Source organism: Acinetobacter sp. P1(2025), assembly GCF_051390655.1.
Lineage (GTDB): Bacteria > Pseudomonadota > Gammaproteobacteria > Pseudomonadales > Moraxellaceae > Acinetobacter > Acinetobacter junii.
The window spans coordinates 1-46884 of sequence record NZ_JBPKBJ010000025.1 but is presented as its reverse complement, the minus strand read 5'-3'; the positions used below and the strand labels follow the sequence as shown (position 1 = coordinate 46884).

Genomic DNA, 46884 nt, shown 5'->3' with positions numbered 1-46884 from the left:
GATTCAATCAATAATTGAACCGCTCTATCTCTGATTTCAGGGGTGTATTTTACTTTTTTCATCGGGACATTCTCTCAAGAAAAGTGGTCTCCGACAAACCCGGTACGGTTCATCAGGTGTTTGCTGAGCAGTCCCATCGAATAGCCAACCGAGCTAATCGATTTCAAGGGATAGGCATTGGCACTGGCAAAGGCTTCTTTGAAGTAGATACCTTGATCGGTTAAGCACAAGCCATTTTTTCCCTGTCCAAAGACGGTTTCATCCACCAAGACCAAGACTTCTTCAGCTTGAGTTTGTGCAGGTAAATAACTCATCGCACCCAGAATCTTATTCATGGGAATCTGTGGAGCGACATAAATGTTTGGGTCAGCTTGTAGTAAAGCCAACTGAGCAAACTGTTGTTTAAACTGATTAAAGTCCATCATCGATTTTTCACTCTTGTTCCCATGAAGGCCTGATCAAAATATAAATTTCAGTAATTGAAACGGCCACATGATGGCGCGTCCCAAAAGGTAGGCTGCGATTGGTCCACTGTCTTCAATCCGCCAAAGCAGATAAAACCAATACAGCACCGCAATACTGAGATAAGAGATCACTATTTCTTTATTCATGTTTTTTTCTTCGCTTTATCTTTGTTTTAACTATTCATTCGGCGCGATCAGTTGCCAACCAATATCAGAGTCGAAGGGTCGTAGATAGACGGTTTGCTCTTGGATAAACGATTGCTTATATTCATCGTCAAAGCGTTCAACATGCACTTGGCAACTGTAAAGGTCATATTTGGAGCTGGTGCCTGTCTGCCCTGCAAATAAATTACCGACTTGGCATTGTTGTAACTTGATCTGTATCACCGAGTGATCTTGGGCATGCAATAACTGAAGTATGGCATTCGCTTTAGGAATTTCCCGCGCTGCATCTTGTACTCCACAACCCGTTAAACTCCCCAGTAATAACAAGCTGCTGACGACTCCAGTGCTGATACGAGACTTGAGTTGAAATGGTTTGAACATTTTATAGTGCTCCCTCAGTTTCACTCGATGCAGCCTCTAAACTCAGTTGAGTGAGTTCTTCATCTGTTGGTGGTCTAGATTCCAAGATGGGTTCTGGGATTTGTTGCTCAGGGTCTCGGTAGTTTTTTAAGCCAAATTGAAACGGTAGTTTTTGTTGAAGTGGATATGGCTGTTTGGAATTGAGGCTTTGATTGGATTCATCTGCAATTAATGGACGGGTGCTTAAATACAGTTGTGAGGGATTGATGGTAGCTAAGCGTAGGTAGCGGTCATCATTGTTGTTGTGTTGATAGAGGATGACTTGATCGATGCGGAGTTGTCCTTGTTGCACACTGAAGATAAAGCCCAGATAGTTTCGTTTATCTCGTTCATCTCTCAAATTGCCGAGTATGATTTCGGCATCCTTCACTGAGGCACTAAAGATCAGGTTTAAGGTCGAGACCACTGAGGAATAATAATCCGCTGTGGTGGTGGATGAGGCTTGGATGTGCATCACTTGACGATCTACATCATATTGCGCTGAATCTTCCGCTGTGGGACTCAGTACATTGATTGGGATCGGTGCAGCCAAGTAATTTAAAGCATCTTCGAGTCGCCCTAAGTCGACGTTGACCTGAGCCGTGAGTTTTTTATGTTTAGCATTTTCAGCGTGTAGGCGTTGTTGGTACTGCTCCGCGGTTTCAAACTCACCTTTGCCTTGCCCTTCAACAGGAGTTTTAAGAAAACGAGCATGGTTAATCACGAGATCATTCGCACTGGCAAACAGGTCATTGTTTAGAAATTCCTGTAAGGATTGCTGTCCTGGTTTTTCTACTCCCAGCACCAAGATTTGATTTGCTTTGAGTTGCAGTTTGTCCCGGAACTGTTGCAGCGCAGATCGATTGCCTTCTTGAGCATGCAGATAATCACGGAAACCTGAAACATCAGCTTCGGCTAGTTGTTGATTTAAAAATGGTTGTATTAATTTGGCCTCGACCAGAACAGGTCGATGTGTTGGTTCAAGTCGTTGGCTGAGTGCTGCATTTTCGTCAGGGCGTAAAACTTCAGTGGAAGCATTTTTATTTCCACAGCCGATCAGTAAAAATGATCCGAGCACACAGACAAACAGAGGATGGAGATCCTTCATTTGTTTACCCCAGATAAAATTATTGTTTTATGTATGCTGCTATTGGTTTAGTGATGACAAAGCCATACACAGCACTGGGGTTTAGAGAAGAACGGGAAGTTAAGAATTTGTAGACGCATGGGCGACTCCTTTGTTTATTAAAGAAGTTCTACCGTATCACTGCTAAATGATGGTGGCAGAACGAATGGGGGTTAGCAGACTGGTAAACAAAGAAACCAGCACACCCGAAGGTGTCCCCCAAACGCCTGCCATAGAGAATGGGGGACGAACGGGTCCACAGCACATAAAAGAGAACTTTTATCTACTGTCTTTGTTTATAGGGTCTGCTAAAACCCGCTGACAATGTAGGCCAGCATCGAAAGGATAGCCCCCACTCTGTCTGCCGTCAAGCAGACAAAGTTGAGCGAATTGATTGATGTTGAATTCGTATACAGAAATTATCACGTCAGGTTATGAGTTAGATTTTCAACAGCAAATACGGTTCTATTCTGCGTATTTTTTATTCCAGCCCACATATCCTTTGCTATTTTTCCACACAAAAAACCATTTCTATATTCAAGTTTTATAAAACAGAAAAATATTATAAAATTTAATAAGTAATGATAACTTGTACAAGTTTTTTAAGGAAAAATCATGGCATGGAAACAATTAAAAGAGCAGCCACCTGAATGGATTGATTTGCCTAAAGAAGGCAAGTCTGAATTAAGGACTAAGAAAGACATAAATGCTGATAATAGGAATGCAAAAAAATTAATTGCGTGGAACTTTGAGTTAGCAAAAAAATTCAAATATCCCTTGAATACGAAAGATCCTGTAGTCAACCAACTGCTGAAGCAAATTCAGTCTGGGCAATATAAAGAAATCAATATACAAACCTCACTCCTAGAAGATGGTAAACTTCAGCCTACAATTTTTCATTTTACAAGGGGCAGCATAATACCTGAGGCTTGGTTGAAATCTGTAGTTCAGGAATTTAATCCAACTGATGTTCTGATTTTAAGGAAATGCCAACCACCATCACATAGCCTTATTCAGCTTAAAAGTGCCATTGTCATTATTTTTAGCGTTATCATAGAACACTTTATTGGAGAAGAATTTCAAAGCAGCTTAAATATTGGAGAGGCCTTAAAACTCACTTTAAAAGAAATAGAGAGGAATCCAAGCCCAAATCAGCAAAAAGAAATTGGGGTCTTTGCTGGGCTAATAGAAGTTTCAGAACTATTTGAAGATTATTGTGCCTTACCACAAGTCAATAACGTAAGCTTGCAGGAGTTTTTTAATGAATTAGACATCATTAAGGCATCAGCTAAAATTAAAGAGTTTGAAGAGTTAGATAAATTTGAAAAAAAATATCCACCACAAACTCCACTCCACAATCGAATAAGATACATGTTAGGATTATTTCAAATAATAATTAATCAAGCGATTGATATAGGATTATTAGACAAGTTTAAAGTATCAACAACCCAAGGAAATCAAAATATTTCTATCGCAACCAAGCATCATTTATTAAATGAAAAAAAACTGCTCAGTCGACTCAATGGTGATGAACGTAGTCAACGTGCCAATCAGGGCAAGACACAAATTACCGAACGTATAAAGCAGAAGATCAATGAACTACTTAAGGCCCATTCCAACGAAAAATACAAAAGTATCAATGAAGCCGCAGAAACATTCAGGGTATTGCTTACGGAGAAAATAACGCAGATTATTCATGATGATCAGCAATCCTATCAGCACAATTTTCGATATGGCGAAGATCATTATTTTGAATTGATTAAGAGTATCATCAAAGCAGATGATGAGTTGAAATCACAATATAATCGTAAATCATTAAAAAATAATAAATAATTAAAAAAAATATTTTCTAGGAGAGTTCTCAATTAATTTTTGCTAGGACAGTACATTTACCACAAGCCCAAGCTAATGCATGTGACAGGTGCAATTAGCAGTTTGGGTGACACAAAAATTTCTTCAATTCGTATTGATTAAAAGTTGGTAATTATGTACATCCGAATCACCCCCAATTCACAGCAAAAACACCTTCCGCAAGGGATGTTTTTAGCTCAATCACAGCTAGAAAAATTCAGGATAATACTATTAATTACAATAGTTTACTCACAGCATGGCAAGGTATTTATATTCCATAAAACCTGCATTCTCGCTTTGATTCTGGACTTGATACATTTATTTCTTTCGAACATAAATGTTTGTTCTTATATTCAAAAATGTCACATGTCTGCTTTATTAGAACAGAAAAAGGTGTACTCATGAATAAGAAGCTAAGAAAAGTAGATGCTCGACTTGCAAAAATTTCCCAAAAAGCACCCAAACCTAAACTAGTAGAGGTTGTTTTAAGTAATTACGCCAGTAATAATTTAAATCGATCTGAAGCAAAAAAAATAAGCTATGAAAGCTTAGATGAAAGAGAAATCTTGTCATTAATTTCTCTCCCAGCGTATGAGCTAAGACCTTCATCTTCACTCGAAAAAAGTTTGATATACAGAGAACATCGCATTAAGAGGATGCTGAATATAACTTACTTCGTGAGAGAGTGTCTCAAAGTAAAACAGGTTAGCAGCCACTATCAAGTCAGTTGATAAGTTTAATGGTTTCTTTACATACCCTGATTGGTTTCGTCCTTTTATTCATATTTTTGATGAACTAATAGATACAAATAGAAGGCTACTTGAAGACTTTCAGGTTTGTGAAGAAATCTCATGCTTCTTTGAAGCATTAGACTTGTTGGATAGCGATATTAATTTGTTCGGCCTCTTTGAACAGAAGAAGCAAAATCTGCACTATCTTCAAGTGAGAACCAACTTATTAAATCGTTTTTTTCAACTGATACGTGAGTGTATGAATAGTAACGAGGTCAAAATCGCTATTCAAAAGCGTACCCAAAAGTGTGCTGCTCAATTAAAAGGTTGTCGTAAACTGATAGATGCTTGCTTTGAGCGACATTCAAAGCTCTTAGTGTTACGAATTGACTTTGGATTCAAAGTTCCAGATGAGATTTGGCAAAGTAACTATCACTTTAAAGACCTTAAGCATGAGTTTCACTCTAGAGATAATCTGAAATTGTTAAAGAACTTGCTGAAACAATTCATGAATAACCGTAGGCATAATTCAATTTTGAATAAGATCTTCGCTTACATAATTAAATTTGAACACGGTATCAAGAAAGGGTTTCATGCACACGCGATACTCTTTCTGAATGGTAATGAATGTATGAAAGATGGTTACTACGCAAATCAGATTACAGAATATTGGAATAAGCTCACGCACGGTAATGGCTGCACCTATAACTGCAATAAAGCAAAACACAAATACAAAAGATTAGGTATCGGTATGATTAATCACCTTGATCGTGAAAAGCGTATAGTTTTAGACAAATGTCTTCAATATCTGTGTAAAGCAGATCAATCATTCATATTCAGAGCACTAGATTCCACTGAATATAGAGCCATCCAGAAAAGCCAAAAACCCAAAAAAATTAGCAATGCTGGTCGCCCCCGCAGAGCATCAATTTCATCGTCTGTAATTAAAAAAAGCGGAGGTAAATAATATGTTTAAGAAAAATGATACTCTTCTGCTACAGCGTACATATATCAGTAATTTAGCAAGAATCGCCCAACCTCACATCAGCCCAGTAACACTCGGGCAAGTGAGTGTTGAATTATCAAGTGTCCATTTGCCTAGTCTAGCTAGTTCTGAAAATGGCTATCAGAATATTAAAGCTTTGTCTCAAAATATTGACAAGCTTATAAAATCCTTGCACATGGCACATCATTTACCTTGGGTGAATGGGAGCATGAACTTAATGCTACACCCAAAACTATTCCTATGCATTGAATTAGCAAAGCGATATGGATTAGTTGAACAAAATCTTTTTTACGGAACTGATCCAATAAAGGTTTCTTGGTTCATTCGTGAATATCAGGATTCTCAGCATACTCATTATTTCAATGAGTTGAAAAAGACTTGGGAACATACTCTAAAGTTGAGTGAACAAGAACTTAGTCACTCTCTAAAATTAGTTAATAAAGTAGCAAATGGGTTTGCACTTCATGAGTTCATATCCATAATCGATTCATCCCCAATTAACTCCCTTCATTTAAATGAGTTTATTGAGGATGTAAAGAATGGATTCATAGTTAATATGAAGGAAGACGAATTACTGGCGATTTTCCTGAAAAAAGAGCCTCTTCCCAATAGACAGATGAGATTACGTTTTATCATTTTGTTAAAACGTGATTTCTTGGACAGCCCTGCACATCTGACCGACTTAAGTTCTTTTGAAAAGATTAAATTATCTGTTGAACAAACACACAGCTACCAAATCCTCTATGATCCATCTCTGTTGAATGGCTATATGCAGAGTAATCTTTTTCATAAAAAAACTCAGTCATTTAAAGAACAGATAAAGCAGCTCAGAGTCTACCTTACGGGGACTGATGCTCTATACAGGATTGGATGCGTAGAACCAACATTTAGTGTTTTGTATACGAAAGTCAACTCTTAATGATTGAGAGGTATTTTTGATGGGTGCGTTCCAGTTAAATACTACTGATTACCTATTCATGAAATATCGATCTATGACTGTCGAATTAATGATAATAGTACAAGACTATTATCCTCATTTAAGTAAGGCAGAAGCACTGAGAAAAGCAAATAATCAAGAATTTCCTTTCTCAGTTTTTAAAATAGATTCAAGCAAACGTGCACCATTTCTGGTACACATTAAAGACTTGGCTGATATCCTTGATAAAAAATATTCAGAAGCTGCTAATGATTTTGCTACGTTTCATCGATGAGGCGTAGTACCTCCTCTAACTGTATAACATCCCTTCTCGCCTTCACTGACACATAACGCTGTAAACTGCTCCAAGAGTCATGCAAACTCACTTTCTGAATCTCAGGAATAGTAAAACTCTGTTCTGCTAAGCGTGTACAACCTTCATGTCTCAAATCATGAAAGCGTAGATCATCAATACCCAACATTTTACAAGCTTCTCTGAACTCTTTGCCTAAGCTTTTAGGATTCAATGGCAGCAATAAGTTTTCATCATGCCCAAGCTTCAACATCCGTTCACGAACTTCTGACTGCTTTAATCTTTTTATCATTTCCTTACAAGGATCAAGAACATCAAATGATTTATGATTACCTTTAGAGCCATTTGGATTTTTTAGATCATGCACTTTCCATGTTGAGTGATGTGAATCATAATCTCGAAGAAATAATCGTGTTAATTCAGCTTCACGTCTGCATGAGAAAATTGCAAACCACATAATCAAATGCATTGGGTATTTAGAGCCATAACGATTTAGCTTCCATCGTTCTGCAAAATACTTCGTCAATGCAATCAATTCATCTCTCGAAGGCAGTCGGTCTCTTTTTTGACTGGAGGATATTTGACGTGTTTTTCTTAACTGAGCAGTAGCCTTATCAAAGCTATTTAAATCAATATCCATTTCCCACATAACAGCAGCATGAGAAAGAACACCTCTGATATGTAAAAGCTCATGTTGCAGTGTACTAGTCGCAATAGGTTCAAGATCGAGGTACGGAATTCCACCCTTCCTTAAAGCCACATGCTCGGCCAAATGTACTGATTTTATTTTTGTGATAATATTGCGCGCAATTGGTAGCTTCTTAATTAAGAGCAGAGAATAGCGTTTCGTCCTTCCGTACTCGCTCCCGACTTCATCCAAATATTTATCTATGGCATCTGATAAGGTCAGATCAATCAACTTTTCTTTGCCAAGCAAAATATCAGGATTTTCTTGAATTTCGACTTCTCGTTTCTTAATCCAGTTTTCAGCTAATTTCTTTGAGTGAAATGTTTTACTTTCAGAAAAAGCAGGAAAGCCCTTTCGAGTGATTCGAATCGCAGCACGATAGTTAACTTTGCCATCTGCACCTTTCCTTGCTGTAATTGACCCCATAATTTACACCAAAAGCTATTTTTTCTATTATGGTGTAAAATTTGGTGTAAATGCAAACGGATTCACCCATCTAAACACAGGTTCAAACAGATTCTCGCAGGTTGCAGAATATAGATTAAAGGTATGATTTTTAATGACTATTAACAAAAACATTGAAAACACTCAATCTCCGAGAATCAGTGTTGCCCCGATGATGGATTGGACAACAAAAGATTATCGTTTCTTTGCTCGTTTATTTAATCCAAATGTAGTGCTTTACACTGAGATGGTGACTACAGGTGCAATTATTTATGGCGGTGCAAATCGTCATTTGGATTTTAATCAGCAAGAACACCCAATCGTGTTACAGCTGGGTGGTTCAAATCCACAGGAGCTAGCAACTTGCACTAAAATGGCTGAAGATTGGGGATATAACGAAGTCAATCTAAATGTCGGCTGTCCGAGTGATCGTGTTCAAAATAATAAAATTGGTGCCTGTCTAATGGCAGAACCAAATCTAGTTGCAGAATGCATTCACAGTATGCAAAAAGCCGTCTCAATTCCTGTCACGGTAAAACATCGTATTGGAATTGATGATATGCAGTCTTATGAAGAAATGCTGCACTTCGTCGATACTGTAGCAGCTACAGGATGTACGCATTTTATCGTGCATGCACGCATTGCGATCTTGCAAGGTTTGTCACCCAAAGAAAATCGTGAAGTTCCGCCTCTGCGTTACGAGGACGTGTATCGTCTCAAGCTAGAACGCCCGCACCTCACTATTGAAATCAATGGTGGCATCAAAACTTTTGAAGAAACCAAACAACACTTACAACATGTTGATGGTGTAATGATTGGTCGCGAGGCATATCACAACCCTTATTTACTGGCTGAGTTGGGACAACTTTGGAATTTGGATGCACCCGATCGTTTTGACATCATGCAACAAATGATGCCTTATATTCATCAACGTGTTGCTGAAGGTGCTCCCCTTTCTATTATCACTCGCCATATTCTAGGATTATTTCAAAATCTTCCTGGTGCGCGTAAGTGGCGCCAATCCCTCAGTGGTGGTAATGCAAAGACCATAGCTGATATCGAAAATGCGATTCAAAATATTCAAGCAGCAATGCAAAGAACTGAAGATTATCTTCGAGAGCATCAACTTTGATTGATGCTCAAAAAATGCCAACTTCATCACATTAAGAAATATCATTTTACAAATATTAAAATTTAAATTTTCGCTTTTATAAACTACTTAAAATTAAGAAAATCTTCATTAAGTTTTTTCCGTAAGTTCATTATCAACAGCTTAAATTGTTATATTATTACATTACATTTTAGTCTTTTTGAGATTTATCGCTTACTATGTGCCGCGTACAGATTCTGGCACACGTTCAGTTGTTTTGAAAATGCGGTAGAGATTTACAATGATTTATGATGTTCCCTCAGTTGACCACAGCATGATGCACCCACCTGCACAACAGTTGGTCATCCCTTATCGAGAAATGCCAAAACCAGCATCAATACACACAATTGATGTCGACAAATTTTCTCAAAAGCTCACCAAACGAGCATCTTATCGAAGTTCATCTCAATGTGCTAAATTCGTTAGAATTGCATTGCAATCCGCAGGAGCTAAAATTGTTCAGCATCCTGTAGCAGCATCGGATTGGGGACGTACTCTTCAACAAATTGGCTATCAAAAAATCAAACCAGAGTTTAACAACCCGCAACCTGGCGATATCTATATTATCCATCGCACTAAAAAACATCGTTATGGACATATTGCAGGCTTTACAGGTTCACAATGGGTCTCAGACTTCAAGCAAACCAGTTATGATGTTTATAAAGACCCTAACGTGACTTATAGCTATTACCGTTTAGCACCGCAATACCCGCAAGTTTAAATTTTAGGGCTTTCCTAAGCCCTCATCTTATCGAGTTTTTTCAGTACTTCAGCCACAGCAACCATTGCAAAACTCGATGTTACTACAACCGCCGAACCATAACCGCCACAGCGCAGTCCTGAGCCTGGATTAAACAAAGCACCGCTTTGTCCAGGCGCAAGATGAGGGCTCTGCCCGAGTGACGTAGGACAGACATCAGCACTTGAAAACGGATTGTCAATAGAATAGACGCAAGTTATTCCAAATTTTTCTTTTGGCTTTTTGCAAATACCTTTTGAACGAAGTTGAGCACGTAACTTAGCAAGCATTGGATCTTGTTCTGTTTTCGATAAGTCTGCAACGCGTATTTTAAGTGGATCAAGCTTACCACCAGCTCCACCAGACACGATTAACGGAATCTTGTTAAAACGACAATGTAGCATTAACGCCAGCTTGGCTTTGACATCATCAATACAATCTAAAATGATATCAGGAACGGGATCTAGAACTTCTTTGACATTCTCAGGTGTCAAATAGTCATCAATTACATTCACTTTAATACGTGGATTGATCTGTCTGCAACGCTCTGCCATGACTTCAATTTTTTCTTGTCCTAAAGTAGAAGTCATCGCAGGCAATTGACGATTGATATTTGATGCAGCAACGACATCCATATCCACTAAAGTTAGCTCACCAATTCCTGAACGAGCGAGAGCTTCCACTGCCCAACTGCCTACACCACCTATACCAATCACCATGATATGACTAGTTTCATAATGACTAAATGAACTTTCTCCATAAATTTTAGCCACACCAGCGAAACGGCGGTCATATTCATCATTTTGGAGATCAGTCATCGTAAAAAATTCTACAGCTAAGAGTTAAGCAGCTATTTTAGCGTGTTTATCCAAATTTAGGCTACATTGATGATACTTGTGCATGCTGTCGACGACTCAAACCAATCAAGACTAAAAGCACAACAAAGGTGAGTGAAAGCGCCAATAAATTTGCATTATTCCATCCCAGACTAGTGAGGATTGGTGCAGGTAAAAAAGCACCTAAAGTGGCGAATAATGCAATCACCGTTTCATTGATTCCTTGAACACGATGCTTTTGTTGTTCTTCCAATCCAGCCAATAATGTCGAAGCACCAGAATAAGCAAAGTTCCATCCCACACCTAAAACAATCAAAGCGATATTAATAAAGATACCTGCTTGTCCCATCATCGGTATAAATGCAGACAACATTAATAAAATAAAACCCGTATAAATAATCGTATGGGTTCCCCAACGTTGAATTAGCTTTGACACAAAGAATGATGGGACAAACATTGCCAAAACATGCAACTGGATTGAAATTGATGCGTAATGAAAAGAGTGATGCTCTTTTAAATGCAAAGACGACATAATCATCATCACATTCATAATATAGTATGCAAATGCTCCACTAATAATCGCAGCAACAACCAGATGCTTTGACATTTTTACTCGATTCAGCGATTCAACCTTTGGCTGTGGAGTTTGTTGTAATTTGTGTTTTGAATGCCATATATACAAAATCGGCGATAACAACAAAGCCAATCCGCAGAAGATCAAATAAATTGCTGTGAAATCTGGCAATCCCTTCACTTTCTGAAATTGAATGGCTAATACAGGTGCTATTACAGCTGCCACTACACCACCTGAAATCACCAATGCAGTCGCTTTGGGGATTAATTCAGATGACAAACGATCAGATGCTGCGAAACGATAAAAACTCGCTGTAGATAGAAAAAGCCCAAGCGAAAAATGTGTAAGACACAGCAGCCAAAAATCTTGTTTTAATAAAGCTTGATATCCCCAAAAACCAGCCGCAAATAAGCAGAGTACACCAAATTGAAATACCACATGGCGCCCCCATCGTTTCATCAGAAATGAAAAAACAAAGGTTGTTAATAGCATCGCCAAAAATTGCAAACCATATGGAACTGTCGCTAAAGCCTGCGTAGGTGCAAGCTTTAAACCGACGATAGCAGAAACCGTAACCGACAATACTGCGGCAATTAGATTGAATGCTTGTGCAATGAGTAGGTAATACACATATTTAGGTAACTGATTCAACGCTATCGTTCCATGAGATTTAACTCAGATACCATACTGCTAAAACATTTAAACTTAAATAAAAAGATGAAAACCTAATTTTCATCTTTTTATTGATTCATAATCCATTTGAAATTAAGCAGCAATTAAATTTCGAAGCACGTAATGCAAAATACCACCTGCTTTGAAATACTCCACTTCATTTAAGGTATCAATACGACATAACACTTTAAATTGGTCTTGGCTACCATCTTCGCACATCACACTCACATCTAAAGTTTGATGGGGTTGAATATCATCAGATAAACCATGAATAGAAATTACTTCACGTCCCGTCAGATATAGAGTTTGACGAGTCTGCCCATCAACAAACTGTAACGGCAACACCCCCATACCAACTAAATTCGAACGATGGATACGCTCAAAACTTTCGGCTATCACCGCTTTAATCCCAAGAAGATTAGTTCCTTTTGCAGCCCAATCACGAGATGAACCTGTACCGTACTCTTTACCTGCAATAATCACTAATGGCGTTTTATCCTGCTGATAACGCATCGATGCATCATAAATTGCCAATTTCTCATTGCTTGGGATATAAATCGTATTTCCACCTTCCTCACCACCGAGCATTTCATTTTTGATACGGATATTGGCAAATGTACCTCGCATCATCACTTCATGATTACCGCGTCGTGAACCATAAGAGTTAAAGTCTTTTGCATCTACGCCCTGCTCTTGCAAATAGCGTCCAGCTGGACTGTCTTTTTTAATATTCCCCGCTGGTGATATGTGATCAGTCGTCACCGAATCGCCAAGTACAGCCAAAATCCGTGCTTGCTCAATATTGGTAATTTCTGGTGGAGCTTGGCTAATCGTTTCAAAGAATGGTGGATGGCGAATATAAGTCGAGTCACTTTGCCATGCATAGGTTTGACTTTGTGGAATTTGAATCGCCTGCCATGTTTCATCTCCATCAAATACTGCTGCATATTCTTTATGGAACATGTCAGTGTTTACTTTTTGCAGCACCTGATCAATTTCTGCCTGACTTGGCCAAATGTCTTTTAAGTAAATATCTTCGCCATTGCTACCTTGCCCAATTGGTTGAGTGGTGAGATCAGTACGGATATTTCCTGCTAAACCATAAGCAACAACCAAAGGTGGTGATGCAAGCCAATTGGTTTTGACTAAAGGATGTACCCGCCCTTCAAAATTTCGATTACCAGAAAGTACAGAAGCGACATTTAAATCCTGACATTGAATGGCCTCCTCAACAGCTTCAGGCAATGGCCCAGAGTTCCCAATACATGTGGTGCAGCCATAACCCACTAGATTATAGCCAAGCTGATCCAAGTACGGCGTTAAACCAGCAGCAGCTAAATAATCGGTGACAACTTTAGAACCGGGTGCAAGTGAGCTTTTTACCCATGGTTTACGCTGTAAGCCTTTTTCTACAGCATTCTTTGCTAATAAACCTGCGGCAAGCATCACGCTTGGATTGGATGTATTGGTACAAGAAGTAATTGCAGAAATCACCACATCACCATGATTTAACTGAAAGCTTTGACCATCCAATGTGCAAGTTGGACTGTCATGAGGGAGATTGGCTTGTTTAGCTGCAACCGCAGTTCCACCACCGCCTTCATTTTCTAAGTTTTCTTTTGCTTCTTTGGCAGGCTTTAATGTGAGCTCCATCAGCGCATTAAAGGTTTTTGGAACATCTGAAAGTAAAACTCGATCTTGAGGTCGTTTCGGACCCGCTAAACTCGCTTGCACCGTACTCATATCGAGACTTAAGGTATCTGTAAAAATCGGTTCATCACCTGCATTTCTCCATAAACCTTGTTCTTTGCTATAAGCTTCAACCAAGTCAATACGATCTTGTTGACGACCTGTCAGTGCCAAATATCCGAGTGTGACCTCGTCTACTGGAAAGAAACCACAAGTTGCACCATATTCAGGTGCCATATTGGCAATCGTCGCTCGGTCAGCTAAAGGTAAATCAGCTAGACCATCTCCATAAAACTCAACAAACTTCCCAACGACGCCCTTTTGACGCAACATTTGAGTAATGGTCAGCACTAAATCTGTAGCAGTGATTCCTTCATTTAGCTTGCCAGTCAATTTAAATCCAATCACTTCAGGAATTAACATTGACACGGGTTGTCCTAACATTGCAGCTTCAGCTTCAATACCACCTACACCCCATCCCAAAACACCTAAGCCATTAATCATCGTGGTATGAGAGTCTGTTCCAACCAAGGTATCAGGAAAGGCAAATGTCTCACCATCATCGTCGCCTAACCAAACCGCTTGAGCCAAATACTCCAAATTGACTTGGTGACAAATACCTGTACCCGGTGGGACGACGCTGAAATTGTTAAATGCAGATTGCCCCCAACGGAGGAATTGATAACGCTCACCGTTGCGCTGCATCTCGATTTCAACATTTTCCGCAAAGGCATTTTCATCTGCAAAATGATCGACCATCACGGAGTGGTCAATTACCAAATCCACAGGAGATAAAGGATTAATTCGATTTGGATCACCGCCCGCTTGTGCCATCGCAGCTCGCATCGCGGCTAAGTCAACCACAGCAGGTACGCCTGTAAAATCTTGCATCAGTACACGCGCTGGACGATATTGAATTTCTTGCTCTGAAGATTTCGTTTTTTGCCAATCTACTAGAGCTTGTATATGCTCTACTTTTACACTTTTTTGATCTTCAAATCGCAATAAATTTTCCAGTAAAACCTTGAGAGATTTCGGTAATCTATCGATGTTACCAAGCGTTTGAGCGGCATTAGGCAAACTAAAAATTTGATAAGATTTGGATGCGACAGTTAAGGTTTTTAATGCATTAAAACTATTGATTTTGCTATATCTGGCCATTAGGTTACCCTCCCAGCATTGGCGAGTTTGATTATTATCAAGTTGTCTATTTAATGTACCCTTGTTTTAAAATGCTTATGTTCCCTTTTAGTTATCTTATGATTGGGAATGCTTTCTTATTCTTCTAAAAATCCAGATGTAGAGCGACCAAAGAGTTTTTCCACAATTGTTGTGCCAGTGTTTCTGTCGATAGTCCAAGCGTTTGTGCCAAACTCTCTAACACATAAGGCAAATTCACAGGTGTGTTTCGAGTACGCTGTTCTGTAGAGGTTTGACAGCATAGTGGTGTCATATCTGGACAATCGGTTTCAATCACCAAATGTTCGGCACCTATCGCCTGCACAACTTGATGTAATTTTTTTGCATTCGGATTAGTAATTTGCCCAGTTATACCAATTTTAAAACCGAGTTTGATCAGCGCTTTGGCTTCCTCAACGCCACCACTAAAAGCATGGGCTATACCACCAAATTTGAATTTTTGTGCTTTTAAAATAGCTAGGCTTTCCGCGTGGGCTTTGCGGATATGCAATAACACTGGTTTTTGATACCGAGTTGCCAACTCAAGTTGAGCATTAAAATAGTCTTGTTGCTTGGCAAACAATTCAGGTTCTTTATGTTCTTTTAAAAAAGTATCTAAACCAATTTCCCCGACTGCAACACTGTCATATTGTTGTAAGACCTGTTCGAGTCGATGTAGATGGGATGACTGATGCTGTTCAATATAAAATGGATGTAAGCCTGGAGCTAAATAGGATTGCGGGACATTTTCCCACGCTTTTAATTGTTGGTGAGTTTGAATAAGTTCATCAAACCGAGATTCAATAAAACCAATCAGTACTAAAGCTTCGACCCCAACCTGTTTTGCCTGAATAGCCAGTTGTTGCCGATCATGATCAAAATCGGCAACATCAAAATGGGTATGAGTATCGAAAAGTTGCATTAAGACGTACTTTTGTCCGTTGCTACGACAGTAGAAGCAGCTGGCATCTCAACTTTTGGCAAATACTCAGGTTTCAATACACCCTGTAATTGATCAAAAGGAATCACCAAACGTGGCAGCCCGACCACATAAGGACCAATTTCATATTCTCCATATTGCAAGATCAAACCTTGCTCACCCAAAAAGTAATTGTCTGTTACTTGGAATGGCCATGCCTGTTCATATTCATCAGCTGTATTGGCAAGTTTTGAATCAATCACCCATGTTTTAAACGCTTCATGTGCAAGCTTATCAAGTTTTGCTTTTTGCTTAGGTAGAAGCAAATCATTGAGCTGAACTTGTTTTTGGTTTTTCAAATCAAAATTATAGTAACGTTGAGCCGTAGAACCATGTGCACCACCCAAGTAACTACTACTGTTCAAAACTACAGTTGCCAATGTGCCTTTGGACTGCAAAATCTTAGGTTTAATCATCAAACTAATTTGATGACTACTACTTAATGCTTTCAATTCTTCATCGATTTTAATAAAAGCATTTGCATATTGCTGAGCTTGAACATCTAAATGATTGGTTTGCTCACTGCCTTGCGCTGTAGATGAAGCCTGATCTGCATCAACGATTTCTAACATTTTGCTGAGTTGATCTAAAATTTCTTGATCAAGTAATTGGTCTATAAATGGAAAATTACTTTGCAGGCGTTCAACCGTAAAATCTGGACATGTGTTGCCGTTACATTCAGGCAAAGTCACCGCTAGTTTTACCGTTTCACCACGTAGAACAGGCTCTGAGGTCTGATTCACAACTGGATCTTGTGGCTTATCTTCTGGCTCTTTAGGTTCTGATTTTGGTTGACATGCTGCAAGCAAAACAGCACATGCAAGAATGCTATATTGAAAAACTTTTTTCATCTAAAACCTACAAGCATTGTTATGACACAAGAGAATTTAAATGCTATCGAACTTATGCCAAATTCGCCATAAGTACATGCAATTTCTATACGAAAATCAGTGCTGAGTATTTAACAACTGCTAAAACATTTGCTGATATATTTCAGGCTGTAACATCTGTTTACTTTGTTCTGTCGTTAAATAAATATCAAGCTGTGGCGCATCTTTACTGATTTGATTCGCTCGATAATGCAAACCAATCCCCTCGCCATCAAAGAACCAATCTGATTGACCCCAGTATAATTTTTTAGGGATTTGTTTTTTAACTTCATCCGACTGCTTTTCAATCCATTTTTGATAATGAGTTTGAACGATTTCATTCATCGCATTCTGCTGATTTTTTTGAATCACATCGAGGACGGTTAAATTCTTCTGCAACTTACGATCAGCGACAAAAAAGTAATAACGATCTTTGACCGAAATATCTTCCTGTTTAGTATCTACCCCAATCTGTAGCAGTACATATTGATTACGTTGCGAAGCAATACGCGTATTCATGCGCAATTCATAGGCTTTATTTTTAGAATATTTTTCCTGCCACTCATCTGACTTTTTAACATAGGCATTAATCGCCTGCTGCAATGTCAAATTCTGATTTTGTTCAATTTGTTGCTGGATGACGTTGGCTTGATTTTTTGCAATCCATGTATTTAGCCATTCATCTTGCGTTTTTATCGTTTGAATATCGAGATCAATACAATTCTTCTTTTCACAAAAAGGCAATGCATACTCAGCCTTTGCTTCCTTCATATTTAAATAAGGTAAAACTTCTGCTTTTTCTAAATTTGTAGTTTGTTGTTCAGTCTTGTCTGCTGATTCAGCTTCATTCTTTTTGGGTTGATCACATGCTGTTAAAGCCATCACACTAACAATCAAACTAGCGCCAAGAAATGGTTTTAAAATATTCATATCGTTCATCCCTTTATTTTTTTAATTCCTCCCTTTTTAAAGAGAGAAGTATCACAAACTCAAATCTATAAGACTTGTGACAAAGTCCCTCTTATCGAAAGAGGGACTTAGAAAGGCTTTTAGTGTTCACGTGTGTTACGGAACTGGATATCAGGCCAACGCTCTTGCATTAACTGTAAATTAACACGGCTTGGTGCAAGATAAGTTAAATGACCACCACCATCAACTGACAATTGATCATGCGCTTTTTTCTTAAATTCATTGAGAATCTTTTCATCATCACAATGAATCCAACGCACGGTATGAACACTTACAGGCTCATAAATACAGTCAACTTTATATTCTTCTTTCAATCGGTATGCGACCACATCAAACTGTAGCACCCCAACTGCACCAACAATCAGATCGTTACTGATTTGTGGCATGAACACCTGAGTCGCCCCTTCTTCAGACAACTCTTTCAAACCTTTCTGCAATTGCTTAGATTTTAAAGGATCACGTAAACGAACACGGCGGAACATTTCTGGTGCAAAGTGTGGAATACCCGTGAAATGAAGTTTTTCACCGCTGGTAAAGGTATCACCGATCTGGATGGTACCGTGGTTATGCAAACCGATAATATCACCAGGCCAAGCTTCTTCAAGATGCTCGCGCTCACCTGCAAGGAAGGTTAATGCATCACTAATACGTACATCTTTACCTATACGCACATGATTCATTTTTAAACCTTTTTCATATTTACCTGAACAAATACGCATAAAGGCAATACGGTCACGGTGTTTCGGATCCATATTGGCTTGGATTTTAAATACAAAGCCTGTAAATCCTTCTTCGTTGGCATCTACAGTTCGCTCTTGAGTTGGATGCGCTTTAGGTTCTGGTGCCCAATTGATAAATGCATCAAGCACATGATCAACAGCAAAGTTACCTAATGCTGTACCAAAAAGTACTGGCGTTTGTTTACCTTGTAAGAATAATTCACGATCCAGCGGCTCATTTGCCATTTGAACCAATTCGAGCGATTCCTCGAAAGAAGCCCATGCCAACTCACCAACTTTCTCACGAATATCTGCATGATCATAACCATCACGTACTTCAATGTCCGTAATAGTTGAACCGAAACCAGCTTTATAGACATACAATTTGTTTTCTAGCAAATTGTAAACTCCAGCAAAGTCACGTCCCATACCTAAAGGCCATGTAATCGGTACACAACGAATATTGAGGACATTTTCAATTTCATCCAGTAACTCTAACGGCTCACGGATTTCGCGGTCCATTTTGTTCACAAATGAAATGATCGGTGTATCGCGCATACGACACACTTCCATCAATTTAATGGTTCGTTCTTCGACACCTTTCGCACCATCAATCACCATGAGTGCTGAGTCAACTGCAGTCAAAGTCCGATATGTATCTTCCGAGAAGTCTTCGTGTCCTGGTGTGTCCAGTAAGTTAATCGTATGGTTTTTATAAGGGAACTGCATCACAGACGTGGTAATCGAGATTCCACGTTCTTTTTCCATTTCCATCCAGTCAGATGTCGCTGAACGGTCTGACTTACGGCTTTTGACCATACCCGCAACCTGAATGGCTTTACCCCATAACAACAGTTTCTCAGTCATGGTGGTCTTACCCGCATCGGGGTGGGAAATGATCGCAAATGTGCGTCGTTGGGCAACTTGTGCCGCTAATTCATCTTTAAAACTCATGAGAAAAATCTTCAATATGTACACAGTTATGTACACATTGCTTAATATGTACCTTAACTGAAAAAGTGAGAATTCAAAATTGGCGCAATTGTAGCAGATTTAGAAGACTTGTTTATTGATTGTTGATAGGTCTTGTTTTATCCACAAGTTCGATTGTTTTTCAGACATAAAAACTTCTCAACAGTTTTTCGATTAACGAATCAAGTTCAATATTAATTCCCTTAAACATTGAGTGAGAACAACTCAATTCAAAATGGGCTATTTTAAGATTGATATAAAACTGGTTACTATACGTGCATATTTATGGATAACTGCAATAATTTCTTATCTCTATACGAGTCAAAACATGTCACAACAAGATTATGAAAATGGACTAAAAGTTCGCACTGAAGTTATGGGTGAAAGCTTTGTCAAACGTGCTCAAGACAACACTGTTCCTTTTACTCAACCACTCCAAGATTGGATTAATGAACATGCTTGGGGATCAACTTGGCAACGTGAAGGTGTATTGCCTCGTAAATACCGCTCATTGGTCACAATTGCATTTTTAACTGCACTCAAAAGCCCAACTGAGCTAAAAGGTCATATTCGTGGTGCTTTAAACAATGGGGCGAGTGTTGAAGAGATACAAGAAGTCTTATTGCATAGCCTTCCATACTGTGGCGCTCCAGCGACGCAAGAGGCATTTCGTGCTGCGCTCGAAGTGATCAATGAATATCAATCTAAGACTTAAGATTCATATCGTTTAATCTCGCTCTAAAAGAATGCCGAACAACCTAGATTCGGCATTTTTATATCCTAAATCCCACTAAATTACGTCCAATATCAATCAAATACGCCTCCAATTTCATTAATAAACTTTTTGCCATCATCTTTAGAGTCTGAACTTATTAACATGTTCGGAAAGATGCCGAATATTTTAGATGAAATGGAGTACAACATTGAGCAAGAAAATAGAACCCCATCATGAAGGTATACAATTTCCAATTCAATCAGGAAAAAAAACTCCGAGCACCACTCACACAGCAAAACAAATTCTAAAAGCCGCACTACAAAGTGTAAATTCCCCTTATGTTTTACAACTAAATAATGAGAAGAACTGGAGAAAAAATTATCCAATTTATTTCCATGAATTAGTTAAAACGGGTATTGAATCTATCAACAATCCTCTTCCCATCGCTCAAAAAGGATTAGACAAAGCCAAAGAGTTATTTACCTTCAATCGAGCAGAACAAAGTCATACTTTATCTGATGCAATGATCAAGATTAAGGATCAACCCTTTGAGCAGTTCATCTTGAAAGGTAAAGGCGATGCGACGATAAAACCGTGGTTTATCCCTTATCAAGGCCAGAAATTACAAGGTGACGCTTTACTACAACAAATCGATCTTTGGGAGCAGCAAAAGGTCATTGAGCCAACGCATGCCAAAGCTCTACGCTTACTCAATCAACATCCTGAATGGTTTGATTTATCTAATCGCACCATGGTGTTGTTTGGTGCAGGTTCTGAAGCTGGACCATTAAGTTGGTTAGCAAAATGGCGCGCCAATATTGTTGCTATTGATTTACCTCAACCCAAAATTTGGGAAAAAATTACTAAAGTCATAAAACAAGGTAATGCAACGCTTATCGCTCCACAACAAACGAACGCAAATGGAACACAACAACTCGGGGCGAATTTACTCACTCAAACTCCAGAAATTGCCAATTGGTTAAATAGCTTTGAACAAAGCTTAGATTTAGCTGGGATCGCCTATTTAGATGGCGAAAAACATGTGCGTGTTTCTATGGCAATGATTAGTATCATGGAGCAAGTGAGCCAACATAAACCTGATAGCAGTATTATGTTTATGCTGACCCCAACCGATATTTATGCGATTCCAAAAACAGTGGTGAATTCCATTCAATCTCGTATAAAACAGCGTCCTGTAGCCGAAAAAATTCTGACTAAGTCTATTCACAAAATTTCGTTGTCTAACTTTTTTAAGCCGAATTTCAATCAGTTGATTGAATGTGATAATGGTCAGCAATATGGTATTTCAGATTGTATGGTGATTGAACAAGGGCCAAACTATGCCTTGGCCAAACGATTACAGCAATGGTTTGCGATTACTACACGAGCTCGTGGTCAGAAAACGGTGATTAATATTGCTCCATCCACTACAACTCACTCTGTCGTAAAGAATCCAATCCTCAAAGCCGCTTTTTCTGGTGCTGATTTATTTAAAGTTGAGACTTTTACCCCTGAAACCACCAATGCAATTATGGCCGCCTTATGGGTTCATGATTTAAACAATCCAGAAAGTGCAACCAATCCTAAAAAAGTATTGGATCATCCACTTGATCTCATCATGGAAAATGCTAATCACGGCGGTTTGTGGCATGTTCCATATCTTGCTAGAACAGCATTACCATTTGCAGCAGCTTACGGTTGGGTGAGAGAAAAGTTTTAACTCATAAACGGATGCATTAAATTAAAAAAAAACGAACCGCTCAATTGAAATGAGCGGTTCGTTTTAAATATTCATCACATCACAAACATCGAATAAAGTTTATTTTACAAACTTCTTTGGTTCACACGTTTAGACAATTCTTCAGCTGATTCTTTGCGTTCAGAATAACGATCTGTCAAATACTTGCTTTGTCCTCGTGTAAGAAGTGTAAATTTATAAAGCTCTTCCATCACATCAACAATTCGATCGTAATATGCAGAAGGTTTCATACGCCCATCTTCTTCAAACTCTAAAAATGCTTTTGGAATAGAAGATTGGTTCGGTATGGTAATCATCCGCATCCAACGACCAAGTATGCGCATTTGATTTACACTGTTAAATGACTGTGATCCACCACTGACCTGCATCAGAGCAAGTGTTTTACCTTGCGTTGCACGAATCGCACCGCCCGCGAGAGGAATCCAATCAATTTGTGACTTAAAGATTGAACTCATCGAACCGTGGCGTTCAGGTGAACACTAAACCATACCTTCAGCCCAAGCCAATAATTCATGTAGCTCTTTCACTTTCGGATGTTCAGTATCTGCATCTTCTGGCAGAGGCAATCCTTTAGGATGAAAAATTTTAACCTCAGCACCAAATTGCTCTAAGATTCTCCCTGCTTCCATCACAGCTAAGCGACTGTAAGAACGCTCACGATTAGAACCATACAACAATAAAATTCTTGGAGCATGGTCTAACGCTTTTGCCTGTACTTTCTCTAAAGTAGGCTGATCAAGCAGACTCATATCAATATTTGGAAGACTCATCACCATTACACCGATTTAAAATACTTTTTTCTTAACCACAAGGACACACTAACTAAAGCAATCAATACAGGAACTTCAACCAAAGGACCAATCACCGTAGTGAACGCCACTGGCGAAGCTAAACCAAATGTTGCAATAGCAACAGCTAACGCCAATTCAAAATTGTTGCCTGCTGCAGTAAACGAAATTGCAGTCGTTTTAGGATAGTCATTGCCCATCCATTTGCTCATAAAGAAGCTAATGAAGAACATCACCACAAAGTAAATCGTCAGAGGGATTGCTATACGGATTACATCCAAAGGTAAGCCCACAACATCACTACCTTTCAAACTAAACATCGCGACAATTGTGAAAAGTAAAGCAAGCAGACTCAAAGGACTAATTTTTGGTAAAAAAACAGTTTGATACCAATCTAAGCCTTTAGCTCGGACGAGAATCAATCGTGTCATAAAACCTAGAAAAAATGGAATCCCAAGATAAACCAATACCGCATGCGTAATGGTCCAGAAGTCGACATTAATGACTTGTCCTGCAATGCCAAAATACGGTGGCAAGAAGGTTAAGAATAACCACGCATAAGTACTGAAGAATAAAATTTGGAAGATACTATTAAATGCAACAAGTGCTGCTACATATTGGTTATCACCACAGGCTAAACCATTCCAAACTAAAACCATTGCAATACAACGTGCTAAACCGATCAAAATCAGCCCAGTCATGTATTCAGGATAATTATGTAAAAACACAATTGCGAGTACAAACATTAATACTGGAGCAATCAACCAGTTTTGCACCAAAGATAAAGTTAAGGTTTTTTTATCTTTGAACACTTCAGGCAAAGCAGCATAATCCACTTTTGCCAAAGGTGGATACATCATCAAAATCAAACCAATCGCGATAGGAATATTGACCGAGTCGACACTCATTTTATCGAGCGTTACCGAAGCCTGAGGGAAAAATACACCGATGGCTATTCCTAGTGCCATGGCAATAAAAATCCAAAGCGTAAGATTACGATCTAGAAAAGATAACCTTTGTTGAGCCATGATGTTCTCATTCAATCTCAGAAATTTTATTGATCGCAGCAATTAACTCTGGACGAGTCATACTTTCAGTATCCATTGTAAATAAAGCATCTAAACGGCGATTGATATGATCAACAGTCACTTGGAATGCTTTTAATTTTTCTTCTTTCGGCAAGTCTAAATGCGATGGATCTGCTAAACCCCAATGTGCTTTGATCGCTCCACCTAAATAAAGAGGACAAGCTTCTTGTGCTGCAGAATCACATACGGTAATTACCACATCAGGTTGATATTGTTCACAGTCATCAATCGTTTTGCTCCACAAACCTTCAGTTGATAGATTTAAGTTTTCTAAAGTCTCGATCGTCAAAGGATGAACTTGGCCAGATGGCTTACTTCCTGCACTATATGCTTTCCAACCTGCTGGTGCACGATGATTAAATAGCACCTCCGACAAAATGCTACGGCAACTATTTCCAGTACATAAAAATAGAAATTTCATATTCAAATTACTCACAATAACTTTTTAGAGATAAAGTCGATAAATCCTGACTAGTTGATGATGAACCGTTGACTAAAAGAGCCAAAATATCATGGCACCATATCGGCAGTTCTGGATTGATGCTGTAATACACCCACTGACTTTGTCTTCGATCTTGTAGTAAGCCAGATGACCTTAATAAGGCTAAATGTCTCGAAATTTTTGGTTGGCTCAAGTTTAATTTTTCAGTCAAATCACAAACACATAGTTCTTTATTTTCCGCCACCAAAATGACAATACTGAGACGTGTTTCATCAGACAAACACTTAAAGAAATTCACTCGATCCATTTCCAACCTCAAATACTGAATTATTATTTAATTAACACGCTGACCATTTTCATCAATCACCTGTTCACCATCCTCTTTGGAAAAAGCTCCTTGTTGTGCAACTGGTAAAATATCCAGTACCAACTCCGATGGTCTGCATAAACGAGTACCCTGACTCGTCACAACAAAAGGACGATTAATTAAAATAGGATGTTCAAGCATAAATTCGATTAATTCATGATCTGTCCAAGTTTCACGATCCAAATCAAGTTCACGATAAGGATCAACATTCGTACGGATCGCAGCCCTTACAGACAAACCAGCATCACTAATCAATTGAATAAGTTCAGATTTTGAAGGAGGGTTCAGTAAATATTCAATCACGATAGGTTCAATACCCGTATTGCGAATTAATCCGAGTGTATTTCGAGATGTCCCACATGCAGGGTTGTGATAAATCGTAATTTGTTGTTGAGTAGACATAATGAGTGCAAACATTTTGAATTAATGATAGTGACTTTATATATGAATATTCATATATACGCAATACCATATATTTAGATTGATAAGCTCACTTCCCTATACACCCCATGCCTAAATAAGTATTTTTGAGCAATTTACGACCATGCAATATTCGAAATTGATCATTTTCAAAAATAAGTTAAGCAGATGAGTCAGTGAGCAAATGCTTTTTTTCTTCTAATATGCCGCTACACAGTTGCAACCGTAGAGTTCTTGCACGATGACTCAATTGCCTAAAGTTAAAGATACCTTTGTTAACTCTAAAACAGCCCAATCCATCTTAAAAACGCGTGCGGGTAAACAAGCTGCACAAGTTTTTTCAAATGCGGCGGATCGTTTCTTGAGAGGACATCAACTGGCATTGTCAGGAAAGACACCTTTTGAAGTCGTTTATGAACGTGAAATTATTAGTTTACGGTTTTACAAGGCAGATGTAGAAACAGGTGAAAATAAACACCGTGTACCTCTCGTCATTATCCCCCCATTAGCAGCCAATACCCTAGTGTTCGATTTGTTTCCTGATCGTAGTTTAATTCGTTATTTTCAAAGCCAAGGTTTTGATGTGTATATGATTGACTGGGGCACACCAAGCCGTAGACAAGCCAAATACAATTTCGGCACCTATATCAAAATCTTTATGCCCGACTTTATCAACAAAATTCGTGAACATAGCGGGCAACAGCAACTATCATTATATGGCTGGAGCCTAGGTGGAGCGATCTCACTTTGCTACACGTCATTATTCAAAGATAAAAATATTAAGAATTTAATGATTTTGGCATCACCGATTAATACCCATCAATCAGGTTATATTGGTAAGCTCTATCAAAAGTTAAACACACCAGCGCAATGGGTGCGAACCAATACCAATTTCCGAATCCGTCAAATTCCTAGCCGCTATTTTCATATTCACGGTTGGCAAAATACGCTCGGATTTAAGCTCACAGATCCCGTGGGTAATTTTAAAAATTATTGGCAATTACTGAAAAATTTGAATGATCGACAGTTTGTCATTAATCACGCAACTTCAAGTTCGTTTGTTGACAATATGCTCGCCTATCCTGGGGGGGTAATGCGCGATATCATTTTGCGCTTTTGGATCGACAACGAACTTTCGACTGGTGTGGTTCAATTTGGTGAGCAAACCGCTTATTTTAAAGATATCGATTGTTCAGTTTTAGCGATTGGCGGTGATACTGATATTATCGTCACAGCTGAAGCAGTCAAACCATTAATGGATTTAATCAGCAGTCAAGATAAGCAATTCGAGATTGTTTCAGGAGGGCATATGGGGTTGGTTTCAGGTAGCCAAGCACCTCTACATGTTTGGCCTGTCATTACTAACTGGCTCATTCCACGCTCTGAATAAAGCAAATAAGATTGTCAAATATTGAGTCTATGCTCAATGTTTGACAACTCATCAAATCTGCTTAACGCAGTCGTTTAAGCAAAGTTATGAGTTCGGTTTAATACTAGATTCTCAACATTTACAGGACGACCTAACAGATATCCCTGCAATTGATTGCATCCAAGATGTGTCAAAATATCCGCTTGCTCCTGCGTTTCAACCCCTTCCGCAGTCACAACCAATTCTAATTTCGCAGCCAAGTGAATAATACTTTCTAAGATCGCCTCTTCTTTCGAATTAGGCTGTAAATCAATTAAAAAACCGCGATCAATTTTAAGCTCATCGATTGGTAAATCTTTTAAATAAAGAAAACTCGAATAACCTGTACCAAAATCATCAATTGCAATTCGAATCCCTAACTTTCTCAATCGCTCTAAAGTACGAATACTCGATTCGATATGATGCATCGCAGTTGATTCTGTGATTTCTAAAATGAGATGTTCAGGTTGAATTTGATATTTATCTAAGAGCTTTTCTAATACACAAAACAGTTTTTTATTTTCAAATTGCAAAGCCGAAAGATTGACTGCGATCGGATAAAAAGGACTATTACTCTGTTCCCATTTTTGGATCTGTTGGCAAGCTTGCTCAAGTGCCCAATATCCCATTGGAATGATCAAACCTGTCTTCTCAGCTCCCTCTATAAACATTTGCGGAGTTAACAATCCCAAAGTTGGATGCTTCCAACGAATCAGAGCCTCTACTCCACAGATTTCATAATTGACCGTAAATTTCGGTTGATAAAATAAGATAAACTGTTGTTCATCAACAGCTTTATAAAGATCATTAATTAATTTGGATTGACTGCGAACATCTTGTTGATCACTTGCAGAATGGAAAATAGTAAAGGTATTACGTCCTTGATCTTTAGATGCCAACATCGCAACATCTGCATTGATCAAAAGATCTTGAACATTCGTACCGTGTTCAGGATAAATCGCAATGCCCAAACTGGCTGAAATATTTATCTCTTTATTTGCAATTGAATAACTTTCTTGAATGGCATGTAGAACTTTCTCTGCTAACTCTATCGCCTCATTTGCATCAGTATGCTCTGAGATTAAAACAAACTCATCACCACCAATTCTAAACAGCTTTTGATTTTGGCTAAGTTTCTGATGTAATCGATTAGCCATTTGGATTAATAACTGATCACCAATGTGATGTCCAAAAGCATCATTAACAGACTTAAAACGATCTAAATCAATATATAAAAATGCAGCTTTTTGTTCTTTTAAACGATGATGACTAAAAATTACTTCAGCATAATCTGTTAAGGATAAGCGATTTGGCAGTTTAGTTAAGGAGTCATGTGAAGATTGGTTGGCTAACTCGCGATTAATTTTTGTTAATTGTTGGTTGCGCTCCTCTAGTCTCGCTTCTAAAACTGCAACGGCGAAACCAGCAACGAAGACTAAACTCGTAATAAAAATAATCGTAAATAACAGCACACTTTGATCAGTTTGAGCAGCACTTAAGATCATCGCTACTCGTTCATCAAATAATGTCGCAGCCATTCCAGTATAATGCATTCCCACAATACTAAATGCCATCAATAAAGCGATAGTCAGTTTCAAAACTGTACGATGGGTAGTCGCTGTTTTATATTTAAAAATAAACCAAAAACTTAATGCAGAGCCAAAAATTGCAATCAAGATCGAACTAATGACCAAAAGTGGATCATAGTGTAGTTGATGATCGGTAAATGAGAGTGCAAGCATTCCCGTGTAGTGCATTCCTGAAATGCCTAAGCCCATAAACACAGCACCTAAAACCAATCGCGGTAAAGGTAATGTAGGTCGAGTTGTTAACCACACAGCAAATATAGAAGCCACTGCACCAACTAAATAAGACAATGCAGTCAAACTAAGATCAAAGTGATAGCCTTCTGGCAAATGGCTAGCCAGCATTCCCACAAAATGCATTGCCCATATCGCTAATCCTAAGATTAGACCACTTGCAATCAAAATACTTTTTTCAAATTTTTTATAAGCAGGTTTGAAAACAAGTTCTTCCATCGAAACTGCTGCATAGCAAGTTGCTATTGCAACCAGAATGGAAACGATGACCAATGTGCTATCGTAATCAACGTGTACCATAAAGGACTTCCATGATTATTCAGTACTTTTTTTTATTTTCTGAGCAAATTGCTCAAAATCCGAACGATCCTTCACACTCAAAAAAGATATAAATTTCGCATTCATAAACTTTCCTTAACAATAACATCATCTAGCACAAGGTCAAGTCTTTTTCACTTTATAAATCAATAGAATAAAAACATATATTCATTTCAAACCAATGAAAATTCTTGTTTTTTTTACTGCAATTTTCAAACCACATTACAGATTCAATTGAACTAAGCTTTTTGATGTTAATTTTTTGATTATGAGATACTAAAAGCTGAACCGTCGTACATTTCAATTTTGAAAAACAATCAACAATTATAAAAGACACCATCACCTTTAATAAATGCTTTAAACATATATATAGTATGCCTTTTTATCATGCTGTTTGTTATAACTCTGTTATTAAAAATAATAATAAATAAGAAATTTTTTTATACTGAAAGCAAACAAGCGACTAGATTCAATAACTGGTGATTCATTTTTATTCCTAGTGATGTCCAAAATTCTGCTTTCCTGCATACAAGCTGTAAGAATTAACTAAGCTACTCAAATTCAAAGATTATGCTATCGTCAACATACAACAATTTAAGTGATGCAATAAAAAAGCCCTTGGATTAACAAGGGCTTTTTTTTAAGATTAAACTAAAAAATTAGTTTTTCTCTTTATCAACGATTTTGTTTGCTTGAATCCAAGGCATCATCGAGCGTAATTTAGCACCCGTTACTTCGATACCATGTGCTGCATTTTGACGACGACGAGCAGTCATAGATGGGTAGTTCAACGCACCTTCTTGGATGAACATTTTCGCATATTCACCAGATTGGATACGTTTCAATGCATTACGCATTGCTTCACGTGACTGTTCGTTGATTACTTCAACACCAGTTACGTATTCACCGTATTCAGCATTGTTAGATACTGAATAGTTCATGTCAGCGATACCGCCTTCGAACATCAAATCAACGATCAATTTAAGCTCATGCAAGCATTCGAAGTAAGCCATTTCTGGTGCATAACCAGCTTCAACTAAAGTTTCGAAGCCCATTTTAACCAATTCAACAGCACCACCACAAAGAACTGCTTGTTCACCGAATAAATCAGTTTCAGTTTCTTCACGGAATGAAGTTTCGATGATACCTGTACGACCACCACCTACGCCTGAAGCATAAGAAAGTGCAACGTTACGAGCATTACCTGAAGCATCTTGGTGAATCGCGATAAGATCAGGAACACCTGAACCACGTTGGAATTCTGAACGTACAGTGTGGCCAGGTGCTTTTGGAGCAACCATGATTACGTCTAAATCTTTACGTGGAACAACTTGGTTATAAAGAACAGAGAAACCATGAGCAAATGCTAAAGTTGCACCTTCTTTGATGTTTGGTTCAATTACATCACGATAAAGTTGAGCTTGGAACTCATCTGGAGTCAAGATCATAACTAAGTCAGCTTGAGCAACAGCTGCTGGCACTTCAGAAACTTTAAGACCTGAATTTTCAGCTTTTTTCCAAGATGCTGAACCAGCACGTAAACCAACAGTTACGTCTACGCCAGAGTCTTTTAAGTTAAGTGCGTGAGCATGACCTTGTGAACCATAACCAATAATTGCAACTTTCTTGCCTTGGATGATTGATAAGTCACAGTCTTTATCGTAAAAAATTTGCATCTGTTTTCTCCGCTAAAATTTTTGTCATTTCCCTTGTTATACAAGGATAGATCCTTTGAAACTTCCCAATTCTTCCATTTCTATATGCAGAACTGGGGAAGCGTTAAATACTTAAAACTTTTTCACCACGTGCGATGCCTGACACACCAGAACGTACAACTTCTAGAATCGTATTCTCAGCAAGTGCATCAATAAAACCATCGATCTTATCAGTCGTACCAGCAATTTGAATCGTATAAGTCGTCGGTGTTACGTCAACGATTTGAGCACGGAAAATATCAGCTGTACGCTTAATTTCCGCACGAGCTGCACCTAAAGCTTTCACTTTAATCAACATAAGCTCGCGCTCAATATGTGCGCCTTCTGACAAATCAACCACCTTAACCACTTCAACTAATTTATTCAGTTGTTTTGTGATCTGCTCAATTTTGTGATCATCACCATAAGTTGTCAGCGTCAAACGAGATAAAGTTTCATCTTCAGTTGGAGCAACGTTTAAAGTCTCAATGTTGTAACCACGTTGAGAGAATAAACCGACCAAACGAGAAAGCGCGCCTGCTTCATTTTCTACAAGTACAGAGATAATGTGTCTCATGCCGTGCGCTCCCCTTTACCTAACCACATATCTTTCATCGACTGGCCTGCAATAAGCATTGGATACACATGCTCAGTACGGTCAACCATGACATTAATGAACACACATTTATCATTAATCGCCATCGCTTCTGCAAGCTTAGATTCAAGCTCATCTGCGTGGTCAATTTGAATACCAACGTGACCGTAAGCTTCCATTAATTTGGCAAAGTCAGGTAATGAGTCAACGTATGAACTTGAATGACGTCCTTCGTAGTTCATATCTTGCCATTGTTTAACCATGCCTAGAGCTTGGTTATTTAAGCAAAGAATTTTCACATTTAAGCCATACTGCTTACATGTTGATAACTCTTGGATACACATCTGAATCGATGCTTCACCAGTAATACAAACCACTTGCTGATCTGGGAAAGCAAGTTTAGCTGCCATCGCATATGGTAAACCAACACCCATGGTACCTAGACCACCAGAGTTGATCCATTGACGTGGACGCTTATATGTATAATACAAAGCACCAAACATTTGATGTTGACCCACGTCAGACGTGATAATCGCTTCACCATTTGTAACTTTGCACAAAGCTTTAACCACTTGCTGTGGTTTCATTGAACCATCAGTTGGTGTTTCATATTTCAAACCGTGGACTTTGCGCCACTCATTGATTTGTGACCACCATTCAGCAATAGCTTCTGGGTTTGGCTTTGACACATTCATTTGTTTCAACTGAGCCAACATTTCTTGAAGGACAGGCTCAACAGCACCCACAATCGGGATATGCGCCATAATCGTCTTCGAAATTGTTGCTGGGTCAATATCAATATGAATGACTTTAGCATTTTGACAGAACTTAGCTGGGTTGTTGGTTACACGGTCATCAAAACGCGCACCAATTGCCAAAATGACATCTGCATTGTGCATCGTCATATTTGCTTCATAAGTTCCATGCATACCCAACATACCCACAAATTGTGGATCATCGCCAGGGAAAGCACCTAAACCCATTAAAGTATTTGTTACTGGGTAGCCAAGTAAATGCGCAAGTTCTGTTAATAATTCAGAAGCATTACCTTGAACAACACCACCACCAGTATAAATAACTGGGCGTTTAGCAGTAATTAATTCATCAATTGCTTTACGAATCTGACCTGAATGTCCACGTGAAGGCGGTTGATAAGAACGCATTTTCACTTTTTCTGGATATTCGTAAGCAAATTTCTCTGCTGGGTTGGTCGCATCTTTAGGAATATCAACCACAACTGGACCTGGACGACCAGATGAAGCGATATAGAATGCTTTTTTGATAATTGCTGGAATTTCACTAGCATGACGCACTTGGAAACTATGTTTTACGATTGGACGAGAAATACCAACCATATCTGTTTCTTGGAATGCATCTTCCCCAATTAAATGAGTCGCAACTTGACCAGACAAAATCACCATTGGGATTGAGTCCATATATGCCGTTGCAATTGGAGTAACTGTGTTTGTTGCACCAGGTCCTGAAGTGACGAGCACCACACCTGTTTTACCCGTTACGCGTGAGTATGCATCTGCCATATGACCAGCAGCTTGCTCATGACGTACAAGGTAATGATTAATTTTGTCTTGTTGAAATAGCGCGTCATAGATATGTAAAACTGCGCCGCCTGGATAACCAAAAACATGCTCTACGCCTTCGTCCGCAAGCGCACGAACGAGCATTTCACCACCAGATAAAAGTTCCAACGTGATTCACCCTAGTGTTTGCACAATTTATGGGAGACATAAACTGTGTTCATTCATTAACTTTATGCACTTTTTATAAGTGTGCGTATTCTACTCGTTTTTGCTGCAATAGGAAAAATTTTCTGACTCATCAGCCGTATAAGCTGTTATTACATCTCGAATCAAAATATGTTGGGATAAACATATTTCAAAAAATCATTCTCTCGGCTAGAAAGAATGTCCATTGCAAGCCATGACATTTATCCGAAGGGTGATCAAATAAACGCATATAAAACTAAAGCATGCATTTTTGTTGCTTTCATATACAAAGTCAATAACAAAGAAAATGTTTTTTAAGAATATTTTTTAGCTGTTGCTTTTTTAAGCACTATTCACGCATTTTTTGAATGTAGCACCACCCCATTTATCAAATAACTATTTTCTTTTTCAGTAAAAATAGGCATTGTTATTCACGCATAAAAGCACTTTGATCGAATGTAGACAAAATTCTCTTGGGGAGATCAAATATGACATCAAATCATTTAAAAACAAGCTTATATACTTTAGCAGCGACAGTTATGCTTCTAAGTTCTAGTCAAAACCATGCACAGCAATATTACAAATGGGTCGACGCTAGTGGCTCTACTCATTACACAGCTACTCCACCTCCTAAAGGTGCAAAACGTTTAGATAAAGTCACAACTTATGGTAGCCATAACTACAGTTCCAGCAATGCAACTAGTACAACGACACAACCTACTCAAACGCCACAAAGCGATATAAATCAACAAAACAATTCATCAACTACGAATATGCCTACCGATAATTCTAGGTCTGTTCCAACAGCAGAAGCACCAAGTGTATCTTCGAATTCAGGTGTAAAAGTTCAGCCAAAACTTTAAATAATAAAATTCGATTAAGGTGATGAAATAAGACATCACCTTAATTCGTCTATAAAACGACTAAGCTTATTTCTCTATTAAAAGCATATTTCCTCTACTCATAATAATATTTAATGCAACAAACGAAAAATATATTCCTAGATCGATTGAAGTAGCTGATCAACAGAATAGTGAGAAATTAACCAACTCACCAACATCAAATCGATAAAAGCACTGAAATAGAACCACTGATACTCAATAGCCAGAAGATAAAATCTTGCTCTAAAAACTGACATTCGCCCCTATTTTGCGCTATGCTGTGCGGCAATCTTAACTTTAATTTTTGTTGTATCGCATATCCCTATGACGACTTCTCACATTGACTCCGAATATCAAGCAAGTGCCATTGAGCCTCAAGTTCAACAAGACTGGGACAATCGCAAAGTTTTTAAAGTTGCAGACACTGTAGAGGGCAAACATCGCTATATCCTGTCGATGTTCCCTTATCCAAGTGGCAAGCTGCATATGGGGCATGTGCGTAACTACACGATTGGTGACGTGATCAGCCGTTTTTATCGTTTAAAAGGTGAAACGGTATTACAACCAATGGGTTGGGATGCATTTGGTTTACCTGCTGAAAATGCAGCAATCGCTCATCAAGTTGCACCAGCAAAATGGACATTTGAAAATATCGCATATATGCGTGACCAATTAAAAAAATTGGGTTTGTCTGTGGACTGGGATCGTGAATTTGCAACTTGTACACCAGAATACTATCACTGGGAACAATGGTTATTTGTTCAGCTTTATAAAAAAGGTTTGATTTATCGTAAGCTCTCAACAGTAAACTGGGACCCAGTTGATCAAACTGTTTTAGCAAACGAACAAGTTGAAAATGGTCGTGGATGGCGTTCTGGTGCATTGGTAGAAAAACGTGATATTCCAATGTATTACTTCCGCATCACAGACTATGCACAAGAATTATTAGATGATTTAGACACCTTGCAAGATGGTTGGCCACAACAAGTGTTGACTATGCAACGCAATTGGATCGGCCGCTCTACGGGAATGGAAATTACTTTCCCATCTGCAAATACAGAAATTTATGCTGATGGCTTAACCGTTTACACAACGCGTGCTGATACCTTAATGGGTGTGACTTATGTTGCTGTTGCAGCAGAGCACCCTCTTGCGCTTAAAGCAGCAGAAAACAATCCTGAATTGGCTGCATTTATCGAAGAATGTCGCATGGGATCAGTGGCTGAAGCTGATTTAGCGACTGCCGAAAAGAAAGGCATGGCAACAGGTTTATTTGTAAAACATCCTGTAACTGGTGATGAGCTTCCTGTCTGGATCGCAAACTACGTATTAATGTCATACGGTTCAGGTGCTGTGATGGCTGTGCCAGCACACGACGAACGTGATTTTGAATTTGCCAACAAGTTTAATTTACCAATCAAACAAGTGATCGATGCCAAAGCTGCTGATGATGCAGACTACTCTGCAACTGAATGGCAAGAATGGTATGGCTCTAAAGAAGGTAAACTCGTAAATTCAGGTGAATTCGACGGTTTAGATTTCCAAGCCGCGTTTGATGCTTTCCTTGCAAAATTAGAACCACAAGGTTTAGCAAATGCTAAAGTTCAATTCCGTTTACGTGACTGGGGTGTATCTCGTCAACGTTACTGGGGTTGTCCAATTCCAATGATTAACTGTAACACTTGTGGTCAAGTCCCAGTGCCAGAAGATCAATTGCCAGTGGTATTACCAACTGATGTGGTTCCAGATGGTTCTGGTAACCCATTAAATAAAATGCCTGAATTCTATGAAACCAAATGTCCTTGCTGTGGTGGCGATGCACGCCGTGAAACAGATACCTTGGATACTTTCGTAGAATCATCTTGGTACTATGCGCGCTATGCATCTCCTGACTTTACAGGTGGTATGGTAAAACCAGAAGCTGCTCAAAACTGGCTTCCTGTAAACCAATACATCGGTGGTGTTGAGCATGCAATTCTGCATTTACTTTATGCACGATTCTTCCACAAATTAATGCGTGATGAAGGTGTAGTACAAGGTAACGAACCATTTACCAACTTGCTTACTCAGGGCATGGTGTTAGCTGATACCTTCTATCGTGAAGCTGAAAATGGTAAGAAGACTTGGTTTAATCCTGCTGACATCGAATTAGAACGTGATGAGAAAGGTCGTATTCTTTCTGCAAAATACTCAGGTGATGGTCAAGAAGTTATCATCGGCGGACAAGAGAAAATGTCTAAGTCGAAAAACAACGGGATCGACCCACAAGCAATTATTGATCAGTACGGTGCAGATACAGCACGTGTATTCATGATGTTTGCTGCACCGCCAGATCAATCTTTAGAATGGTCAGATGCAGGTGTCGAAGGTGCGAACCGCTTCTTAAAACGCGTATGGCGTTTAGCTGCTGGTTTCCTGGAAACAGGCAACCAAACAACGACAATTGATACTGCGAACTTGTCTAAAGATGCGCAAGATTTACGTCGCAAAACGCATGAAACCATCCAAAAAGTGGGTGATGACATCGAACGTCGCCATGCATTCAATACTGCGATTGCAGCATTGATGGAGTTGCTGAATGCAACTAACAAGTTTGAAGCAAAAGATGATAATGATGCTGCTGTAGCACGCGAGGCAATTACCACTTTGTTAACCTTGCTTGCTCCATTTGCACCGCATCTCAGTCAAACTTTATTGACTCAGTTTGGTATCGACTTAACAGCTGCTGCCTTCCCGCAAGTGGATGAATCAGCATTAACACGTAATACACAAACGATTGTTGTACAAGTGAATGGTAAGCTCCGTGGTAAGTTAGATGTCGCTGTCGATATTTCAAAAGATGATTTATTGGCTTTAGCAAAAGCTTTACCAGAAGTTCAACAATTCTTAACTGGACCAACCAAGAAAGAAATTGTTGTACCAAATAAACTTGTGAATTTAGTGGTTTAATTTCCTGCTTAAACTCCCTCTCCTAGTGGGAGAGTGAACTTTATCGAAACAAAACCTCATCAAAGCCCGCTGTCATTCAACGGGCTTTGATTCTAAAATGTGGTCAAATTATCAAGATTAAATCTTCCATATTTGCTGGAAGATCATAAGGACAAAGCATGCATATAGCTCAACGTTTCGCTGCGATTGTTTTAACATTAGGCCTAAGTGCAGGCTTAGCCAGTTGCGGTTTCCATTTGAAAGGAAGTAATCCAACGGCAACGCCTTTGGTATATAACAAATTAAATCTTGTTTTACCTGACAATACCGATGAGCTTGAAAATCGTCTGAGCATTTACTTAAGTGCAACAGGCGTACAACTGAGCAATGCGAACGATGCTTATGTACTGCGCATTTTAGACTACACGCCTCGCCGTCAATTATTGAATGGAAAATTAACTGAAGTCTTGCTTCGTCTAACTGTGACTTTCCAAATTGAAGATCGTCAAGGCAATAAAATTACTGAACCTCGCACATTAACTGCATCACGTAGTTATCAATATGATGTCGCAACGGTCAACACCGACAATCAAGAAGAAGCTTATTTAAATAAGATTGTAATTGATGATGTGGCTCAACAGATTACGCGTCAAATTGCAGCAAATCGTTTACCGAAAGCACAGTCGTAATCGCGATTTATGAAACTAGATTATGTTCAAGCTTTAAAACGTGTAAATGAAGCCCGTGGTGCATGGATCATCCATGGGCAAGAGCCTTTGCTAGAACAAAATCTACTCGATACATTTCGTAAAGCGTGGCAACAACAAGAAGTTGAACGTCAACGCTATGATATTAGCAGTGTGAATGATTGGAAAAATGTCTTTAATGCATTGAATAGCCTGTCATTATTTTCTCAACAACTCGCAATTGAAGTCCATGGCAATATCAAACCCGATGCCAATGGGCTAAAACAGCTCAAAAGTTATATTCAGCACAATGAACATAACTTATTACTTATCGTATTACCGAAACAAGATAGTAGTAGTTTAAAGTCCGCTTTCTTTCAGGTGGTTGAAGCAAATGGTGTTGTAGTTCCCTTAACAGCAACCTATCCACAAGACCGACAACGTATATTAAGTATTGAAGCCGATAAACTCGGAATCCAATTGAATAATGATGCATGGCAATGGCTGATGCAGCATCATGAACATAACCTACTGGCAGCCAAAAACAGTTTGATGCGTGTTGCGGATACCTTTCCCGATATCAAACAAATCCAGATTGAACAACTCTACGCTTGTTTACAAGATCAATCACGCTATACCACCTATGATTTAAGTGATGCATTATTAACAGGAAATTTAGCTCAATCCGTTAAAATCTATCAGTATCTTCTTGCTGCTGGCGAACCAGATAGCTTGATCTTATGGACACTCAGCAAAGAAATGCGTCTACTCATGCAACTTTTTGAGCAGCCACAGAATGCATTGCAATTAGGGATTTGGAAAACTAAAGTTTCGCTTTATCAGCAAGCATTACGCCGCTTAAACCCTCGTCAGTTTTTAAAATGGCCTGAACTTTTATTAGCAATAGATGCTGCAATTAAAGGAATGTCTAAAGAAAACTCAGAACATCTGATGCTTCAAGCAATCAGTGAACTGTGTGGTACAACTTTATTTCCAAGCTTTTCTTAAAGATAAATAAAAAAGGATGACTTTATGTCATTGGATTTAACCACAATCCAGAAAGAACAAATCAAAGATATACTTTCGCGTGCTGATGCTCTTATTATCAGCGCAGGTGCTGGTATGGGTGTTGACTCTGGGCTACCTGATTTTCGTGGTAATCACGGTATGTGGCAAGCCTATCCTGAACTAGGCAAACAACGAATTGATTTTACAGAAATCGCCAATCCAGCCGCTTTTCATCGCCATCCACGTTTAGCTTGGGGCTTTTACGGACATCGTTTAGCACTCTATCGTAAGACTCAACCCCATATAGGTTTTGAATTACTCAATCAATTGGCAGAGAAATTAGCACTACCTTATTTTATATTCACTTCTAACGTCGACGGGCAATTTCAAAAGGCAGGCTTTAGTCCAAAGCAGATTTATGAATGTCATGGTTCAATTCATCATTTACAATGCTTAGCTAGTTGTACTTCAGAAATTTGGTCAGCAGATGACATCTCGCCTGAAATCGACCATCTAAATTGCCAATGGTTAGATGACCTCCCTCACTGTAAACATTGTGGCGGTTTGGCACGTCCTAATATCTTAATGTTTGATGACTACGAGTGGATTGCTCAGCGACAAACACAGCAACGAAATCGTTTAGAATCCTTTATAAATCAATATAAACAACCACTTGTTATAGAGATTGGTGCAGGTACAGCTATTCCAACAGTACGCTATTTCAGTGAACGATTTGCGCCCTCTCTGATTCGTATTAATCCTCGTGATTATGCTTTACCTAAAACAGGTGGAATCGCTCTTGCCATGAATGCTGCACATGGTATTCAAATAATATATGACATTTCCACGACATAGCATCACAGCCAAATAGTAAATAATTCTCATTCTAGATTAAAAATATCCACGCTTTATCCTTATTTCACTTTTATACTAAGTTTATTTTCTTCATTTTGACCTCGTGACCATGCCAAAAACAAGCTCTAAAAAAATCCAACCTCGCAAAATAATATTGATCGCTCTCGGTGTATTGATCATCGCAGTATTAGGTTGGATGTTCTTTAAACCTAAAGCCGAAGCTCCACAATATATTAGTGCTGAAGTTTCGCGTGGCGATATTGAAGATTCTGTTTTAGCGACAGGTGTATTGGAAGCCACCAAAATGGTGAGTGTCGGTGCACAAGTTTCAGGTCAAGTGAAAAAAATGTACGTGCAATTGGGTGATCAAGTTAAACAAGGTCAGTTGATTGCTCAGATTGATTCGATTCGTCAAGAAAATGATTTAAAAACGGCTGAAGCAAGTATTAAAAATCAACAAGCCCAGCTTGCCGTTCAACAAGCCAATTTGGCAAAAGTTGAAGCTGAATACAAACGCCAACAAGCGATGTATAGCCAAGATGCAACATCACGTGCAGAACTTGAAACAGCATTAGCAAACTATAAAACAGCTCAGGCACAAATAGCTGCGATTAATGCTCAAATTGAACAATCTCGCTTAACTCTAGCAACAGCGAAAGAAGACCTCGGCTATACCCGTATTGTTGCACCTATGAATGGAACTATCGTGGCAATCGTGACTGAAGAAGGTCAAACGGTAAATGCGAATCAAACGGCTCCAACTATTGTAAAACTTGCAACTCTCGACACGATGACCATTAAAGCTCAGATTTCAGAAGCAGATGTGATGAAAGTTGAGAAAGGTCAAACCGTTTATTTCACCACCTTAGGAAATAGCGAGAAAAAACATTATGCGACTTTGCGTCAAGTAGAACCTGCTCCAGATTCAATCAATACCGAAACTACGAGCACGAACTCTTCTTCATCAAGCTCTGCGGTCTATTACAACGCGCTTTTTGACGTACCTAATGAAGATGGCAAACTGCGCATTGATATGACTGCTCAAGTCTATATTGTGTTGGCTGAAGCAAAAAATACATTAACAATCCCAGCAGCTGCGATTCAAGCAAAACGATCTAATACAAAAAATACTGCTAAAACCTCAACCGATAAAACCGAGGGTAATACCAATAAAGAAGTTCAGCGTCCAAAACGTTTGGAGTTAACAGCTGAAGAACAGAATCTAATTGCTCAAGGAAAAGCATCAACAGGAATGGTTCGTGTTTTACAGGCTGATGGTAGCGCTCAACCACAACAAGTGTTGATCGGACTCAATAACCGTGTAACGGCGCAAGTATTGAAAGGACTCAAACAAGGTGACCAAGTTGTGATTGCAGATGCTTCTGACAACTCAAATGAAGCGGCAAAACGCAGTAACCAACGTGCAATGAGAATGTAATATGACTCAAAATCAAACGCATTCGTCACAGCCGCTACTTGAAGTCAGCAACCTGACTCGGGAATTCCCTGCAGGTGAAGGTACAGTCCAAATCCTCAAAGGCATTGATTTAAAAATTTATGCGGGTGAATTGGTTGCCATTGTTGGGCAATCTGGATCAGGTAAATCCACACTCATGAATATTTTAGGGTGCTTAGACAAACCTAGTTCAGGCAGTTATTTGGTCAACGGACGTGAAACACGTCAACTTGAACCTGATGAACTTGCCCAATTACGCCGAGAATATTTTGGTTTTATTTTCCAGCGTTATCACTTACTCGGTGATTTGAGTGCATCTGGTAACGTTGAAGTCCCTGCAATTTATGCAGGTGTCGATAGTCATCTTCGTCAGGAACGTTCGGCTGAATTGCTCTCTGAACTTGGCTTAGAGGAGCGTCTACATCATCGTCCAAGTCAACTTTCAGGTGGTCAACAGCAACGCGTTTCGATCGCACGTGCATTAATGAACGGCGGTGATGTGATTCTTGCCGATGAGCCAACAGGGGCATTGGATAAGAATAGCGGTATTGAAGTCATGCGTATTTTGCGTGAACTCAATGCTAAAGGTCATACCATCATCTTAGTGACACATGATCTCAATGTAGCAAAAAACGCGACCCGTATTATTGAAATCAGTGATGGCAATATTATTTCAGATAGCGCTAATACACCTGAAAATGATGATCCTGATTTAGAACGTCAGACACTACAACGCTCACCGCAAAACAAAACCTCAGCTTGGCGATCTTTCTTTGATCGCTTAAGTGAAGCGTTCCGTATGGCATTGCTAGCGATGAATGCCCATCGAATGCGTACCTTTTTGACCATGCTCGGGATTATTATCGGAATTGCATCTGTAGTTTCAGTGGTTGCATTGGGTAATGGATCTCAGAAGCAAATTCTTGAAAATATTAGTAGTCTTGGTACGAATACCATTACTGTGTACCAAGGACGAGGATTCGGTGATAACTCACGAGCCTCACAAACCAAAACACTTGTACCTGCGGACGCAGATGCACTTTCAGAACAACCTTATGTTGATGGAGTCAGTCCTTCTGTTAATACAAGTGTGACCTTACGTTTTAAAGAAACTGAAGCATCTGCAACCGTCAATGGTGTAAGTTCGGATTTCTTCTATGTGCGCGGTATGACTTTTAAATCGGGACAACCTTTTGATAAAGGCAGTGTGACCCAACGCGCACAGGATGTGGTCATTGATACGAATACTGAGAAAACCTTTTTCTCTGATGGTACTAATCCAGTCGGTCAAGTGATCTTATTGGGCAGTGTACCGAGTCGAGTGATTGGTGTCATTGATGCGCAACAAGGTTTCATGGGTAGTTCCGACAGCTTGAATGTATATCTTCCCTATTCAACGGTAATGAGCCGAATGCTTGGACAATCGAACGTTCGCAGCATCATCGTGCGAATCAAGGATGAATATCCAAGTAGTGCTGCTGAAAATGCAATCCTGACCTTACTTGAACAACGTCATGGTGCTCAAGATGTGTTTACCCAAAACTCCGATAGTATTCGTGAAACGATCGAGCAAACTACAGCGACAATGACATTGTTAATTTCAGCAATTGCTGTCATTTCACTGGTCGTGGGTGGTATTGGGGTCATGAATATTATGTTGGTTTCAGTCACCGAACGTACCCAAGAAATTGGTGTACGAATGGCGGTGGGTGCTCGACAAAGTGATATTTTGCAGCAGTTCTTGATCGAAGCGATTTTGGTCTGCTTACTGGGGGGCGTGCTAGGTGTATTGCTTTCACTTGGGATTGGACAAATTATCGGACACTTTGCCAAAGGCATTATTGAGATGAGCTATTCAACGACATCTATTGTTGCAGCCTTTGTATGTTCGAGTCTGATTGGTATCGTTTTTGGTTTTTTACCAGCACGAAATGCAGCGCAACTCGATCCAGTTGCAGCACTAGCAAGAGAATAATAGCGAAGAAATCTATCTCAGAAATATGATACTCGTGAACGTCATCCGCAACCTGCGTGGTATCAAAAAATATTGCTTCTGCGATAGATCAAGATAATTGGAAGAATATAACAGGTTTTGCGGATGACAATGGTTTTGCCTACTTTTCCCGAAAGAAAAGTAGGTCGAGCCGAAGGCTTAACCAGAAAATGGATGAGAACTCGATAAGACACCGTCTCGATAATCATGCTCTTTCAAATTATTAAAGGAATGACAAGCAATGTTATTCAAACCAAATAAAATCGCACTTGCCCTATACCTTAGCACTTCTTTAGCTGGCTGCTCTGCTGTTGTTAAAACACCATACAACTCGCCATCCGTACAGGTTCCTCAACAGTTTCAATATGATGTGCAAAAGAATAAAAATGTAAATCTGAGCGATCAATGGTGGACTCTCTTTAATGATGCTCAGCTCAATCAGTTGGTTGACCAAGTTCTCGCCAAAAATAGTGATCTTATTGTTGCTGGTATCACACTGAAGCAAGCTCGCTTACAAGCTGGCTTAGCTGAAAACCAACAAGGCATTCGTACCAGTTCAAGTGTATCAACAGGTCATAACTATGATCTACGCTCAGGAAATGGCACTGATCGTGGTTTATCGACCAGTGTGGGTGTCAGTTATGAGTTAGATTTATTTGGTAAACTTGCCAATCAAACAGAAGCGAGTCGTTGGGAAGCTCTTGCAAGCGCACAAGACTTACAAGCAACCGCGCAAAGTTTAGTTGCCACCACAGCCAAACTATATTGGCAATTGGGTTATTTAAATGAGCGATATAACACCATCCAACAGAATTTAGCCTCTACACAGAAAATTTATGAATTGGTGCAATCACAATACAAAGCAGGTGCGGTTTCAGGTTTAGATTTAACTCAAGCAGAACAATCGGTTCAAAGCCAGAAAGCCAGTTTGAGTCAGATTGAACAACAACGTGTAGAAACACGTACAGCCATTGCTGTATTGCTACATATGCCTGTACAACAACTGAGTATTCAAGAACCGAAACAGCTCCCAAGAAATGCTCTGCCGAATATCGCTGTGGGGCTACCTGCGGATATTTTGTCGCGTCGCCCAGATTTACAAGCTTCAGAATTACGTCTACGTAAAACGCTAGCCACTAAAGATGCAACCAAAGCCAGTTACTACCCTTCGATTAATCTCACAGGTAATTTAGGTGCTTCGAGTACATCGCTGACACAACTTTTGAAGAATCCTGCACTCACTTTAGGTGCGAGTTTAAGCCTACCCTTTCTTCAATATAATGATATGAAGAAAGATATTGCGATTAGTGATCTTGAATATGAAAAAGCAATTACTCAATATCGCCAAACGCTATACCAAGCATTCGCTGATGTAGAAAATGCATTGTCGAATCGAACACAACTGAATCAGCAAGTACAGTTACAGCAACGTAATGTAGAGTTAGCTAATAAAACTGAGCGACTTACCGAAGTGCGTTATCGCAATGGTGCAATCGCCTTAAAGAATTTACTTGATGCTCAAGAGACTACACGTAATGCACGACTGAGCTTAGTTGAAACCAAGCAAAGTCAATACAATGCTTATGTGACGCTAATGCAAGCACTTGGCGGAAGCCCTGTGAAAGAACTACCTGAGCAATAACACACGAGTTGATATTATTTACTCGCTTAAAGTTTTTAGCTCATTTTTAATGAGCTGAGAGCTTTTGATTTTATTCATCAAATCTGTGCATTGACGCAAATCTTGCTGTTTTATATGCTGATCAAAATAAGATAAAAATCCAATTGGTTATAATATGTTTTTATTTTGAATAGACGATCAGCTTACCGTATAACGGTAGCCACTTTAATAAGAGGAATAATGGAACTCCCTATATTTAAGTACCATCCAGAGCCTATTAAAACTGGTGCGATAGAAGTAACAAATGAAAAGTGTGAATGTTGTGGTATGGCTAGGGGCTACAGAGCTACTTCTACAATCTACGCCGAGGAGGAGATACAAACTATTTGCCCTTGGTGTATTGCGAATGGCTCAGCTGCTGAGAAGTTTGATGGTGAGTTTACTGACTCACATCCATTACTTAAATCTGGACTTGATAAAACTATTGTAAAAGAAGTTTGTGAACGAACTCCTGGCTTTAATTCTTGGCAACAGGAAGTGTGGTTATCACACTGTAATGATGCTTGTGAATTTCATGGTGATGCAGATAAGCTCGATCTATTAGAAATAACAGGAACTATATTAGAGGCTTTCTTAGGCAAACAACAAATTAACCAAGATATATGGCAAGAGATAGTTACTTCCTATGAAAAAGGTGGAAACCCTTCAGTTTACAAATTTAAGTGTAGAATCTGTGGTATGAAAACTTACGCTGTGGATTTTGCATAAAGCAAATAAACTGTTTCCCAACACTTGATATTTTCAGTTCAAAGCTAGCTTCGCAGTTCATATAAAATAGTCTGAGCTATTAGTTTTTAAAAAACTTACTATTTTCCAAAAATAAAGCCGCTATAAAAGCGGCTTTATTCAATAATTTAGATTAATCTAATTATTCATCATCCATCATTGACTGGCTCATACCGACAGTATTGAAACCACCATCAACATAAAGGATTTCACCCGTAATACCTGAAGCCCACGGTGAGCAAAGGAATAATGCTGCATTACCCACTTCTTCAATCGTTACATTACGTTGTAATGGAGCAATTTTTTCATTGGCATCCAACATTTTACGGAATGATTTGATACCAGAAGCAGCCAATGTACGGATTGGACCCGCTGAGATCGCATTCACACGAATCCCCTCTTTACCCAAGCTTAGTGCTAAATAACGAACACCCGCTTCTAAAGATGCTTTAGCCATCCCCATCACGTTGTAGTTTGGCATCACACGCTCAGAACCTTGATAAGTCAAAGTTAATAAACAACCTTGACGTGCTTGTAATAAAGGCTTTGCAGCACGCGCCATCGCAACAAAGCTATACGCGCTAATGTCATGTGCGATTTTGAAACCATCACGATCTGTCACGTCTGTGAAGTCACCATCTAATGTATGTGCTGGTGCAAAACCGATTGAATGCACAACACCATCTAAACCGTCCCAATGTTTTGCTAACTCAGCAAATGCACCATCAATTTCTGCATCAACAGCTACATCACAAGGGAAAACTAAGCTCGAACCAAACTGTGCTGCAAAATCATCAACACGTTTTTTCAACTTTTCATTTGGATAAGTAAACGCAAGCTCCGCACCTTCACGATGTAATGCAGCAGCGATACCGTATGCAATTGATAATTTGCTTGCAATACCAGCGATTAAAAAACGTTTACCAGCTAAAAGTCCTTGTGACATCTTATTCTCACTCGAAAAATTTTCACCACATCATGCCAACATTCCTTATTTTTCGGAATTGCATAATCCATCTTTTTTACAAACTTGCATAAAAAAATCGCCCTCAGATGAAGGCGATTTTCTTTTTTAAGATAACAATTCGTTAGTCATCACCTTGGATCAGACTCAACAAACGCATAAATGAGTAATACATCCATACCAAAGTTGCTAATAATGCAATTGCACACAACCATTCAAATGCTTTCGGAGCACGTTGTGCTGCTGCACTTTCAATTAAATCAAAATCTAAAATTAAGTTCAGTGAAGCAATTACCGCAACAAAAGCTGCAAAACCGATACCTAACCAGTTACTTTCAAAGATATAAGGAATACTTGAGCTAAATGCCAAACTCATGATGATCTGAACGACAAATACCAAAGCAATCGCAATAGATGCTGAGATCACCACTGCTTTGAATTTCTCAGTTGCGCGAATGATCTGGAATTTATATAAACCAAATAGAACTAATGTGGTCACAAATGTTGCAAGTAAAGCTTGTAACGGAACACCTGGAAATTTCAGTTGGAAAATAAAAGAAATGCCACCTAAAAATGCACCTTCAAATAAAGCATAAGGAATTGCTAAAGCAGGTGCTGTATTGGATTTAAATGTTGTAATCAAAGCTAGAACAAAACTGCCAATTGCCCCGACGATTGACGCTGCATATGCAATCGAAAGATTTGCTGTGAATGCACAATAGAAAAATAGTGCCATTCCGAGAACCGCTGCGATCACAGTCAAAAGAACCGATTTTTGAATCGCTCCTTGAATGGTCATGGATTCAGCCAAGTCACTATAAGTTTCAACACGAGTTAAAATTGGATTATTACTTTGCATGTATACGCTCTTTTTATAGTTAGCAATAAAAGCACAAGTTTAAGCGATTTCTTTATTCTGCCCAATATTTTTTTACATTCATTAAAAAAAGGAGCCGAAGCCACTGCTGTCCCATAGTTTGCTTTAAATAAAAAAACCTGAGTCTAAATAGTTAAAATATGAGTGCAAACAAACACTTTAACTATAAAGGACTCAGGTTTTGTCACATCAGAATACCGTATTTCATCAATTACTCAAACCCATTCTAAGACAAGATTTT

General features: G+C 39.0%; 40 protein-coding genes and 2 pseudogenes. 19 read left to right on the top strand and 23 right to left on the bottom strand.

Features of this window, described 5'->3' with window-relative positions; genetic code table 11:
- Window positions 1-110: 110 nt before the first annotated feature.
- The 4 genes and pseudogenes from ACSC97_RS08285 to ACSC97_RS08270 form a co-directional block, all read right to left on the bottom strand.
- Window positions 111-425: pseudogene (locus ACSC97_RS08285) on the bottom strand (hypothetical protein); the annotation flags it as partial.
- Window positions 426-458: 33 nt separating this feature from the next.
- Window positions 459-611 carry a hypothetical protein gene (locus ACSC97_RS08280; RefSeq protein ID WP_436660387.1) on the bottom strand — a complete coding sequence of 51 codons (153 nt, stop codon included), beginning with the start codon at window positions 609-611 and terminating at the stop codon, window positions 459-461.
- A gap of 30 nt (window positions 612-641) precedes the next feature.
- Entirely contained in the window at window positions 642-1010 is a 369-nt protein-coding gene (locus ACSC97_RS08275) for a hypothetical protein (RefSeq protein WP_436660385.1), read from the bottom strand.
- A gap of 1 nt (window position 1011) precedes the next feature.
- Window positions 1012-2136 (bottom strand): hypothetical protein, encoded by a 1125-nt coding sequence (locus tag ACSC97_RS08270; RefSeq protein WP_436660383.1) that lies wholly within the window; start codon window positions 2134-2136, stop codon window positions 1012-1014.
- 633 nt (window positions 2137-2769) lie between these two features.
- Here ACSC97_RS08270 and ACSC97_RS08265 point away from each other — a divergent pair.
- From ACSC97_RS08265 to ACSC97_RS08245, 5 genes are all read left to right on the top strand, one after another.
- A complete protein-coding gene (locus ACSC97_RS08265) occupies window positions 2770-3987 on the top strand; it encodes a hypothetical protein (RefSeq protein WP_436660381.1) in 1218 nt (405 codons plus the stop codon).
- Window positions 3988-4406: 419 nt separating this feature from the next.
- Window positions 4407-4736, top strand: a complete 330-nt coding sequence (locus ACSC97_RS08260; protein WP_227540265.1) for a hypothetical protein — start codon at window positions 4407-4409, stop codon at window positions 4734-4736.
- 259 nt (window positions 4737-4995) lie between these two features.
- The gene (locus ACSC97_RS08255; protein WP_227592142.1) at window positions 4996-5703 is read left to right on the top strand and encodes an inovirus-type Gp2 protein; all 708 of its coding nucleotides are present in this window, start codon (window positions 4996-4998) and stop codon (window positions 5701-5703) included.
- 1 nt (window position 5704) lies between these two features.
- Window positions 5705-6661 carry a hypothetical protein gene (locus ACSC97_RS08250; protein WP_436660378.1) on the top strand — a complete coding sequence of 319 codons (957 nt, stop codon included), beginning with the start codon at window positions 5705-5707 and terminating at the stop codon, window positions 6659-6661.
- 19 nt (window positions 6662-6680) lie between these two features.
- A complete protein-coding gene (locus tag ACSC97_RS08245; RefSeq protein ID WP_194597182.1) occupies window positions 6681-6953 on the top strand; it encodes a pyocin activator PrtN family protein in 273 nt (90 codons plus the stop codon).
- Here ACSC97_RS08245 and ACSC97_RS08240 read toward each other — a convergent pair.
- Entirely contained in the window at window positions 6937-8085 is a 1149-nt protein-coding gene (locus ACSC97_RS08240) for a site-specific integrase (RefSeq protein WP_436660376.1), read from the bottom strand. The genes ACSC97_RS08245 and ACSC97_RS08240 overlap by 17 nt on opposite strands.
- Window positions 8086-8218: 133 nt before the next feature.
- Between ACSC97_RS08240 and dusA the strand changes: the two genes are divergently transcribed.
- Together dusA and ACSC97_RS08230 are read left to right on the top strand one after the other, a co-directional pair.
- Entirely contained in the window at window positions 8219-9235 is a 1017-nt protein-coding gene (gene dusA, locus ACSC97_RS08235; RefSeq protein ID WP_436660374.1) for a tRNA dihydrouridine(20/20a) synthase DusA, read from the top strand.
- Window positions 9236-9494: 259 nt separating this feature from the next.
- Window positions 9495-9974 (top strand): CHAP domain-containing protein, encoded by a 480-nt coding sequence (locus ACSC97_RS08230; RefSeq protein WP_004777868.1) that lies wholly within the window; start codon window positions 9495-9497, stop codon window positions 9972-9974.
- Between the two features lie 14 nt (window positions 9975-9988).
- Here the strand turns inward: ACSC97_RS08230 and ACSC97_RS08225 are convergent, their stop codons facing one another.
- From ACSC97_RS08225 to ACSC97_RS08195, 7 genes are all read right to left on the bottom strand, one after another.
- Window positions 9989-10810: a tRNA threonylcarbamoyladenosine dehydratase gene (locus ACSC97_RS08225; protein ID WP_039047730.1), complete on the bottom strand. Its 822-nt coding sequence runs from the start codon at window positions 10808-10810 to the stop codon at window positions 9989-9991.
- A gap of 61 nt (window positions 10811-10871) precedes the next feature.
- Window positions 10872-12059 carry an MFS transporter gene (locus tag ACSC97_RS08220; RefSeq protein ID WP_171500855.1) on the bottom strand — a complete coding sequence of 396 codons (1188 nt, stop codon included), beginning with the start codon at window positions 12057-12059 and terminating at the stop codon, window positions 10872-10874.
- A 108-nt stretch (window positions 12060-12167) separates the two neighbouring features.
- Window positions 12168-14924: an aconitate hydratase AcnA gene (gene acnA, locus ACSC97_RS08215; protein WP_436660371.1), complete on the bottom strand. Its 2757-nt coding sequence runs from the start codon at window positions 14922-14924 to the stop codon at window positions 12168-12170.
- A 124-nt stretch (window positions 14925-15048) separates the two neighbouring features.
- The gene (locus ACSC97_RS08210; protein ID WP_436660369.1) at window positions 15049-15864 is read right to left on the bottom strand and encodes a TatD family hydrolase; all 816 of its coding nucleotides are present in this window, start codon (window positions 15862-15864) and stop codon (window positions 15049-15051) included.
- A complete protein-coding gene (locus ACSC97_RS08205) occupies window positions 15864-16772 on the bottom strand; it encodes an RsiV family protein (protein WP_168154682.1) in 909 nt (302 codons plus the stop codon). Before ACSC97_RS08205 ends, ACSC97_RS08210 begins: the two co-directional genes overlap by 1 nt.
- A gap of 120 nt (window positions 16773-16892) precedes the next feature.
- Window positions 16893-17720, bottom strand: coding sequence for a hypothetical protein (locus ACSC97_RS08200; protein WP_234856468.1), 828 nt, complete (start codon window positions 17718-17720; stop codon window positions 16893-16895).
- A 119-nt stretch (window positions 17721-17839) separates the two neighbouring features.
- Window positions 17840-19432, bottom strand: coding sequence for a peptide chain release factor 3 (locus ACSC97_RS08195; protein WP_004906585.1), 1593 nt, complete (start codon window positions 19430-19432; stop codon window positions 17840-17842).
- A 346-nt stretch (window positions 19433-19778) separates the two neighbouring features.
- Between ACSC97_RS08195 and ACSC97_RS08190 the strand changes: the two genes are divergently transcribed.
- Entirely contained in the window at window positions 19779-20165 is a 387-nt protein-coding gene (locus ACSC97_RS08190) for a carboxymuconolactone decarboxylase family protein (protein WP_416688779.1), read from the top strand.
- Window positions 20166-20355: 190 nt separating this feature from the next.
- On the top strand, window positions 20356-21885 hold the full coding sequence (locus ACSC97_RS08185) for a hypothetical protein (protein ID WP_436660365.1): 1530 nt from the start codon (window positions 20356-20358) through the stop codon (window positions 21883-21885).
- Window positions 21886-21989: 104 nt separating this feature from the next.
- On the opposite strand, the pseudogene arsH reads toward ACSC97_RS08185, so the two are convergent.
- The 5 genes and pseudogenes from arsH to arsC all read right to left on the bottom strand — a co-directional run bounded on the left by arsH (window position 21990) and on the right by arsC (window position 25011).
- A pseudogene (gene arsH / locus ACSC97_RS08180) lies at window positions 21990-22694 on the bottom strand (arsenical resistance protein ArsH).
- 5 nt (window positions 22695-22699) lie between these two features.
- Complete coding sequence (gene arsB, locus ACSC97_RS08175) at window positions 22700-23740, bottom strand: ACR3 family arsenite efflux transporter (RefSeq protein WP_436660363.1); 1041 nt, start codon at window positions 23738-23740, stop codon at window positions 22700-22702.
- A gap of 7 nt (window positions 23741-23747) precedes the next feature.
- Window positions 23748-24221 carry an arsenate reductase ArsC gene (locus ACSC97_RS08170; protein ID WP_436660361.1) on the bottom strand — a complete coding sequence of 158 codons (474 nt, stop codon included), beginning with the start codon at window positions 24219-24221 and terminating at the stop codon, window positions 23748-23750.
- 7 nt (window positions 24222-24228) lie between these two features.
- Complete coding sequence (locus ACSC97_RS08165; RefSeq protein WP_099948095.1) at window positions 24229-24549, bottom strand: metalloregulator ArsR/SmtB family transcription factor; 321 nt, start codon at window positions 24547-24549, stop codon at window positions 24229-24231.
- Between the two features lie 27 nt (window positions 24550-24576).
- A complete protein-coding gene (gene arsC, locus ACSC97_RS08160) occupies window positions 24577-25011 on the bottom strand; it encodes an arsenate reductase (glutaredoxin) (protein WP_020899787.1) in 435 nt (144 codons plus the stop codon).
- Window positions 25012-25270: 259 nt separating this feature from the next.
- On the opposite strand from arsC, the gene ACSC97_RS08155 reads away from it, so the two are divergent.
- On the top strand, window positions 25271-26419 hold the full coding sequence (locus ACSC97_RS08155; RefSeq protein ID WP_004955590.1) for an alpha/beta fold hydrolase: 1149 nt from the start codon (window positions 25271-25273) through the stop codon (window positions 26417-26419).
- Window positions 26420-26493: 74 nt separating this feature from the next.
- Here ACSC97_RS08155 and ACSC97_RS08150 read toward each other — a convergent pair whose 3' ends face one another.
- The 4 genes from ACSC97_RS08150 to ACSC97_RS08135 all read right to left on the bottom strand — a co-directional run bounded on the left by ACSC97_RS08150 (window position 26494) and on the right by ACSC97_RS08135 (window position 32570).
- Window positions 26494-28557, bottom strand: coding sequence for a putative bifunctional diguanylate cyclase/phosphodiesterase (locus tag ACSC97_RS08150; protein WP_129261685.1), 2064 nt, complete (start codon window positions 28555-28557; stop codon window positions 26494-26496).
- 677 nt (window positions 28558-29234) lie between these two features.
- A complete protein-coding gene (ilvC, locus tag ACSC97_RS08145) occupies window positions 29235-30251 on the bottom strand; it encodes a ketol-acid reductoisomerase (protein WP_436660358.1) in 1017 nt (338 codons plus the stop codon).
- A gap of 103 nt (window positions 30252-30354) precedes the next feature.
- Window positions 30355-30846 carry an acetolactate synthase small subunit gene (ilvN, locus tag ACSC97_RS08140; RefSeq protein ID WP_004760770.1) on the bottom strand — a complete coding sequence of 164 codons (492 nt, stop codon included), beginning with the start codon at window positions 30844-30846 and terminating at the stop codon, window positions 30355-30357.
- Window positions 30843-32570 (bottom strand): acetolactate synthase 3 large subunit, encoded by a 1728-nt coding sequence (locus tag ACSC97_RS08135; RefSeq protein ID WP_004906563.1) that lies wholly within the window; start codon window positions 32568-32570, stop codon window positions 30843-30845. Before ACSC97_RS08135 ends, ilvN begins: the two co-directional genes overlap by 4 nt.
- Before the next feature lie 506 nt (window positions 32571-33076).
- Here ACSC97_RS08135 and ACSC97_RS08130 point away from each other — a divergent pair.
- The 9 genes from ACSC97_RS08130 (at window position 33077) to ACSC97_RS08090 (ending at window position 44784) form a co-directional block, all read left to right on the top strand.
- Complete coding sequence (locus tag ACSC97_RS08130) at window positions 33077-33451, top strand: DUF4124 domain-containing protein (protein ID WP_436660355.1); 375 nt, start codon at window positions 33077-33079, stop codon at window positions 33449-33451.
- A 342-nt stretch (window positions 33452-33793) separates the two neighbouring features.
- On the top strand, window positions 33794-36418 hold the full coding sequence (gene leuS, locus ACSC97_RS08125) for a leucine--tRNA ligase (RefSeq protein ID WP_436660353.1): 2625 nt from the start codon (window positions 33794-33796) through the stop codon (window positions 36416-36418).
- 158 nt (window positions 36419-36576) lie between these two features.
- Complete coding sequence (gene lptE, locus ACSC97_RS08120) at window positions 36577-37086, top strand: LPS assembly lipoprotein LptE (protein ID WP_436660351.1); 510 nt, start codon at window positions 36577-36579, stop codon at window positions 37084-37086.
- A gap of 9 nt (window positions 37087-37095) precedes the next feature.
- Window positions 37096-38091, top strand: a complete 996-nt coding sequence (gene holA, locus ACSC97_RS08115; protein WP_004955573.1) for a DNA polymerase III subunit delta — start codon at window positions 37096-37098, stop codon at window positions 38089-38091.
- Window positions 38092-38115: 24 nt separating this feature from the next.
- Window positions 38116-38946 carry an SIR2 family NAD-dependent protein deacylase gene (locus ACSC97_RS08110; protein WP_436660349.1) on the top strand — a complete coding sequence of 277 codons (831 nt, stop codon included), beginning with the start codon at window positions 38116-38118 and terminating at the stop codon, window positions 38944-38946.
- A gap of 109 nt (window positions 38947-39055) precedes the next feature.
- Window positions 39056-40384 (top strand): MacA family efflux pump subunit, encoded by a 1329-nt coding sequence (locus ACSC97_RS08105; RefSeq protein ID WP_436660347.1) that lies wholly within the window; start codon window positions 39056-39058, stop codon window positions 40382-40384.
- A gap of 1 nt (window position 40385) precedes the next feature.
- A complete protein-coding gene (locus ACSC97_RS08100) occupies window positions 40386-42377 on the top strand; it encodes a MacB family efflux pump subunit (protein ID WP_436660345.1) in 1992 nt (663 codons plus the stop codon).
- Window positions 42378-42636: 259 nt separating this feature from the next.
- Window positions 42637-44037, top strand: coding sequence for an efflux transporter outer membrane subunit (locus ACSC97_RS08095; RefSeq protein ID WP_436660343.1), 1401 nt, complete (start codon window positions 42637-42639; stop codon window positions 44035-44037).
- A 219-nt stretch (window positions 44038-44256) separates the two neighbouring features.
- Complete coding sequence (locus ACSC97_RS08090; protein ID WP_099948084.1) at window positions 44257-44784, top strand: CbrC family protein; 528 nt, start codon at window positions 44257-44259, stop codon at window positions 44782-44784.
- 160 nt (window positions 44785-44944) lie between these two features.
- Here ACSC97_RS08090 and ACSC97_RS08085 read toward each other — a convergent pair whose 3' ends face one another.
- Window positions 44945-45748: an enoyl-ACP reductase FabI gene (locus ACSC97_RS08085; RefSeq protein ID WP_004955561.1), complete on the bottom strand. Its 804-nt coding sequence runs from the start codon at window positions 45746-45748 to the stop codon at window positions 44945-44947.
- A 142-nt stretch (window positions 45749-45890) separates the two neighbouring features.
- Entirely contained in the window at window positions 45891-46625 is a 735-nt protein-coding gene (locus tag ACSC97_RS08080; protein ID WP_436660340.1) for a Bax inhibitor-1/YccA family protein, read from the bottom strand.
- Window positions 46626-46884 lie beyond the last annotated feature (259 nt).

Coding starts and splice junctions, on each gene's coding strand:
- ACSC97_RS08170 (WP_436660361.1), bottom strand. CDS start 24,221: ATGAAATTTCTATTTTTATGTACTGGAAATAGTTGCCGTAGCATTTTG.
- ACSC97_RS08095 (WP_436660343.1), top strand. CDS start 42,637: ATGTTATTCAAACCAAATAAAATCGCACTTGCCCTATACCTTAGCACT.
- arsB (WP_436660363.1), bottom strand. CDS start 23,740: ATGGCTCAACAAAGGTTATCTTTTCTAGATCGTAATCTTACGCTTTGG.
- acnA (WP_436660371.1), bottom strand. CDS start 14,924: ATGGCCAGATATAGCAAAATCAATAGTTTTAATGCATTAAAAACCTTA.
- leuS (WP_436660353.1), top strand. CDS start 33,794: ATGACGACTTCTCACATTGACTCCGAATATCAAGCAAGTGCCATTGAG.
- lptE (WP_436660351.1), top strand. CDS start 36,577: ATGCATATAGCTCAACGTTTCGCTGCGATTGTTTTAACATTAGGCCTA.
- ACSC97_RS08260 (WP_227540265.1), top strand. CDS start 4,407: ATGAATAAGAAGCTAAGAAAAGTAGATGCTCGACTTGCAAAAATTTCC.
- ACSC97_RS08130 (WP_436660355.1), top strand. CDS start 33,077: ATGACATCAAATCATTTAAAAACAAGCTTATATACTTTAGCAGCGACA.
- ACSC97_RS08270 (WP_436660383.1), bottom strand. CDS start 2,136: ATGAAGGATCTCCATCCTCTGTTTGTCTGTGTGCTCGGATCATTTTTA.
- ACSC97_RS08275 (WP_436660385.1), bottom strand. CDS start 1,010: ATGTTCAAACCATTTCAACTCAAGTCTCGTATCAGCACTGGAGTCGTC.
- ACSC97_RS08185 (WP_436660365.1), top strand. CDS start 20,356: ATGAAATGGAGTACAACATTGAGCAAGAAAATAGAACCCCATCATGAA.
- ACSC97_RS08090 (WP_099948084.1), top strand. CDS start 44,257: ATGGAACTCCCTATATTTAAGTACCATCCAGAGCCTATTAAAACTGGT.
- ACSC97_RS08205 (WP_168154682.1), bottom strand. CDS start 16,772: ATGAAAAAAGTTTTTCAATATAGCATTCTTGCATGTGCTGTTTTGCTT.
- ACSC97_RS08240 (WP_436660376.1), bottom strand. CDS start 8,085: ATGGGGTCAATTACAGCAAGGAAAGGTGCAGATGGCAAAGTTAACTAT.
- ilvC (WP_436660358.1), bottom strand. CDS start 30,251: ATGCAAATTTTTTACGATAAAGACTGTGACTTATCAATCATCCAAGGC.
- ACSC97_RS08265 (WP_436660381.1), top strand. CDS start 2,770: ATGGCATGGAAACAATTAAAAGAGCAGCCACCTGAATGGATTGATTTG.
- ACSC97_RS08250 (WP_436660378.1), top strand. CDS start 5,705: ATGTTTAAGAAAAATGATACTCTTCTGCTACAGCGTACATATATCAGT.
- ACSC97_RS08150 (WP_129261685.1), bottom strand. CDS start 28,557: ATGGTACACGTTGATTACGATAGCACATTGGTCATCGTTTCCATTCTG.
- ACSC97_RS08255 (WP_227592142.1), top strand. CDS start 4,996: ATGAATAGTAACGAGGTCAAAATCGCTATTCAAAAGCGTACCCAAAAG.
- ACSC97_RS08110 (WP_436660349.1), top strand. CDS start 38,116: ATGTCATTGGATTTAACCACAATCCAGAAAGAACAAATCAAAGATATA.
- dusA (WP_436660374.1), top strand. CDS start 8,219: ATGACTATTAACAAAAACATTGAAAACACTCAATCTCCGAGAATCAGT.
- ACSC97_RS08225 (WP_039047730.1), bottom strand. CDS start 10,810: ATGACTGATCTCCAAAATGATGAATATGACCGCCGTTTCGCTGGTGTG.
- ACSC97_RS08230 (WP_004777868.1), top strand. CDS start 9,495: ATGATTTATGATGTTCCCTCAGTTGACCACAGCATGATGCACCCACCT.
- arsC (WP_020899787.1), bottom strand. CDS start 25,011: ATGTCTACTCAACAACAAATTACGATTTATCACAACCCTGCATGTGGG.
- ilvN (WP_004760770.1), bottom strand. CDS start 30,846: ATGAGACACATTATCTCTGTACTTGTAGAAAATGAAGCAGGCGCGCTT.
- ACSC97_RS08195 (WP_004906585.1), bottom strand. CDS start 19,432: ATGAGTTTTAAAGATGAATTAGCGGCACAAGTTGCCCAACGACGCACA.
- ACSC97_RS08100 (WP_436660345.1), top strand. CDS start 40,386: ATGACTCAAAATCAAACGCATTCGTCACAGCCGCTACTTGAAGTCAGC.
- holA (WP_004955573.1), top strand. CDS start 37,096: ATGAAACTAGATTATGTTCAAGCTTTAAAACGTGTAAATGAAGCCCGT.
- ACSC97_RS08105 (WP_436660347.1), top strand. CDS start 39,056: ATGCCAAAAACAAGCTCTAAAAAAATCCAACCTCGCAAAATAATATTG.
- ACSC97_RS08165 (WP_099948095.1), bottom strand. CDS start 24,549: ATGGATCGAGTGAATTTCTTTAAGTGTTTGTCTGATGAAACACGTCTC.
- ACSC97_RS08085 (WP_004955561.1), bottom strand. CDS start 45,748: ATGTCACAAGGACTTTTAGCTGGTAAACGTTTTTTAATCGCTGGTATT.
- ACSC97_RS08155 (WP_004955590.1), top strand. CDS start 25,271: ATGACTCAATTGCCTAAAGTTAAAGATACCTTTGTTAACTCTAAAACA.
- ACSC97_RS08080 (WP_436660340.1), bottom strand. CDS start 46,625: ATGCAAAGTAATAATCCAATTTTAACTCGTGTTGAAACTTATAGTGAC.
- ACSC97_RS08245 (WP_194597182.1), top strand. CDS start 6,681: ATGGGTGCGTTCCAGTTAAATACTACTGATTACCTATTCATGAAATAT.
- ACSC97_RS08280 (WP_436660387.1), bottom strand. CDS start 611: ATGAATAAAGAAATAGTGATCTCTTATCTCAGTATTGCGGTGCTGTAT.
- ACSC97_RS08210 (WP_436660369.1), bottom strand. CDS start 15,864: ATGCAACTTTTCGATACTCATACCCATTTTGATGTTGCCGATTTTGAT.
- ACSC97_RS08190 (WP_416688779.1), top strand. CDS start 19,779: ATGTCACAACAAGATTATGAAAATGGACTAAAAGTTCGCACTGAAGTT.
- ACSC97_RS08200 (WP_234856468.1), bottom strand. CDS start 17,720: ATGAATATTTTAAAACCATTTCTTGGCGCTAGTTTGATTGTTAGTGTG.